The following is a 57671-nucleotide window of genomic DNA, read 5'->3' on the forward strand; positions in this document are numbered from 1 at the left end:
CGGTGGTCGGGTTGTCGGGCACCACCATCTGGGGCGCCCCGCCGAAAAAGTCGAACGCCGCGACGTGGGCGTCGATCCAGGACGGGGACTTCATATCCGTAAAACCGCGACAGAACACCGCACCGGAGTACGGCAGCACCGCCACGAACAGGTACAACTTGGTGACCTCACCGGTGACCGCGTCGAGGACCTCGAGGGTGTCGCCGGCCCAGTCGACCAGCATCGTCCGACCGGGTTCGTGATGCAGCGTGGCCACGACGTCCTTGACCCGTGTGTGCTCGCCGAACAGGGCGCAGTACTGCGAGTACCCGTACTTCTTCCCGGCCCCGACGGGGTCCGCGAGATATTTGCCCCAGGCCTGCTGGATGGTGAAGTGCCGATTGAACTTCATCGACGCCAGCACCCGATCAAAATCGGGCTTGATGTAGTCCTCCGAGACGCGTTTGCGCCCGTCGGGGAACATCCCGGCGATCTCGGCCGGGTTCATCGACGCCGCTTGGCCGGCAGTGATGCCGTAGGCGGTGATCGTTTTCTTCACCGCCGCGATCTCCCGTCGCGAGCACCCGACGGCGGCGACGATTTCGCTGTAGCTATGCCCGGCAAGCGCCAACGTCATGATGGCTTTGTAGTCGGCCATGCAGCCTCCTCAAATAGGAACAGACGGCGCAGTCGCGCCGCCTACCTTGAGCAGACCACCCCGGCTGCCCCGAGGAGTACCAAGTCGTCAGAATCGCGGTACCGAATCGCCGGACCGTAAGTACCATCTGGCCCTATCTGCCACTCAGCGATCCGGCGCCCGGGCGCTCGTCCCGGACGGAGATCGTCACCGGAGCGGCGGTGGACGCGGCGTACGGGGTGTCGAAAGTGTCGTCCTCTACGGGCTGCGGGGTGAAGGTCGCGGTGAGGACGGGGTCGCCGATCTCGGTGAAGACGTGCGGCAGGGTCGCGGAACCGCCGGTCACGTCCACCGGAGCACCGATCGGATCCCCGTCGGCGAAGAACTGGACCGTGCCGGCGGCCTCCACGGGCGTCACGTGCACGGCGAGGACGACCGGGACCCCCGGTACCGCGCTCGGCGGGGCGGTGAGAGTGGAGACGGTTTCCGTCTGGCACCCGGACACCTCGGTCTCGAGCAGCGCGAACTGACCGGTGGCGGGATCGAAACCCTTGTCCGCCGACTGGGGGCCGAGGACCACCTGGTAAGTGACGGTGTGCGTATCGGAGGCCCGGTTGGGCAGACGGGGCTGGTCGAGCAGATTCACCGTTCTGGTGGTGGTGATCGGGTCCCGGTTGGTGACGTAGGGTGCCGTCCCCGGAGCGAATACCGGGGCGGCGGGAGCCGAGTTCTGCACACCCTGACGCCCGACGACCCGGGTGATGTCGTACGGAACGCTGTTGAGGGTGAACCTGGCCCTGACGGACACCCCCGTCTGGCTCCAGATGCCCGGGACGCCGACCAGCGAAGTCGGATCCTCCCCGTCCACCGCGTAGTCGACGACGTAGTAGGCGTTCGTCTCGTTGACGATCGTGAAATGGACCCGGCACTCGTCGTCCCCTGACGCGCTGAACCGGACCGGCCCCTGATTCCACCCCTCAGCGGACGCCACCGGGGGAACTGTGAGACAGATGCCGCAGGCGGTGAGAACCGCGGGCAGGAGGAGTCGGCGGGAAGACATGGGCATGGGCTACCTATCCGGGGTCGTCGGGTCCCGGGCCTGGACCGGAACTACCGATCGACCGCGGTTCGGGAGCGACGATACCGGACAGATAAGCGTTCTGCCATAATTCTCATTCGGGGGAAAAGCCTGCGTACAGGCCCGATCCTGGCCATTTACCGTACGGCTCAGGCGATGTCGGGCGTGGCGCCCACAGCCTGCTCGAGCAGCCCTCGCCGGTACTCCTCCAGCGCCACGAGGTCGCCGAACAGTGCCGAGTACCCCTCCGGGTCCGCCGCCGGACTCATCCGCTGCACCTTGGACTTCAGATCGGCGATCTGACCCGACACCCATACCTCCTGCAGGCGGGCGAGCACGCCGGAGACGTATCGGGGTAGCGCCTCCTCGGCCACCCGGAGCGTCTCGACCGCCATGAGGCCCACCAGCCGCCGCAGCCCGTCGTCCTCCAGCCCCTGGGACACCTCGGCCACCCAGTTCGCGCCGCTCTTCCCGGAGGCGCACCCCCCGGACGCGGACACCGCGTCCGCGATCCGGGCGTAGGCGGGATGGGTGAAGCACTCCGACGGGAGCGAGTCGAAGAGCGGGCCCGCCAGCCCCGGGTACTGCAGGGCCGCCTTGAGCGCCTCGCGTTGCGGCCACAGCTCCGGATCCGCCGGCGAAGGCAGGGGGACGCCCGCCGGTGCGGCGGGAGCCGGCTGATCCTCCCGCGCGACCGGCTCGTCGTCGTCGCGCCTCCCCCCGCCGCGTTCGGCACGGTCCCGCAGCGGGCGGGGCCCACCGCCCGCGCCCCCCGGACCGCGACCGCGGGGTCCGGTTCCACGAGGCCCCGCGGCAGCCGCCCGGGCCCGACCTCTCTTTCGCGCCTCCTCGCGGACACGGCGCAGCACGGTGGCGGGATCGTCCCACCCCACCCAGCCGGCCAGTTGCCGGGCGTACTCGTCGCGCAGGGCCGAGTCGCGGATGTCGGCGACCACCGGAACCGTCCGACGCAACGCCTCGACGCGGCCCTCCGCGTGATCGAGGTCGTACTCGTCCAACATCGACCGGATGGCGAACTCGAACATGGGCACCCGGGTGGAGATGAGGTCCCGCACGGCGGCGTCACCCTTGTTCTGCCGGAGATCGCACGGGTCCTGGCCGGCGGGCGCCACCGCGACGAAGGTGCGACCGGAGAACTGCTGGTCCCCGGAGAACGCCCGCATCGCGGCCTTCTTGCCGGCCTCGTCCCCGTCGAAGGTGTAAATGATCTCGCCGCGGAAGTAGTTGTCGTCCAACATCAACCGCCGGAGTGTGGACAGGTGGTCCTCGCCGAACGCGGTGCCACACGCGGCGACGGCCGTGGTCACTCCCGCCGCGTGCATCGCCATGACATCTGTATAGCCCTCGACGACCACCGCCCGGCGCTGGGACGCGACGTCCCTCTTGGCCAGGTCCAGACCGAACAACACCTGGGACTTCTTGTAGAGCATCGTCTCCGGCGTGTTCATGTATTTGCCCAGAGTGTCGTCCTCGAAGAGCTTGCGCGCGCCGAAGCCGATCACCTCCCCCGCGAGGTTGCGGATCGGCCATAACAGACGGCGGTGGAAGCGGTCGATCAACGTTCCCCGCGAACTGGTCTTGGACAGACCCGCCGATTCCAGTTCCTTGGGCTCGAACCCCTGCCGCATCAGATGCTTGCTCATCGTGTCCCAGCCCGCCGGCGCGTACCCGCACCCGAAGCGCTCGGCGTGGGCGAGATCGAAGCCGCGGTCGATCAGGAACGCACGCGCGGTCTCGGCCTCGGGGTCCTCACGGAGACGCTCGGCGTAGAACTGCTGCGCGGCGGCGTTGGCCTGGACCAGCCTCGACCGGGTCCCGCGGTCACGCTGGATCACCTGGCCGCCGCCCTCGTAGGAGATGCGGTACCCGATCCTGTCGGCGAGCTGCTCCACGGCCTCGACGAAGCTGATGTGCTCCATCTTCATGAGGAAGGCGAACACGTCGCCGCCCTCACCGGTCGAGAAGCAGTGGAAGTACCCGTGCTGGGGCCGGACATGGAAAGACGGGGTCTTCTCGTCCTTGAACGGCGACAAGCCCTTCATGGAGTCCGCGCCGCCCGGTTTGAGCGCGACGTACTCGCCGACGACCTCCTCGATGCGAGTGCGTTCGCGGATCGCGGCGATGTCCTGCTCCGGAATCCGCCCTGCCATGCCGCCAAGAGTAGCCTCCGGGGCAGCAGCCCGGCATGCGCACTGCGCCGGGCCGATACGCTGGCCGCATGATCGCACCCCCGCCCCGCACCCACGCCGTCCGGAACCCGCGGTCCCGCACGGTGGCGGCCGTCGCTCTCCTGGCGGCCCTCCTCGTCGGTCTGTTCGGGTGGGCGACGCCGTCGGCCTCGGCCGAACCGCCGTCCCGGCTGCAGCAGCAGGTCACGGATTCCGCGGGAGTGCTGGGCGGGCAGACCGCCGCCGTCGAGGACCGACTCGCAGAGCTCCGGTCGACCGACAACCTTCAACTCTGGGTGGTCTACGTCGACAGCTTCGACGGGGTGCCCGCGCAACTGTGGGCACAGGAGACCGGCCGACTGTCCGATCTGGGCGCCTCCGACGTGCTGCTCGCGGTGGCGGTCGGAGACCGCGGGTACTGGTTCGAGTCCACCGACCCGCGTGCGGATCAGCGGATCGCCGACAGGGACATCGAGCCGCGACTGGCGGAGGACGACTGGGCCGGTGCGGCGATCGGGGCCGCCGACGGGCTCGAACGACAGGGATCGGGCTCCGGGCTCTCCGGCGCGGCCCTGCTGGGACTCATCGCGGTGATCGTCATCGTGGTGGCCGCGGTCCTGCTAATCAGCCGCCGGCGCCGGGCCACCCGCACGGCCCGTCAGGCCGAGTCCGCCCGCGAGATACCCGGAGATGACACGACCCGGATGTCCGCGCTGCCGGTGGACGTCCTCGATTCGCGCGCCCGGGCCGGGCTGGTCGAGGCAGACCAGGCCGTGGACACCTCCACGACGGCGCTCGCGACCGCCGCCGGGGAGTTCGGTGAGCTGCGGACCCGCCCGTTCCGGGCCGCCCTCGACTCCGCCCGGGGCGAGGTCGCGGCAGCGCATTCACTGATCCAGCGGCTCGACGACGACATTCCCGAGACCCCCGAGCAGCGCCGGGCGATGCTCCTCGAGGTGGCCGCCCGGGCCGAACGCGCCGAACGTGAGCTCGAGGGACAGGCCACGGCGTTCGCCGAGATGCGTGACGTGCTGATCAACGGGGCCGCCTCGGTCGACTCCCTCACCCAGCGTGCGGTGACGCTGCGCGCCCGCATCCCCGAGGCCGAGCAGTCGATGGAGGACCTGAGGTCCCGGTTCCCTGCCGCCGTGCTCGCCTCGATCGACGACAACCTGACGATCGCGAAGGAGCTGCTCGACGCGGCCGAGGCCGAGACCTCGCGCGCCCGCACGGCCCTGGCCCGACCCGTGGGCGAACAGGCCGAGGCCGTCGATGCCATCGGCTCGGCCGAGGAGGAACTCGCACGCGCCGAGAAGCTGGTCGACGGCGTGGATCACGCGGCCGACGACATCGCTGCCGCCCGCCGCGACCTCGGCGCTCTGATCGACGAGGTCGACGAGGAGCTGGGGCAGGCCGCCCGGCTCCTACGGTCCCCGGACCTGGGCCGGAGCGGTCAGAACCTGACGAATGCGGCCTCCGCCGCCCGCGACGCCCTCGAGCGGGCCCGCCGCGACGGGGAGACCGACCCACTAGGCGTCTTCTCCGAACTGGTCGACGTGGACCGCGCCCTCGACGAGGCGCTGGCCGCCGCCGGACACGAGGCCGAGACGGCACACCGCGCGCGGGCCGCACGGCAAGCCGCCCTCACGCGGGCGCGCGGCGCGGTGCGGGAGGCGGACGACTTCATCGGCAGTCGGTCCTACGTGGTCGGACAGGCCGCCCGGACGCGGCTGTCGGCCGCCAAGGAGTCACTGTCGACGGCCGAGGGCACCGCCGGGCCGGCGGCGTTCCCCGCCGCGGACCGCGCCCTGAAACTCGCCCGTGAGGCGCTCCGGCACGCGCAGGACGACGTCGCGCGGCAGCAGTACACCGGGGGCTACGGGGGCCGGGGCGGGTACGGCGGTCGTGGCCGCGGTGGGTCCAACACCGGTGCGATGGTCGGCGGGATGGTGGCCGGCGCTCTGATCCAGGGGATGCTCCGCGGTGGTAGTTCGGGCTTCGGCGGCTCCCGCGGGTTCGGCGGCGGCGGGTTCGGCGGAGGGGGTGGCTTCGGCGGCGGCGGAGTCGGTGGCGGTTTCGGTGGCGGCTTCGGTGGCGGCGGCGCCGGCGGGCGGTTCTGAGCGCCATGAGTCGCGGGCGGAAGGTCCTCATCGCGCTGGTCGCGGTATTCGTCCTGCTCATCGCGGCCGTGGTCGCGGCGGGCGCCTGGTTTCGGCCGATGCTGATGACCGGTACCGGATACGCCGCGCATAACGCCTGCGCGATCCACTTCCTCACCGGTCGTGACGACCCGGAGTCCGACCTCCCGCCCAACCCGCTCGTACCCCTTCTGCGCACCGAGATCGACGACTCCGAGGGGCGGGTCCGTAGCTCCGTCCTGGGCGTCGCCTTCGCCCAGGAGGCCTGGGCGTCGGAGTACGGCTGCGCGGTGGGCGATGGCCGCGCCGAGGGTTCCGAGTACAGCTCTCTCGTCCGACCGGCTGAGGATCGCCCGGAGGGCATCGGGTTGCCGCAGGCCACCGACGTCCCGGCCGAGGTCGGTGCGGCACTCGACCGGGCCGCCGACGTCGAGGGCACGCGCGCACTCGTCGCGGTCCACCGCGGCGAGATCCTGGACGAGTGGTACGCGGACGGCTTCGGACCGGACACCCGGCAGCTCGGGTGGTCCATGGCCAAGAGCGTGGCCGCCACCCTGGTCGGGCGGGCGCAGCAGGAGTTCCCGGACGCCGACCTCGACCCGGCGGGCACCGCCCTGCGCTCCGAGTGGACCGACGAGAGGGCGCAGATCTCCCTCGACGACCTGCTGCGCATGACCTCCGGGCTGGAGTGGGACGAGGACTACGACCTCGGCACCCCCATCACCGAGATGCTCTTCGCGGAGCCCGACATGGCGGCCTTCGCCGCCGCCCAGCCGCTCGCCCACGACCCCGGGACGTTCCGCCAGTACTCCTCGGGCACCACCAACATCGTGTGCGACCTGCTCCACGAGCGCACCGGCCTCGGGCCCGAGATGGCCGACGAGCTGCTGTTTGCGCCTCTTGGCATGACCAGTGCTGTCCTCGAGGCCGACGCCTCCGGCCGGTCGGTGTGCAGCTCGTACCTGTGGGCGACTCCGCGGGACTGGGCGCGGTTCGGCCAGTTCGCGCTGGATGACGGCGAGGTGGACGGTCGCCGCCTGCTCCCCGCGGGATGGATGGACTACGCGACAACCGTCGTCCCGGCCGGCGGAGAGCCCGAACCCTACGGCGCGCAGTGGTGGGTCAACGACCCCGGCGACGGCTCCCCGTTGCGCCTGCCCGGGATCCCCGCCGACGCCTATTGGGCCGCGGGCCACGACGGGCAGTACATCGTGGTGGTCCCCTCCGCCGAGCTCGTCGTGGTGCGGACCGGCTTCACCCCCGGAGGGACGATCTACGGGCTCGGCATCGAGAAGCTGGTCGGCGACCTCGCCCGGGCGGTGGGCTGATCGGGCCGCCTCCGAGGTGATGCTTCAGTCCGAGCGAGCCGGGCGGGCTGTTCAGCCCCAGGCCGCCTGGATGCCCGCGCTCGCGCGGTCGATCCGCTCGAGCCGGCTCTCGGTGTGGAGGGCCACCTGGTCCACGATCACTCGCATCCGTGCCGCGTCATCCGGGGCCTCGTCCCACAACGGACGAAGGACCGCGTCGAGACCTGCGGGAGCCGAGTGGGCCAGGAACTCGGCCACCCGGTGGATCCTGTCTCGTTGACGATCCTGACGGGCCCGGTGCCCCGGGTCACTCATCACGTATCGCACGGCCATGGTCTTGAGCATCACGACCTCGGCCTCCACGTGCAGGGGCACCTCGAGGTCGGCGCTGTACCGTCCGTGTGGCACCTCGCCGTGGACCCGGCGGGTGGTGTGGATGGCGGGCATGACGAACCGCCCGACCAGCTCGCTGGTCAACGCCTTGAGGGCGACTGCCCCCGCGAACGTCTCCTCGAACGGCTGGACGGCACGGACCGCGTCGAGCGCACCGAGTCGTGCTGCCGCCTCGCGGAGCTGGTCGGCGTCGGGCCCCCGGAATTCGCGCGCGCCCAGCTCGGCCAACGCCGAGACCTCCGACGAATCGGTCAACGACCTCAGGTCCAACCTGCCCGCCACGATCGCATCCTCCACGTCGTGGACCGAGTACGCCACGTCGTCGGAGAAGTCCATGATCTGCGCTTCCAGACACCGGGTGTCCCCGGGCGCGCCCACGCGGATCCAGGCGAGCGTCTCCGCGTCGTCGGGATAGGCGCCGAACTTCCTCGTGCCCTCTCGCGGCAGCCACGGGTACTTGGTGGCCGCGTCCAGCGCCGCGCGGGTGAGGTCCAGGCCGACCCCCCGCCCGTCGGCGTCGACCACCTTGGGCTCCAACCGCGTGAGGATCCGCACGGTCTGGGCGTTGCCCTCGTATCCCCCGAACGCTCTCGCGACCTCGTCGAGAGCGCGCTCGCCGTTGTGGCCGTAGGGCGGGTGCCCGATGTCGTGACTCAACCCCGCCAGGTCGGCGAGATCGGGGTCGCAGCCGAGGCCGGCGGCGATACTGCGGGCGATCTGCGCGACCTCGAGCGAGTGGGTGAGCCGGGTCCGTGGGGTGTCCCCGTCCCCGGGCCCGACCACCTGCGTCTTGTCGGCGAGCCGCCGGAGCGCCGCCGAGTGCAGGACCCGCGCACGATCCCTCTCGAACGGGCTGCGCTCACTCGCCGTCTCCTGGGCCCGGGCGGGCCCTCCGCCCACCCGGCGCTCGGCGTCTGCCGCGGTGTACGCGTACCGCGTCATGCGCGTCCCCTCCTTGTGTCCGCCACTCACCCGGGGAAGTCCACGTCGGTGCCGGCGATCCGGTGGTACTGGTACCAGAGCACCGCGCCGGTCTCGCGGATGATGCTCAGGATCTGGTTCTCCCGAGTCCAGACCGCGGGCCCCTGCCGGGTCGGCGAGGTCCACGCGTCCAACCCCGCGTCCCGGGCCATCATCCGCGCGCGATACGAATGCGTGGGATCGCTGACCAATACCACGGAGTTGCCGCCCTGGTCCCCTACGGTCAGCGCGACGGCGTCCAGGCTGCCGACCGTGTTGGAGCCCGTCTCGACCGCAAGGATCGCGGTGGGCGGCACCCCCAGGGTGGCCAGGTAGGAGCGACCCGCACCGGCTTCGGTGAACCGGTCCCCCGGCTGGTTCCCGCCGACCGTGATGATCTGCGGGGCGACGCCCTGCTCGTACAGGCTGGCGGCGTGGTCGAGCCGGGACTGGAACACCGGGGTGGGTACGCCGTCGTACTGGGCCGCGCCCAGGACGACGATCGCGTCGGCCGACGTGCGGTCATCCTCTCGCGCGACCTGCCACACCCGGAACGCGACGAATCCGGGCACGGCGAGACACAGCAACAACGCGATGACCACGAGCCATCCGATGGCCCTGGACACCGCTCTCAGCGGGGACCGGGATCTGTTCACCCGACCAGTGTGCCAGCGCCGGGTCAGCAGCCGATGAGCCGCTGCGCGAGGTACCCCTCTACCTGATCGATGGCCACGCGCTCCTGCTCCATGGTGTCCCGCTCACGGATGGTCACCGCCTGGTCCTCGAGGGTGTCGAAGTCCACGGTGATGCAGAACGGAGTGCCGATCTCGTCGTGGCGGCGGTAGCGTCGGCCGATCGCCTGCGCGTCGTCGAAGTCCACGTTCCAGCTCTTGCGCAGCTGTGCGGCCAGATCCCGGGCCTTCGGCGAGAGGTCCGCGTTTCGGGACAGCGGCAGGACAGCCGCCTTGAACGGTGCGAGACGACGATCCAGCTTCAACACCGTCCGGGTGTCGACACCGCCCTTGGAGTTGGGCGCCTCGTCCTCGGTGTAGGCGTCGATGAGGAACGCCATGAGTGACCGGGTCAGGCCGAAGCTCGGCTCGATGACATACGGCACGTACTTCTCACCGGAGGCCTGGTCGCGGTACTGCAGGTCCTCACCCGAGTGGGTCTGGTGCTGGGTGAGGTCGTAATCCGTGCGGTTCGCCACGCCCATCAGCTCGCCCCACGGGTTTCCGGAGAATCCGAACTTGTACTCGAAGTCGATGGTGCCCGCCGAGTAGTGCGCGCGCTCGTCGTCCGGGACGTCGAAACGCCGCATGTTCTCCGGGTCGATCCCCAGGTCCACGAACCAGTCCCAGCAGTCCTCGACCCACCGCTTGAACCACTCGTCGGCCTCGTCGGGCTTGGTGAAGAACTCGATCTCCATCTGCTCGAACTCGCGGGTCCGGAAGATGAAGTTGCCCGGGGTGATCTCGTTGCGGAACGCCTTGCCGATCTGTCCGATACCGAACGGCGGCTTACGCCGGGCGGTGGTCATCACGTTCTTGTAGTTGACGAAGATGCCCTGGGCGGTCTCGGGCCGCAGGTAGTGCAGGCCCTCCTTGTCGTCGACCGGGCCGAGGTAGGTCTTCATCAACCCGGAGAACAGCTGCGGCTCGGTCCAGGCCCCGGGCTGGCCCGTAACGGGATCGTTGATGTCGGCCAGCCCGTTGGCCGGCTCGCGCCCGTGCTTGGCGACGTAGGCCTCGATGAGGTGGTCGGCGCGGTAGCGCTTGTGGGTGTGGAGAGACTCCACCAGCGGGTCGGTGAACGTCTCGACGTGGCCGGAGGCCTCCCACACCGCGCGGGGCAGGATGATCGACGAATCCAGGCCCACGACGTCCTCGCGGCCGGTGACGAAGGTCCGCCACCACTGCTTCTTGATGTTGTCCTTGAGCTCCACGCCCAGTGGACCGTAGTCCCATGCCGAACGGGTTCCGCCGTAGATCTCGCCACACTGGTACACCAGTCCCCGGCGCTTGCAGAGGTTGACGACTGAGTCGATGACGGACGCTGAGGATGCCACGTCGGGGGTTCTCCCTTTGGTGAGTCGGTGGGCGGAGGTGTCGGGTGGACGACCTCGGCGCGGGCCGGCGCCCGCGGCACTTCTCACCAGGGTATCCGGTCCACCCCGGCGGTCTGGGATACTGGGGTCCCCCACCCGACACGGCGCCGGTCCCCACCGCGCCCGGAAGGTTGCGCTAATGGCATCCGGACCCGAGTCCCCGGCAGACGCCGGACCTGCCGCGGAGATCCACGACCCCGGCTCCCGCGCGGCCCCCGTTCCGCTCCCGCCTCAGCACGTGGTCTCCGCCGCGGGCGATCTGCTCCGTGCTTTGTCGGCTCCGCTGCGTATCGCGATCGTGCTTCAGCTCCGCGAGGGGCCGCGGTGCGTCCACGAGTTGGTGGACGCCCTCGACGTCGCGCAGCCGCTGGTGAGCCAGCACCTCCGGGTGCTCAAGTCGTCCCACGTCGTCTCCGCGCACCGCCGAGGGCGGGAGATCCGCTACGAGTTGCTCGACGACCACTTGCTACACATCGTCGAGGCGGCCGTCGGGCACGCCGGGGAGGAGTAGAGCAGTGGATGGGGCCCAGAAGCCGATCGGCGTCCGCTCGACCCGCCAACGCAGCGCCATCTCCGCGCTGCTCGACGAGTCCAAGGGGTTCCGGTCCGCGCAGGACCTCCACTCGGAACTCCGCGAACGCGGTGACGCGATCGGTCTGACCACCGTCTACCGGACGCTGCAGTCGATGTCCGACGCCGGTGCGGTGGATGTGCTGCGCACCGATTCCGGTGAGCTGATCTTCCGCAAGTGCTCCGATTCCCACCATCACCACCTGGTGTGTCGGGAGTGCGGCTTCACGGTGGAGGTCGAGGAACCCGGGGTCGAGACGTGGGCGCACCGTGCCGGCGGCGCTCACGGCTTCACCGAGGTGACCCACACCGTCGAGCTGTTCGGCCTCTGCGCGGCCTGCGCAGGCTCACGGCGGGACGCGCCGTCCGGTCCGGTGGACTGACCCGGGGACCACTCGCCCCGGCCCGCGGTCCCCTGGCACGCCGCGCCTCCCGGGACCGGGGTCAGGCCCCGGGCACCCCGCCGAAGCGCCGGTCCCGCTCAGCGTACTCCAGGCACGCCGCCCACAGATCACGTCGGTCGAAATCGGGGAACAGCGTGTGCTGGAAGACGAACTCGGCGTAGGCGCTCTGCCACAGCAGGAAGTTGGACGTCCGCAGTTCACCGGACGGTCGCAGGAAGAGGTCCACGTCCGGCATGTCCGGCTCGTCGAGGAAGTGGGCGAAGTTCTCCTCCGTCAGGTCATCGGCCGACAGCTCCCCGGCGGCGACCCGACGCGCGAAATCCCGCGCGGCGTCGACGATCTCCGCACGACCGCCGTAGTTGACGCACATCGCCAACGTCATGACCGTGTTGTCCCGGGTGAGTTCCTCGGCCTCCTCGAGCTCGGAGATGACCGACTTCCACAGCTTGGGGCGCCTGCCGGCCCAGCGCACCCGCACTCCCAGCTCGTGCATCTCGTCGCGGCGGCGACGCAGCACGTCCCTGTTGAATCCCATGAGGAAGCGCACCTCCTCCGGACTGCGCTTCCAGTTCTCCGTGGAGAACGCGTACGCGGACAGGTACGGGACGCCGATCTCGATGCACCCCTGGACAACGTCCATGAGTACCGCCTCGCCCCGCTTGTGCCCCTCGGTGCGGGGCAGGCCCCGCTCCTGGGCCCAGCGTCCGTTGCCATCCATCACCAGCGCGACGTGGCGCGGGACGAACTCCGACGGGATCGCGGGCGGTCGTGCGCCCGACGGGTGCGGGGTGGGCGGCCGGACGGTCACCGGCGCGGCGCCGTCCCTCGACGCGGTGCGCTTACGGAATCTGGGTAGTCCGGGCACGGGGCTCCTCAACAGGTTCGGGGGACAGGGATCCGGCAGGCGGGGGTCCGGCAGCGCGCAGGCCGATCACAGGGCGGTCCGTCCCGCCACGGTCGACCCCGCCACGGTCGACCCCGTCGCGGTCGACCAGCGGCAGGCTGCGCAGGTCCCGTTCGAGATGCCACTGCAGATGATCGGCGGCGATCCCGGAGGCCTGGCGGATGACGGCCGAGGACGAGACCGCCACGCCCTCCCACCGTCCGGCCAACAGCGCCGACAGGTGCTCGGCGACACCCGGGGAGAGCATGGCACACCCCTGCGGCCTACAGCGCACGCAGACGGTTCCGCCGGAGGGCACGTGGAACGCGCGGTGCGGCCCCACCACGCCGCAGAGCACGCAGCGGTCCAGAACAGGCTCCCAGCCGGACGCCGCCATGGCGCGGAGGAGGAACGCGTCGGCGACCAGGCCCGGCGGCCTCCGGTGTTCGGCCAGGGAGCGAAGAGCCCCGACGGCGAGGCCGAGCAGTCTCGGTGTCGGTGCGCCCTCCTCTCCCGCCAACCGCTCCGCCGTCTCCAGGACGACGCAGCCGGAGGTGTACGCCGGGTAGTCCGCCACGAGGGGGCGGGCCAGCGACTCACGGCTCGACGCCTGCCTGACTGTACCCAGGCCGCTGCGGCCCCGACCCGGGGCGATCTGCACCTCCACCACGGCGAACGGTTCCAGGCTGGCGCCCATCCGCGACCGGGTGCGGCGCACCGCGCGGGCGACGGCCCTGACCAACCCGTGGTGCTGGGTGAGCAGGGTGACGATCCGGTCCGCCTCACCCAGGTCGTAGGTACGCACGACGAGGCCGGTGTCGGTGAACGGGTGCATCCGGGCCTCCTCCCCTGCGGGACATAGACGACCATTGTCCCATTCCCGGAGGGGCACCGGCTCCCCCGGCGAGGGCTAGAGTCTCGCTGTGCCCAGTTTCGTCTCCCGCCTCATCCCCCTCCTCATCCGCGCCACCCGGCGTCAGCGCCTGTTCGCCGAGCCACAGCGCGCGCGTGACTTCCTCGACGAGGCCGCGGTGCGTCCGGCGTCGTACGCCCCTCCGCGGTTGCGCGAGGATGTCCGGATCGCGCGTGCCGACCGGAACGGGTGGCCGGTCTACGTTCTGGAGCCCGCCGGGGCACCCGCGAGCGGCACCGTGGTCTACCTCCACGGTGGAGCCTGGGCCAGAGAGATCGTCGCGCCCCACTGGCGACTGTGCGCACAGATGGCCGCCGAGGCCCACACCCGCGTCCTGGTGCCGGTCTACCCTCTGGCGGGCCCGGCGACTGCAGCGAACCGCGGCACGGCAGCGGGCGTGGTGGCCGGGGTGACCGATCTGGTGCGGGACGAGGTGGCCGAGCACGGCCCGGTGTGTCTCGCCGGTGACAGCGCGGGCGGCCAGATCGCACTGTCCGCGGCCATGGAGCTGCGGGATCGGGGTGTCCCCCCGCTTCCCGCGACGATCCTGATCTCCCCCGCACTCGACCTGGCGATGGAGAACCCGGACATCGACCGGGTCCAACCCCGTGACCCGTGGCTCGCCCGCGAGGGCCTGCGGGTGTTCATCGACGCCTGGCGGGACGACCTGCCCCTGGACGACCCGCGGGTGAGCCCGCTGTGCGGGGACTTCACCGGCCTGGGACCCCTGACGGTCTTCGCCGCCACCCGCGACATCGTCCTGCCCGACGTGCGACTCGCGGTGGCGCGGGCCCGCGCTGCCGGCGTGGACGTCACCTATGTCGAGGAGAAGGACCTACTGCACGTGCACCCGCTTCAGCCCACCCCCGAAGGACGGGCCGCGCGGGAGACGATCGCGGGGGACGTCCGGTCGGCCGTGCGTTAGGAGTGCCGTGCGCCAGGACCACCGGCGCACGGGTGGAGAGAAGCCGAGGGTGGCTAGAAGCCCAGCCTGCCGAGCATCTTGGGGTCGCGCTGCCACTCCTTGAGGACCTTGACGTGCAGGTCCAGGTACACCTTGGTCCCGAGCAGCTGCTCGATGCCCGCCCTGGCTCGGGTGCCCACCTCACGCATCCGCGAGCCACCCTTACCCAGGACGATCGCCTTCTGGCTCTGCCGCTCCACGTAGACGGTCGCGTGGACGTCCACCATGTCGTCACGCCCCTCGTGGGGCAGTACCTCCTCGATCGACACCGCGATCGAGTGGGGCAGCTCGTCGCGCACGCCTTCGAGGGCGGCCTCGCGGATGAGCTCGGACATTCTGGTCTCGTCGGACTCCTCAGTGATCACGTCATCGGGGTAGAACCGCGGTCCCTCCGGCAGGAGTGAGGCGATCACGTCCGCCACCACGTCCACCTGCTCACCGGACGCGGCGGAGACCGGGACGACCTCGGCGTCCGGCCCGAGGAGCGTGGACACCGCGACCAGCTGCTCCATGACCTTCTGCTTGGAGACGGTGTCGATCTTCGTGACCAGACCCAGGATCGGGGTCGTGGGACAGAGCTTGCGTACCTGCTCGAGGATCCAGCGGTCCCCGGGGCCGATCCGCTCCCCCGCCGGGATGCACAGGCCGATGAGGTCGACATCGGAGTAGGTGTCCTCCACCAGGGCGTTCAGCCGCTCGCCCAACAGTGTGCGCGGCCTGTGCAACCCCGGTGTGTCCACCAGGATGATCTGGGCGTCGGGGCGGTGGACCAACCCGCGGATCGCGTGGCGCGTGGTCTGGGGTCGGGAGGAGGTGATCGCGATCTTCTCACCCACCAGCGCGTTGGTGAGGGTGGACTTGCCGGTGTTGGGCCGACCGACGAAACTGACGAATCCGCTCCTGAAGCCCTCTGGCGTGGTCATCGGTTCTCCTCGTCGTCGTTCTCGTCTGCTTTGTCTCCGGCGCCGTCACCGGCAGCGGTGTCGGCGGGGTCGGCGGCGGGGTCGAGTTTCTCGGCCACCACGGTGATCACCCTGACCCGGCCGCGGCGGTCGTGACCACCCTCGGCGCGCAGGTCCAGGCCGACGGAGACCACATGCGCTCCCGGTAGCGGGACGCGGCCGAGCTCGAGCGCCATCAGGCCCCCGATGGTCTCGACCTCCTCCGTCACCTCGTCCGCGAACTCCACGTCGAACAGCTCCGCGACCTCGTCCAGACCGAGCCGGGCCGACAGCCGGTACCGACCGTCCTCCAGCTCCTCGACGGGGGGAACCTCGGTGGTGTCGTACTCGTCCACTATCTCCCCGACGATCTCCTCGAGGATGTCCTCGATCGAGACCAGCCCGGCGGTCCCGCCGTACTCGTCGACCAGGATCGCCAGGTGGTTGTGGTCCCGCTGCATCTCCGACAGGAGGTCGTCGATCCTCTTGGCGTCTGGAACGAACACCGCGGGACGCATCACCTCCGAGACCGGAGCCGCGCGGCCGTCGGGGTCGTCCAGTCGCGCCACGATGTCGCGGAGGTAGATCACCCCCACCACGTCGTCGGAGTTGTCGCCGTCCACCACGGGGATCCGGGAGTACCCGGACTTGACGGCGAGCCGGGCGGCCTGACCGACCGTCTTGGACGACTCGATCCACACCATCTCCGTCCGCGGGGTCATGACCTCGCGCGCGGTGGTGTCCCCGAGCTCGAACACCGACTGGATCATGCGCGATTCGTCGTCGGCCACGACGCCGCGCTCGCGGGCCATGTCCACGATCTCGAGAAGCTCGATCTCCGTGGCGAACGGCCCGTTGCGGAATCCCCGGCCCGGGGTGACGGCGTTGCCGACACCCACCAGAATGCTGGCGACGGGGCCCAGGACCATCCCGAGCACCCACATCGGGGTCGAGGCCCCGAGGGCTAGCGAGTAGGCGTGTTGGCGCCCCAGCGTGCGGGGACCGACGCCGGCGACGACGTACGCCGCGATGGTCATCACCGCGATCACCCCGACCAGCGCCCAGGCCGTGGACTCGATGAGTTCGGCGAACACGACGGTGAGGAGCACGACACCGGAGATCAGGCTCAACAGATGCAGTAGGACCGTGACATTGATGTAGCGCGGACGGGTGAGCAGCATCCGCGAGAGCCTCGCCGCCCCGTAGCGGGAGTCCTTGGCCATCTCCTCGACCCGGGCCACAGAGACGGTGCTCAGCGCCGCGTCGAGGGCGGCGAAGACGCCGGCGAGCAGGATGAGCAGTGCGACCGCGACAGCGGTGAGGATGATCTGGTCCACGGGTCAGGTGTCCGCGCGCGGGCCGTCGTCCTGCGAGGCATCCCGGTGGTCGTACCACTCACCCAACAGCTCGTTCTGCAGGCCGAACATCTCCCGTTCCTCGGCCGGCTCGGCATGGTCGTACCCGAGCAGGTGAAGGCAGCCGTGCACGGTCAGCAGTGCGAGTTCGTGCGCGAGCGGATGACCCGAGCTGGCGGCCTGGTCGGCGGCGAACGCCGGACACAACACGATGTCACCGAGCATCGCCGGCCCGGGGTCGGGCAGGTCGGGGCGCCCGCCCGGGGAGAGCTCGTCCATGGGGAAGCTCATGACGTCGGTGGGACCCGGGAGGTTCATCCACGTCACGTGGAGATCGGCCATGGTGTCCTTGTCCACGAGCGTGACCGACAGTTCGGCGGCGGGGTGCACGTCCATCCGGGCGATCACGAACGCGGCGACGTCGATGAGTTCGGCCTCGTCGACCTCCACCCCCGACTCGTTGGCGACCTCGATGCTCATCTGCGGTGGTGCTCCCTGTTCCTGTGTCCGGTCGTGGGGTCCTCGCCCCGTTCGAGGCGTTCCTCGTGCTTGGCGTAGGCGTCGACGATCCGGGCCACCAGCGCGTGCCGCACGACGTCCGCGGAGGTGAGCTCCGAGAAGTGGATGTCGGGGACCCCCTTGAGGATGTCGCGCACCACTTTGAGTCCGGATCGCTGCCCGCCCGGGAGGTCGATCTGGGTGATGTCTCCGGTCACGACGATCTTCGAGCCGAACCCGAGGCGGGTGAGGAACATCTTCATCTGTTCGGGCGTGGTGTTCTGCGCCTCATCGAGGATGATGAACGCGTCGTTGAGGGTGCGCCCACGCATGTAGGCCAGCGGGGCGACCTCGATCACCCCGGCCGCCATGAGCTTGGGGATGGCCTCCGGGTCCATCATGTCGTGCAGCGAGTCGTACAGCGGCCGTAGGTACGGGTCGATCTTCTCGTGCAGGGTGCCCGGCAGGTAGCCGAGCCGCTCCCCGGCCTCGACCGCAGGGCGGGTGAGGATGATCCGGCTGACGTCCTTGGCCCGCAGCGCGGCGACCGCCTTGGCCATCGCGAGGTAGGTCTTACCCGTTCCGGCGGGTCCGAGCCCGAACACCACCGTGTGGTCGTCGATCGCGTCGACGTACCGCTTCTGCCCCACCGTCTTGGGCCGGATCATCCCGCCGCGCCGGGACAGCACGTCCGTGCCCAGCACCTCCTCGGGGGTCAACGGCCCGGAGTCGGCGAGGATCTCGACCGAGCGTCGCACCGACGCCGGGGTGATCTCCACCCCACGTCCGGCCTGCCGCAGCAGGTCCGAGACCACGCGTGAGGCCTGGTCGACGGCGCCGGGGTCACCGGAGATGGTCATGGTGCCGCCCCGCACGTGCAGGTCGGCGTCGAGCAGCTCCTCGAGCGCCCGGAGGTTGGCGTCCGCGGCGCCGAGCACCGCCATGGCCAGGTCCGGGTCGAGCTGGACCGCCGTGCGGGAGTTCGGACCGCCGGGATCCCGGCGGTCGTCGCCCCGCGTCCGGGCGACCGTGTCACTCACTGCGTCGTTCTCTGGGGTACCTACGTGGATCACTTCCTGGGTGGTGGTGCGGTCGGGTCGAGTGTAGTACCAGCGCGGGCCCATCTCCGCGTGAGAACTCCGAGTGCGCCCAACGCCACCGCGGCGGCGCTGGAGGTGCGCAGCACCTCGGGCCCCAGGACGACGGCGCGGGCGCCGAGACCGGTGAGTGCGTCGATCTCGGCGTCGGAGACGCCGCCCTCGGGTCCGATGACGAGGATGATCCGCTCGACCGGCCCCGCCGCGGTCACGGCGTCCGCGAATCGGGCGGCACCGTCCTCGTGCAACACCAGCGCGAGCGCACCGGCCGCGATCTCCTCGGAGACAAACGCGGTGAGGCCGGCGGAGTCGAGGACGTCACCGATCGCCGGCTCCCATTCCCGCCTGGACTGTTTGGCGGCGGCGCGGGCCGCGTTGGCCCACTTGGCCCGGCCCTTGTCGAGCTTGGGCCCCGCCCAGCGGCTCACACACCGGTCCGCCTGCCACGGCACGATCCGGTCGGCCCCGGCCTCGGTGGCCAGCTCCACGGCGAGCTCGCCCCGCTCAGACTTGGGCAGTGCCTGCACCACCGTCACCAGGGGGGTCGGTCGGTCGACCGTGGTGACGGCCAGGACCTCCGCCTCGACCCGGCCGGGCCCCGACGTCAGGACCGAGCAGTCCGCCACCCGGCCGCGGCCGTCGCCGATGCGGAGCAGCTCCCCAGGCCGCACCCGCAGGGCCGAGCCGGCGTGTCTCCCCTCGGCCCCGTCCAGGACGGCGGTCTCGCCGACCGCGGGCACCGCGTCGAGTCGGAACAGAGGAGGGGTCACCGGGTCAGTGACCCGCGACCGCGTCGCGCAGCCGTGAGAACAACCCGCCCCGGCGGGCGGTGTCCTCGTTGACGATCTCGGCCGAGTCGCCACCGAGCCGGCGCAGCTGTTCCACGAGGTCCCTTCGCTTGCGGTCCAGCTTGTCGGGGATCACGACCTCCATGTGGACCGTGAGGTCACCGGCCCCGCCGCCCCGGACACGCGGCATCCCGCGGCCGGACAGGGTGACCGTGTGCCCGGGCTGGGTGCCGGACGGGATGTCGATCTGAAGGTCGTCACCGACGACGGTCTCCAGGTCCACCCGGCCGCCGAGGATGGCGTCCACGACCGGGACGCGGACCGTGCAGTGCAGGTCGTCGCCGTCGCGGACGAACACCGGGTGGGTGCGCTCGTTGACCTCGATGTAGAGGTCCCCGGCAGGGCCACCGCCGGGACCGACCTCACCCTGCCCGGACAGCCGGATCCGCATTCCGCCACCGACGCCTGCCGGGATCTTGGCCGACACGGTGCGGCGCTTGCGGACGCGGCCCTGGCCGGTGCAGTCACCGCACGGATCGGTGATGATCTCACCGGTCCCGGCGCAGGTGGGACACGGTCGGCTGGTCATGATGTTGCCCAACAGAGAGCGCTGGACGGACTGGATCTCACCCTGCCCCTGGCACATCCCACACTTGGCGGGCGGCGCGTCGGTCGCGGACCCCTTGCCGTGGCAGGTCTCGCAGAGGACGGCCGTGTCGACCTGGATCTCCTTGGTCACGCCGGTCGCGCACTCCGCCAGCGTCAGGTTCACGCGGATCAGCGCGTCCGACCCCGGCTGCACACGGCTCCGGGGGCCACGTCCGCCGCCACCGCCGCCGCCACCGAAGAACGCCTCGAACACGTCGCCGAGTCCCCCGCCGGCACCGAAACCCCCACCACCGAAACCGCCGCCGTACCCGCCACCGGGAGACGAGTCCAGGGGATCGCCGCCCATGTCCACGACGCGGCGCTTCTCGGGGTCGGTGAGCACCTCGTAGATCGCCGTGATCTCGCTGAACTTCTCACGCGCCTCGTCCGACGGGTTGACATCGGGGTGCAGCTCTCGGGCGAGCTTGCGGTAGGCGCGCTTGATCTCGGACTCCGAGGCACCTCGATCGACCCCGAGGGTCCCGTAGTAGTCGCGTGACACGTGTCGCCTTTCGTCATGTGGATCAGGTCGGTGGGACACCGGTCCCGGGTGAGGCTACGGGCGTCAGTGCCCGGACAGGATCTCGCCCACGTAGTGGGCAACAGCGGCGACCGAGGCGATTGTTCCCGGGTAATCCATTCTGGTGGGCCCGAGCACCCCCATCCCGCCGAGCATCTGGCGCTCGGAACCGTACACGGAGGACACCACGGACGCCCCGCGGATCTCCGCCGACCGGGTCTCCTCGCCGATCTGGACGGTGACCCCGCCGGGGCCCCCCATCCCCACGGACTGCGCCGCCGAGAGCAACCGGAGGATCACGACCTGCTCCTCCAACGCCTCGAGGACGGATCTCAGGGAACCGTCGAAATCGGCCGCGCTGCGCGTGAGGTTGGCGGTGCCGCCCAGGACGATGCGGTCGTCGGGTTGCTCCACGAGGGTCTCCACCAGCACCGTCACGCACCTCTCCGCGGCGTCGCTGTAGTCCGGCCGCGCGCGCTCGGGTGTGGCCGCCAGCGCCTCGGAGGCGTCGCCGAGTCTCTTGTCCGCCACCGCCTCCGACAGGAGCGTCCGGAGTTCGGCCAGGTGGTCGTCCGTCAGCGCCGCGGCGAGGTCGACGGTCCGCTGGTCCACCCGACCGGTGTCGGTGATCAGCACCAGCAGCAGGCGGGTGGGTGCCAGGCTCACCACCTCGAGATGACGCACGGTGGAGCGTCCCAGCACCGGGTACTGGACGACGGCGACCTGGCGGGTGAGCTGCGACAGCAGCCGCACGGCCCGCCGGAGGACGTCGTCGAGGTCGACGGCACCCTCGAGGAAGGCCTGGATGGCCTTCCGCTGCGCCCGCGAGAGCGGCGTGATCTCCTCGATCGAGTCGACGAAGTGGCGGTAGCCCTTCTCCGTGGGGATCCGTCCGGAACTCGTGTGGGGCTGGACGATGAAGCCCTCCGCCTCGAGCACGGCCATGTCGTTGCGGATCGTCGCACTCGAGACCCCCAGCGAATGGCGATCGACCAGGGACTTGGAGCCGACGGGTTCGTGCGAGGCGATGTAGTCGGAGACGATCGCGCGCAGGACCTCGGTCCTACGATCGGCCGTGCTCGACATCGATTCCCCTCCTCGCTCCCTGCGTACGGACGATTCTAATCCAGCACCTCTACAGGAGGACGTCGCGCACGACTCCGTCCGCCAGCAGCCTGCCCGACTCGGTCAGGGCGTACCCGCCGCCGTCGGCCCCGCCCGGGGGACGGCGCCGCAGCAGACCCGCCGACACCTGGAGGTCCGCCCGCGCCCGCTCCTGCGCCGTGAAGGCGGCGTCCGGGAGCCCCTCGGCCAGCCGGAGGCCGGTCATGATCCGCTCGAGGTGCCGATCGGCGTCGGTGAGCCGCTCCCCGCCCTCCACCGGGAGGTCACCGGCGTCGCAGGCGGCCGCGTACCGGGCAGGGTGACGCAGGTTCCACCAGCGGGCACCGGCGACGTGGCTGTGCGCCCCGGGTCCGATCCCCCACCAGTCGCCGCCGCGCCAGTACCCCATGTTGTGGCGGCAGTATCCCGACTCGTCGGCCGCGAAGTTGGACACCTCGTACCAGTGGAACCCCGCCCGCGCGAGCCGCTGCGCCACCTGCTCGTAGCGGTCCGCGAGCACGTCGTCGACGGTTCCGGGCAGTTCTCCCCGCCGGATCCTCCGGGCCAACGCGGTGCCGTCCTCGACGATGAGCGAATAGGCGGACACGTGGTCCACGCCGGTCTCCACGACGGCGTCGAGGGTGCGGGCGAGGTCGTCGTCGGTCTCCCCCGGGGTCCCGTAGATCACGTCCAGGTTGATGTGGTCGAACCCGGCGCGACCGGCCTCGGCGACCGCCTCCTGCGGGCGCCCCGGGGTGTGCGCCCTGTCCAGGACCCGCAGGACGTGCGCTGCCGTGGACTGCATGCCGAGCGAGATCCGGGTGAACCCGCCCTCGCGCAGGCGTCCGAAGAACTCGGGGGAGGTGGACTCCGGATTGCTCTCGGTCGTCACCTCGGCGCCGGGTGCCAGTCCGAACGTCGACCGGATGCGCCCCAGCATCCCCACCAGGACGTCCGCACCCACGAGCGACGGCGTCCCACCGCCGACGAAGACGGTGTCGACCAGCGGCGGGGAACCGGACCCGGCCAGGACGGACGCCGCCCGCTCGATCTCCAGCGCGGCGGCGCGCTCCCAGTCGGCGGGCGACGTGGCCGACCCGAGTTCCCCAGCGGTGTAGGTGTTGAAGTCGCAGTAACCGCAGCGGGATGCGCAGAACGGGACATGGAGGTAGATCCCGAACGGAGCCCGCGGGTCGCGCGGCGGCGGGGAGAGCGCGAGACCTGCGGGATCGGTGACCCCGGTCGTCACGCCTGACCGGTCGCACTGACGTCCCCGGTCTCACCGCCCCCCGAGGAGGACGCAGCCGGTCCCCCGGCCTTGACGGCGGCGGTCGGATCGGTTGAGGACGAGGCCGTCGAGGGTGAGGGGTGCGGGGCCGGGTCGGCCGCGGGGGTGTCGTCTGGTCTGGTCACGGAGCCCACAGTGCCGGATGCCGGTCCCGCGGGGCCGCGCGCGGGGGTGGCGGGCTTGGATCCCGTGGGCTTGCCGGCCGAGTTCGTGGTGGAAGTGCGCTTGGTGGCCGTCGATGTGGTGGCCGTGGGAGTGGTGGCGGAGCCCTCGGTGGTAGCGGTCTTCTTCTGCGGGGCGGCCTTCTTGGCGGTCGGCTTCGCTGCGGCCGACTTCGTCGCCTGAGTCTTAGTCGCCTGAGTCTTCTTGGCCGGAGCCTTCTTCGCCTGTGCCTTCTTGGCCGGAGCCTTCTTGGCCGGTGCCTTCTTCGGCTCGGCCGATGTGCTGGCCGACGACGACGCCGCGGCCGGCTTCTTCGACGAGGGCTTCCCGGTCGTCGCCGTGGATGACTGACGCCCGGCCTTCTTCGACTGCTTGCGCAACTGCGCCAACTCGGCGGCCGACTTCCGCTCCGCGGTGGGGGTGCCGCTCGCCTCCCGCTCCTCGGCGGCGGCGACCAGTTCGGCCAACGCCGCATCCACCGCGCGAGCCATGGGCCATGGGTCGGGAACGAGGTCCTTGCACGCGATGAACCCGAAGTGCAGTTCACCATCGAGCGACATCACCGTGCAGTTGAGTCCGGCTCCGTGGAACACCGGTCCCATCGGCAGCATCTTGGTGACCCTGGCCCCGAGGAAGTAGAGCGGGATGTTCGGGCCGGGCACGTTGGAGATGATGAGGTTGTGCACCACGGGGTGCCGCTCCGAGAGCCTCAGTCGCGAGTACATCCGGACCGCGGACCCGAACACCGACGGAGCCGCGAACTGCGCCCAGTCGGTGAGGAGATTGGCGTTGAGCGCGTCGGTGTGGTCCTTGGCGACGGTGTTGGCGTCCCGGATGGACTCCAGGCGCTCGACCGGGTCGTCGATGTCCGTGGCCAGCGACATGAACATGCCCGACACGCGGTTGGTGCCGGGGCGCGACTCCGCGGCGTGCACCGACATCGGGACCATCGCGATGAGGGGCTTGGAGGGCAGCTCGTCGAGGTCGTCCAGATAGGTCCGTAGCGCAGTCGAGCAGATCGCCAGCACGACGTCGTTGACGGTGGTGCCGAAGGCGTTCTTGATGCGCTTGATCTGGTCCAGGTCCACACTGGCGTACGAGATGGACCGGTGCCCGGTGATCGTGCGGTTGAACGGGGTGCGGGGCGCGGTGAACGGCGCCGGCATGGCCAGTCCCTTGCGCGCCCTGTTGATCCACGACGGGACGACTCCCAGTGTCCCCGGGAGCAACGAGGCCAGGCGCCACGGGGTGGCCAGGCGGGACAACGCCCCACCGACGGCCAGTTCGAGAGCCCCGGACCCGCCGGCGGTCTCCTCCACCAGTTCCTGGTCGAGAGTCGGATCGTCCGGGGTGAGCGAACACAACTGGGACATCATGTTGGCACCCGTGACGCCGTCGACTGTCGAGTGATGCATCTTGGCGAAGACCGCGAACCGGTCATCGGGAAGCCCCTCGATGACATACATCTGCCACAACGGCATGGAGCGGTCGATCGGCTGGCTGGCCAGGTGCCCACACAGTTCCGCGAGCACCTCGTCTCCGCCCGGCTCCGGCAGGCCCACCCGGTGGAGGTGATGGTCGATGTTGAAGTCCTCGGCCTCGACCCAGACCGGGTGATCGATGTTCAGCAACGAGTCGTGCAGCTTGCGGCGGAAGCCCGGCATGGCCGTGACCCGGCGGGCGAGCTCGGACCGCAGCGCGTCGAACGAGTAGCCACCGTTCATCTCGGATCCGTCGAGGACGATCAACCCGCACACGTGCAGGAGTTGGGCCCTGGTCTCGAAGTAGAGAAAGCTGGCGTCAAGTCCACTCAGGCGCTGCATGCACGAAGTGTACGTCCGCAGTCAGTCTCACAGCGCGTGTTCGACCGACGGCCTGTGCTCAGTAAACGTCGAGGATGAGCCACGCCATCACGACGAGCGCGATCAGCAGGATCAGGGCCAGAGTCACACGCGATCGGGGCATCAGAGGACCTCCTTCCCGGTCTCTGCGTCGCCGGAGGCGACAAGGCCCCGGAACCGGTCCACGAGCACATCCGCCACCCGCTCGACGCCCACCGCGACCAGGTAGAACAGCGGGACGCCCACCGCGAGCATGATGAAGACCTGAAGCGGGAACGGCAGCGTGGCGAGCCAGAGTTCGACCGTGTCCCAGAACTCGAGGAATGCCGTCACGACGCGATCCTACGACCGACCGACGGCCGCGGCCTCGCGGCCACCCACCACCGAGGAGTCAAGGCCCCGGCGACGCAGCAGCGCCGAGGGGCTCGGGTCCGCGCCGCGCATCGCCCGATAGGCGTCGAGGAAGTCGATCGCCCCGCCCCGGGACAGGACCTCGCGGCGCATCGCCTCGCCCGTCGCCCTCTGCAGTCCCCCGCGTTCGGAGAACCACTCGGCGGCGTCCGCGTCGAGGACCTCGGCCCAGAAGTACGAGTAGTAGGCGGCCGAGTACCCGCCGGCGAAGATGTGTTGGAAGTACCGCGACCGGTACCGGGGTTCCACGCCGGGGACATCGAGGCCCGCGTCGGCCAGCACCCGCGCCTCGAACTCGTCCACGTCCGTGACCGCCTCGGCATCGGCCGGGGTCAGCGAATGCCAGGCCAGGTCGAGCAGGGCGGCGGCGAGGTACTCGACGGTGGCCTGTCCCTCACCGAAGCGCTCGGCCTGACGCATCCGTTCGACCAGATCCGGGTCGATCGGCTCCCCCGTCTCCACATGCCGGGCGTACCGCGCGAGCAACTCGGGCCGGCGGGCCCACATCTCGTTGACCTGGGACGGGAACTCGACGAAGTCGCGCGGCACCGAGGTACCGGAGAACACCGGGTACTCCACGTCCGACAGCAGACCGTGCAGGGCGTGCCCGAACTCGTGGAACATCGTGGTGACCTCGTCCATCGTGAGCAGCGTCGGCTCACCCGCCGCGGGGCGGGACAGGTTCATGACGTTGACGACGACGGGCCGCGAGTCCAGGAGACGGGACTGATCGCGGAAGGAACTCATCCAGGCACCGCCCCGCTTGGTCGGACGGGCGTAGTAGTCGAGCAGCAACAACCCCACGCCGGCGTCGGGCTCAGTGCGCTCGTCGTCGAACACCTCGATCACGCGGACGTCGGGGAGGTATCCGCGCAGGTCCGTCCGCTCGGCGAAGCGCAGGCCGTAGAGCTCGGAGGCCGAGTGCATGACGGCGTCGTGGAGCACCCTCTCGAGCTCGAAGTACGGCCGGACGCGGGCGTCGTCCACCTGGAAGCGGTCGGCGCGCAACCGCTCGGACTCGAAGGCCCAGTCGGCCGGGTCCAGCTCCCGGTCCTCTCCGCCGAGCAGGTCCTTGGCCTCGTTGCGGGCGTTGGTCACAGCGGCGTCGACCACGTCGAGCAGCAGTCCCCGTGCCGCGTCGGGCGAGCCGGCGGTCTCCACGGCCAGGACGTGCTCGGCGTGGCAGTCCAGACCCAGCAGCTGCGCGCGCTCGGCGCGGAGCCGGACGATCTCCAGGACGATCGGGGAGTTGTCGTGACCGGGCGTGGACCCCCGCCGCAGCGAGGCCTCCATCACCCGCCGCCGGAGGCCCTGGTGGTCCAGCCACGCGGAGATCGGCTGCACGGTGGGAAGTCCCAGTGGGATGAGCCAGCCCTCCCGATCCGCCTCCCGGGCCGCGGCGGCGAGTGACGACCGCATGGACGCGGACAGGCCCTCCAGCTCGGCCTCGTCGGTCACGGGAACGGCGAGCTCGGCGGTCGAGGCGAGCAGGTTCTCCCCGAAGGCCGTCGTCAGTTCGGCCAGTCGGGTGTCGATCGCGGTCAGTCGGGCGCGGCCCGCCTCGTCGAGTCCCGCGCCGGCCCGGAGGAGGTCACGGTGGTGCCGGCTGATCAGGCGGGCGGTCTCGTCGTCGACCTCGAGTTCCCCCGCCTCCGACGCCGAGTGGACGGCGTCGACCCGCGCGAGGAGAGCCGGGTCGGTCATGACGGCCGACGAGTGTGCGGCCAACAGCGGTGAGACGACCCGGTCGACGTCGAGGCGGGCGGGTGTCGCATCGGGACCGAGGAGTCCGTAGAACACGGACAGGACCCGCTGGAGCGCCTGGCCCGACCGCTCGAGGGCGACGACCGTGTTCTCGACGGTCGGGGCGTCCGGGTTGGCCACGATCGCCGCGAACTCGGCGGCGTGGTCGTCGATCGCCGTCCGGATGGCCGGCTCCAATTCCGCCTCGTCGATCGCCGCGAAGTCCGGGAGGCCGTACGGCAGCGGCGACTCGTCGAGGAGCGGGTGGCGGCCGGGCTCGGGGTTCGGGAGGCTCATGGGGGCGAGTCTACGTCGGCCCTCCCGGGGCGCCTCACGTCCACAGGGCCACCGTGTCCCACGCCAGCTTGACCGCCAGGATGCCGATGACCACCAGGAACACCACCCGGATGAACTCGTTGCCGTGACGCATCGCCATCTTGGCGCCGATGAACCCGCCGGTGAGGTTGGCCACCGCCATGCAGCCACCGATGATCCACAACACCTCACCGTGGATGCCGAAGACCAGGATCGAGGCGATGTTGGTGGTGAGGTTGGCGAGTTTGGCCGCCACCGTCCCCTGCAGGAACCCGAAGCCCAGGAACGCGACGATCGCGATCACGAAGAACGACCCTGTCCCCGGCCCCAGGACCCCGTCGTAGAACCCGATCACCAGCCCGATCAGCGCCGAACGCCAGATGCGCGCCCATCCGGTGTACCGGTTCTCGTGGGTGCGACCCATGGTGGGCCGGAACCACGTGTAGGCGCCCACCACGATCACGGCCGCCAGCACCACCGGCGTGAGCAGGTCCCGCGGGATGAACCGGGCGACCGAGGAGCCCGCGGCCGAGCCGGCGAACGCGGCGACCACCAGCGGGAGGACCATCCCGACCGGCACACGGATTCGGCGCAGATAGGTGGCAGAGGCGACCAGGGTCCCGGCGACCGAGGAGAGCTTGTTGGTGCCGAGGATCTCCGGGGTCGAGGCGTCCGCGGGGAGGCCGACGACCAACGCCGGGAGCTGGATGAGCCCTCCCCCGCCGACGACCGAGTCGACCCAGCCGGCGACGAACGCGGCCAGCACGAGCGCGGCCAGGACCCACACTGAGATCCCGACGGCCGGGGACGCGGTCAGACCCGCGAGAGACTGAGGCATACCGGGTACTGTGCTGTAATTGGTTTGTGTATATCAACCCTTACGGGGCGGATCCGGTGACCCTCGCCGCCGACCTGGCGAACCGCCGCCCCCGCACCACCCGCGAACTGGTGGACCGCTGCCGCGAATCGGGGGTGACCATCGACCGCGGAACCTCCGACGCGGACCTCGCGGAGACGCTGACGTTCCTCGACGACTGGCTCGTCGTCGTCGACACCACCGAGCCCCGCGGGCGGGCCGACGCCCTCAACGCTCTGCTCGCGGAGCACTCCGCACCGCCGCGACTCACCGACCACGACGGCCACTGGCACGTGCACTACCGCGCGGACGACGTCCCGTTCGCCCGACTGCTCACCGCCATGTTCTCGGTGGGCACCGCACTGCACCTGACCTCACGCGGCATCGACCGGCTGGCCAGGTGCGCGGCCGACGACTGCGAGGACGTCTTCGCCGACACCACCCGCAACGGGCGGAAACGGTACTGCTCGACCCGCTGCACCAACCGGTCCGCCGTGCGACGCCACCGAGCGAAGCCGTAACCCCGCGGGCCCGGGTCCTACTTCTTGTCGGCGCTCGACTCCGCGGACAGCGCCGCCACGAAGGCCTCCTGGGGCACGTCCACGCGGCCGATCGACTTCATGCGCTTCTTGCCCTCCTTCTGCTTCTCGAGCAGCTTGCGCTTGCGGCTGATGTCGCCGCCGTAGCACTTGGACAGCACGTCCTTGCGGATGGCGCGGATGTTCTCGCGGGAGATGATCTTCGCGCCGATCGCCGCCTGGATGGGCACCTCGTACTGCTGACGCGGGATGAGCTCCTTGAGCTTGCCCGTCATCTTGTTGCCGTAGGCCTGCGCGTAGTCCCGGTGCACGATCGCGGAGAACGCGTCCACGGCCTCGCCTTGCAGCAGAATGTCGACCTTGACCAGATCGGACGCCTGCTCACCGGCCTCCTCGTAGTCCATCGACGCGTACCCCTTGGTGCGGGACTTGAGCGAGTCGAAGAAGTCGAAGATGATCTCGCCCATCGGCATGACGTAGCGCAATTCCACGCGGGTCTCGGACAGGTAGTCCATGCCCTTCATCTCGCCGCGCTTGGACTGGCACAGTTCCATGACGGTGCCCACGAAATCGCTGGGCACGATGATCGTGCACTTGACGATCGGCTCGAAGATCTCGCGGTGCTTGCCCTCGGGCCAGTACGAGGGGTTGGTGACCTGGTGCTCGGTGCCGTCCTCGGCGACCACGCGGTACACCACGTTCGGTGCGGTGGAGATCAGGTCGAGGTTGAACTCCCGCTCCAGCCGGTCCCGGGTGATCTCCATGTGCAGCAGACCCAGGAAACCGCAGCGGAAGCCGAAGCCGAGTGCGACGGAGGTCTCCGGCTCGTAGTCGAGCGACGCGTCGTTGAGCTGCAGCTTGTCCAGGGCGTCGCGCAGGACCGGGTAGTCCGACCCGTCGATCGGGTATAGCCCGGAGAACACCATGGGGTTGGGCTCTTTGTACCCCGCCAGTGGCTCCTCCGCCCCGCCGCGGGCGCTGGTGATCGTGTCACCGACCTTCGACTGGCGGACGTCCTTGACCCCGGTGATGAGGTACCCGACCTCGCCCGGGCCCAGCCCCTTGGTGACCTTGGGTTCCGGCGAGATGATCCCGACCTCGAGCGCCTCGTGCGTCGACCCCGTCGACATCATCCTGACCTTCTCGCGCGGATTCAGCGTGCCGTCGAACACCCGGACGTAGGTGACCACGCCGCGGTAGGTGTCGTAGACCGAGTCGAAGATCATGGCGCGGGCGGGGGCGTCGGGGTCGCCCTCGGGCGCCGGGATCACGTCACACACCCTGTCCAGCAGTTCCTCGACCCCCGCGCCCGTCTTGCCGGACACCCGCAGGACGTCCTCCGGCTCGCACCCCACGATGTGGGAGATCTCCTCGGCAAACCGGTCAGGGTCCGCCGCCGGGAGATCGATCTTGTTGAGCACCGGGATAATCTCGAGGTCGTTCTCCATGGCCAGGTAGAGGTTGGCCAGCGTCTGCGCCTCGATCCCCTGCGCGGCGTCCACCAGGAGGATCGCCCCCTCGCACGCCTCGAGAGCGCGGGAGACCTCGTAGGTGAAGTCCACGTGGCCCGGGGTGTCGATCATGTGCAGTACGATCTCCTCGCCCGCGTGGTCACCGGAGCGCGGCACCCACGGCAGGCGGACGTTCTGCGCCTTGATGGTGATGCCGCGTTCGCGCTCGATGTCCATGCGGTCGAGGTACTGGGCCCGCATGAGCCGCTCCTCGACGACACCGGTGATCTGCAGCATGCGGTCGGCCAACGTCGACTTGCCGTGGTCGATGTGCGCGATGATGCAGAAGTTCCTGATCCTGGCGGGATCGGTGAACGTCGTCTCTGCGAAGTTGGGAATCTCGATCACTCCTCGGGCGGGCCCGGGCGTGGCGGGGTGCGGTCCGACCGGGCGATCACCCCATTGTCACACGCGCGGACTCCGGACACCCATCACGTACCGCCCCGTGGGGATCGCGTCGACCGCTCCGTCCTCGAGGAACCGGGCCGTCGAGGCGGTCATGGCCTCGATGTTGGCGCCCATCCGCTCGTCACTGCCCCGCGAATCGAAGAACACCCCCAGGTCGCGGGCCGCCTCGATCGGGAAGACCTCCTCGACGATCCCCGCGATCTCCGGCGCCCCCTCGGTCAGTGCGCGGACCACCACGTGCTGGGTGTACCCGGTGGTCGACTGCGTCTCGATCGCCACCGTGGTGTGCTCCTCGAGCCAGATGCGCAGCCACTCCTCGCGATCCAGACGCCCGGGCCGCCGCAGGAAGGCCAGATTCGCCATTCCGGGACACCTTCCGTCCTCTCCCGGCCCGGGCACGGGGAGCGGCTCCGACGCGGTGACCGACCACGCGGAGACCGGACCCAGCCCACGCAATCCGTCGAGGAAGTCGGCACACGCGGAGGCCGAGGCCACCGGCACCCGCGCGCGGACCGCCGCCAGCACCGGTCGCGGGGTCACCTGGACGTCGATCATCGCGCCGGCGACCGCCTCGTCGCGGACGTTCACCACGTACTCGCCCACGCCGAGCTCGGCGAGCGGGCCGTCCACCGCCCGGGCGATCTCCGCTCGTAGGCCCGAGCCGTCGGGAACGGACCCGACCGTGTCGTCCGACCACGCCGAGCCGTCTGACCACACCACCGCGAAGATCACGTCCATGAGTCGGGATCCTAGATGCGGTTACCCTGGCCGACATGGCGATCGACTGGGCCCGGATGGGTCGCACCGCGGCTCGGATGGGCCGCACGTACGGACCGACGGTGGCCCTCGAGGTGCGACGGCGCCTCGAGGATCGCGGGATCACCGCTCCTCAGACGGCCAGGGCTGTCGGGGCGGGACGGCCCGCCACGACCGGCACCGTGCCCACCGCGAGTCGCGCGCGGACCCTGTCCTACGCACCGGACCTCGACGGTCGGGCTGACCCCGGGGAGATCGTGTGGACCTGGGTGGAGTTCGAGGAGGCCGACGGACGCGGGAAGGACCGCCCGGTGCTGGTGGTGGGCCGCGACGGCGATCGCCTGCTCGGACTGATGCTCTCCTCGCAGGCCAGGCGGGACGACGACGAGGGATGGCAGTCCCTCGGCACCGGGCCGTGGGACACGGAGGACCGACCGAGCTGGGTCCGCCTGGACCGGGTGCTGGACGTCCCCGAGCAGGGCATCCGGCGCGAGGGCGCGGTCTGCCCCCGCGGGACGTTCGAGCGGGTCGCGGACCGGCTGCGCTCGGACTACGGGTGGCGCTGACGCGGTGAGGGGCGGCCGCCGGGTTTTGGCCGGTGACGCCGCCGCTGGTAAAGTCGGTCGTCGGTGTCCACCGGATCGCGTAGCGCGCGTTCGAGCGGACGAGAGACATGACATCCGATCGACCGGATCCCCGCGGGGCCGTCGAGACACGACCAAAGGTGACCAGTGGCCAACATCAAGTCCCAGAAGAAGCGGAACCTCACCAACGAGCGCAACCGCCTGCGCAACCAGTCGGTCAAGTCCGCGCTGCGTTCGGCCATCCGCAACCTGCGTGAGGCCACCGAGGCCGGCGACAAGGCCAAGGCCGGCGCCCTCCTCGTCGCGACCTCGCGTCAGCTCGACAAGGCCGCCACCAAGGGCGTCATCCACAAGAACCAGGCAGCCAACAAAAAGTCGTCGCTCGCCAAGGCCGTCAACTCGCTCTGAGGCGACCCGCTCCCCCCGCCGGGAGCACAGCCCCGCGGCGAACACCGCGACGAGGCTCCGAGGGCCCACCCCGCACCGATCGAGGTCGCGTGGTGGGCCCTCGTCGCGTTCTCGCCAATCGCGTGGTGGGACCTCGTCGCGTTGTGACCAGTCGCGTTCTACGCCGCGCCCGCCAGCGACCCCACCGCACGGACCGCCCGTTCGAGTGCGTAGGAGGTGTCCTCCGCCTGACCCTTGACCTCCCCGTTGAGGCGGGCGACCACCTGGAGGGCCCGGCCGAGGGTGTCGATCGACCAGTACCGGGTCTGCGCGGTGACCTTCTTGACCTTCCACGGGGGCAGCCCCTGACGTGCCAACTCGGCGGGCGGGGTACCCCGTTGCGTGCCCACCATGGCGATGGAGTTCACGGCGTCCGCGAGAGCGTCCGCCAACACGACGTGCGGAACCCCGGTGTGCATGGCCCATTCCAGCGCCTCGATCGCCCCGGCCACATCCCCCGTGACCGCTCGCTCCGCCACGGTGAAACCGCTGACGCCCACGACGCCGGAGTGATAGCGGCGCACCGCCTCGACATCGACCTTCCCCCCCGTGTCGGCCACCAGTTGGCCGCATGCCGACGCCAGCTGCCTCAGGTCCGTACCCACCGCCTCGACGAGGGCCTCACACGCCTCCGGGGCCACCCGGACGTCGAGGCCACGGAACTCCGAGCGCACGAATCCCACCACATCCGTGTGACGTGAGATCTTTGCGGCCGCGTGCTCCTGCGCGCCGGCCTTCCGCAGGTCCGGCACGAGCGACTTCGCCCGGCCGCCGCCGGTGTGTTGAACCACCATGACGGTCCGGTCCGGAAGGTCGACGGCCGCGTCCATCACCGCCGCCTGGGCGTCCTTGCCCAGTTCCGCGGCCCCGGTGATCACCACGATGCGGGCTTCGCCGAACAGCGACGGCGAGAGCAGTTCGAACAACTGCGACGCACCGACCTCCGGCCCGCCCAGCCGGGAGACCACGGGCGGATCCTCCCCCGCGGGCGCCGCCGCCCGGGCGGTCGCCACGACACCGGCCGTGGCGCGCTCGGTGAGGAACTCGTCCTCGCCCAGGACAAGATGCAGAGCGGCGGGTGCAGAGCCTGGTGACATATGCGCTCCTCGTCGTCGTCAGATGACATGGTGCCACGCACGTCCGTCAGGCCCGCGCCGCCGCCCTCATGAACCGGGGTCGGCATCCTCCTCGACCATCCGCGCCCGGGTGTCTCCGTGAACAGCAGTGCCGACGGCCACCGGCTCGTGGATGGCGCCGGCGGTGTCCGGCACGCGCGCGCCGTTTCCGATCTCGGCCCGGGAGAGCGTTCCCGAGAACCGCTCGGTCAGCTCGCGGAACAGGCGGTGCGAGGTGTGGGCAGCGCGCCCCTTCGGCCCGACGGGCCGTTCCTGCTCCGGGTTCGTACAGGCGTCGACGATCGCGTCCACGATGAGGTCGGGGTCGTCCATCGCCGTCAGCCGCGGCGCGTGGCCGGTGTAGTTTCCGACGTGATCCCACCACGGGGTGTCGGCCGCCCAGGGCAGGATCGTGCCGACCTTCACCGTCTCCTCCAACCCGGCCAGTCGCAGTTCCTCGGTGAGGGAGCGACCGAGGCTCGTGATGCCCGCCTTCACCGCGGAGTAGGTGGACTGATAGGCCAGCGGAACCTCTCCGGCGACCGATCCCACGTTGACCAGCACGCCTTCGCCACGGGCCGCAAAACGCCGCAGTGCCACGTGGGCACCGAAGATCATGCCCTTGAGATCCACGTCGACGAGTCGGGCGTGATCCGCGAGCGGCACCTCCCAGAACAGGCCCATCACACCGACCGCGGCGTTGTTGATCCACACGTCGATGGGGCCGAAGTGTTCCTCCGCCGCCGCTGCCAGGTTCTCGACGGCCTCGGGATCGCTGACGTCCGTCGGCACCGCCACGGCAGAACCACCGGACGCGGCGATCCGGGTGGCCACCTCCTCGAGCACCTCGCCGCGGCGAGCGGCCAGGACGACGTGCGCCCCGCGCGCGCCGAGGGCGATCGCGGCGCCACGGCCGAAGCCGCTGGATGCTCCCGTGACGACGATGATCTTTCCGTTCAGGTCGTCATTCCTTCTCATCAGTCTCACTCGTCCCGTCTCCTCGTCGTGGTCTCGGAGCTGTGCCGTGCGGGCCATGATGCGCGGCGGGGACCCCGGACGCATCCGGTACACAAAGGTCACTCCGCGAGCGGCTCCGGATCCGTGCCCGGGGTCACCCGGGCGCGACGTCGGGCGACCCCGGCAGGGCCACGGCGATCCGGGCGACCGTCTCGAGCCACCACAGCGCGGGAGCGCACGCCGCCGCGAGCAGGACCGCCCCGTCCTGCCATACGGGTCCCAGCGCCGCGGCGGCGGTCCCGAGAACCGTCACCAGCGGCACCACCGGCGCCACCGCGATGTTGGCCGGCAGCGCCCACGGACCCGCCTGAAGGCCGGTGGCCACCAGCACCGGCAGGGTCGCCAGATGCGCCACCACGCAGACCGCCAGCAGATCCGCGACGGTGGCCGGCATCCACGGACGGCGCAGACGCACGGCCACGGGTCGGGCGGCCACCACGAGCGCGGCGGTCGCCGTGACTGACAGGACGAACCCGGCGCCGGTGGCCGTTGTGGGATCGAGCATCGACACCAGCAGCACCACGCCGGCCAGCGCCGCCAACGGTCGGCCGGTCCGGTGGGAACTGAGCGCGGCCAGGCCGATCGCCCCGGTCCCGGCCGCCCGCAACACCGCGGGCTCCGGACCCACCACCGCGACGAAACCCGCGAGCGCCAGCCCCGCGGCGAAGATGCGGACGCGCCGCCCCGCTCCCAGCGCGGCGGCGGCCAGGAGCACAGACCCCACCACATAGGTGGTGTTGGCTCCGGAGACCGCCGCGAGATGAGCCAGCCCCGCGACCCGGAACCCGTCGCGGGTCTCCGTGGACACCCCGCCCTCGTCACCGAGAACGAAGGACGGGAGCAACGCCGCCGCTTCACCCTCGAGTGCGCGACCGGAGACCACTCGCAACCGTTCGCGCACCGCGGCCGGGGCCCGGCCGGTCACGCCCGGTTCCCCGGTCACCCGCGGAGGCGCCAGGGCGCGCAGGGCTGGCGGATCCCCGGGAGAGCGTGGCTCCAGCACCATGACCGAGGTCTGCACCCGCGTCCCCGGTGGCAGGCCCCGCCACCCCTCCCGGGCCAGGACCACCACGTCGAGGCGGGCCACTCGCGCCGACTGTCCTGATCCGGTGACCTCCACCCGCAGCGGAACCATCACCCCGCCGCCGCGGACCGGGCGGTCGAACCCCGTCACCACGCCCTCGACACCCGTCCGGGTGTCGACGAGCGAGACCATCGGATGCGCGGCGAGCGCGTGTGACCGCGCCGCCTGGACGCCGGCGCCGATCGACCCCAGTGCGCACGCCACCGCGAGTACCCACAGCGCCGTGTGGTCCAGCCGCTCCCGCGCTCCCACGGACACCGACCAGGCGACTGCGATCAGCGCCGCGACGAGCAGCACCACCGCGAGTGCGCAGGCCGCCGCCGGCCGCATCCCGAGGGTGACCGCGGTGGTGACGAACAGCGCGAGCGTCGGAACGACCAATCGGAGGTCACGCGCGGCAGGTGCCCGCGGGGCGGGGGGCTCGGCCGGCGGCTCGGCCGGCAGATCGGCCGGCAGTTCGGCCGGCAGTTCTCCGGTGCTCACACCGAGACCAGGGGCCGTAGTCGGGCGAGCGTGACCGGGCCGATGCCGTCGACCTCGGCCAGCTGATCGATGCTCGCGAACGACCCGTTGGCCGCGCGCCAGGCCAGGATCGAGGAGGCGGTCACCGGCCCCACCCCGGGCAGGGTCTCGAGGGTCGTGGCGTCCGCCGTATTGAGGTCGACCAGTCCCCCGCCCGACGGCGGCGCGCCGGGCGCGGTCCCCGCCGCCGGCGCCGGGGCCGGGGCTCCGTCCACGGGCGGGTCGCCGGCCCCGACGATCCCGCTCCGCGGGCCGCGGGGGCCGTCGGGCCCCGGCGCCAGTCCCACCAGGATCTGCTCGCCGTCGGCCACTTTCCGTGCCAGGTTGAGGCCGTCGCGGTCCCCGCCGTCCAGAACCCCACCGGCACTGTCGAGGGCGTCCGCCACCCGAGCGCCCGGGGCCAGTGTGACCAACCCACTGCGCCCGACCAGACCCACGACGGAGACCACGACGGGCCCCGCGGACCCGTCGTTTCCGGGCCCGGCCGCCCCGGCCGGGTCCATCGCGGTCGGATGCACCCCGGTCCCGGCCGGGGTCTGGGGCGAACCCGATGCCGACGAGCCGTCCGCCGGGACGGTCACGCCCGGGGTGGCCAACGGGAGTTCCGGCACCGGCGCGCCCTCTGGCACCGCGGACAGCAGACGGTGAACTGAGAATCCACCGAGGCCCAGCACCACCACGACCAGGGCGATTCCCGCGATCCTGTCCGGGGCCCACCGGACCCGGCGCCACCACGGGGGGTCGGCCCAGGCCGCCGGGTCCGGGCGTTCGGGTGGCACCCGTTCAGGTCGCCTGCCGTCCGCCTCCGCATCCGCCCAGGGGACGGGCGCCCGCTCCGCCTGCGCGGTCACGCTCGAGAGCCTGCGCAGGGCGGCCTCGCGGGCCGGGTCGCCGGTGTCCGCGGGACGAGTCCGGGTGTCGGGGAACATGGGGCGAAACTAGACCGGCGCGCTCCCCGGCCAGACCCCGGAGAGGTCCCTCAGGTGCCGTCCTGTGGAGCGACGGCGGGGATGGGGAATGCGGTGTCGACGAGGTCGGTCACCGAGACACCCACTGTCCCGGGCCCCAGGTGCCAGGCCAGGACCTCGTCGAACTCGACGACGAGGACCCGCTCGGGGAACGGGGTCTCCTTGCGGATCTCGGTGGCCATCTCCCGGGCCCGCTCCGGTGCCTCGTGGTGGTGGACCACCACCAGGACGTCGCCCCGACTGATCTCGTCGCGAAGCAGCCCGCGCAGCCTCTCGTGGGCCTTGGTCGTGGTCCTGGCCTTGGCGGCGAGGTCGACCGAACCACCCTTCAGCACGATGATCGGGCGCATGGCCAGCGCGCTGCCGAAGATCGCCGCGAGGGCACTGATGCGGCCGCCCCGGCGCAGGCTCTCCAGGGACTCCAGGGCGGCGAAGGTGGACGCCCCCCGGCAGAGGCGTTCGGCGAGCTCGTAGGTTCCGGACAGGCCCAGGCCGTTGTTCGCCGCCCAGGCGCACTGGGCCACCGCGGCACCGAACGCCATCCCCGCACACCGGGAGTCCGAGACCAGGACCCGGCCACCGAATCTCGTGGCGGCGTCGGCGGCGGACTCCCACGTGCGGGACAGTTCGCGCGACAAGTGGACGGAGACGATGCCCGTGCAGTCCGGGTCGTCGAAGAGTTCCTGGTAGATCGCGGTCAGCTCGTCCGGGGTGACCGCGGCCGTCGAGACCGCCCTGTCGCCCTCCTCGACGACGTGCAGACCCACGACGGTGATGCCGAACTCGCGGACCCACTCCTCGGGGAGGTCGGCGCTCGAGTCGGTGACCAGCCTGATGGTCATATCGTCGCCACCGGGGGCGTGAGACCGGCATTCCACTGGTCGAGGCGCCAGAGCACCTCGCGGGCGCCGACGGTCGTGGGCCCGATCTCCGGCTCCGCGGGCTGTCCACTCCAGGAGGGCCCGGGACGCGGATGCGCCGAGAGCTGCACCCAGCAGGTGTTCCCGAGACCGTTGAAGATCGGGTACTGCTCGACCGGCAACTCGATGAGGGCGGCGGTGAGGGCGGCGATCGCGCCCCCGTGGGCCACGAGCACCGCCGGATGCTCGTTCCACCCGGGCGAGGAGTCCACGAGTTCGTCGACCACCTCCCGGGTGCGGCGGGCCACGTCGAGGCGGCTCTCCCCCTCGGGCGGGGACCACCGTGGGGTGCTGCGCCACCGCATCCGGGCCTCGGGCCACTGCTCGTCGACCTCCGAATGGCTCATCCCCTGCCACGTGCCCAGATGGGTCTCCCGAAGGCGTGGGTCGGTCCGGACCTCGAGCCCGACCTCCGATGCCAGCGCCAGGGCCGTCTCTCGCGCCCGCTGCAGATCCGAGGACAGGATCGTCCACGGCCGACGGTGCGCCAGCGCGCGGCCCACCGCGTGAGCCTGCTGGACTCCGAGTTCACTGAGCTCGGTGTCCAACTGGCCCTGCATGCGCAACGAGGCGTTGTAGTGCGTCTGACCGTGACGCAGCAGGATGAGACGACGGGTCACGGGGGTGTCAGAGCCCCTGATCCCGCTGCGGCTCCTCCGGCGCGAGCGAGTCGTCGGCGCCACTGGTCGCGGACTCGGGCCGGCCGGAGGTCTCGACTCCCTCGATCTCCACGACCGGGCAGTCCTTCCAGAGCCGGTCGAGCGAGTAGTAGTCGCGCTCGTCGACGTGCTGGACGTGCACGACCACCTCGTTGTAGTCGAGAAGCGCCCAGCGCCCCTCCCGCGTGCCCTCCCGACGCAGCGGCTTGTGCCCCGCCTCCCGGAGCTTGTCCTCGATCTCGTCGACCACGGCGTTGACCTGGCGTTCGGTGTCGGCCGAGGCCAGGACGAAGCAGTCGGTGATGATCAGCTGACCGGAGACGTCGAGCACGACGACGTCCGTGGCCAGCTTGTCGTCTGCGGCGCGGGCGGCGATGCCCGCCATCTCCAGGGCCTCGGGGCTAGCGGTCACTGGTGGATCTCCTCGGTGTGGGTGTCGGTGCGGACGAGCTCGCGGTGCGCGGGAGCCGTCGCGGCGGGGGTCCCGTCGAGCCTGGTGGAGCCCTCGGGACGGTACAGGTTGCGTTTGGCGATGTACTGGACGACGCCGTCCGGCACGAGGTACCAGACCGGGGCGTCCTCGGCCGCGCGCCTGCGGCACTCGGTCGAGGAGATGGCCAGCGCGGGGATCTCGAGCAGGTGCACGCGCCCGTCACCGATCTCCGTGAGGTGGGTGTCGGACAACTCGAAGCCGGGGCGTGAGACCCCCACGAAGGTGGCGAGCTCGAACATCTCCTCCCAGCCGCGCCAGGTCAGGATCTTCTCCAGTGCGTCCGCACCGGTGATGAAGAAGATCTCGACCCCGGGGTTCTGCCGCAGCAGGTCCCTGAGGGTGTCGACGGTGAACGTGGGCCCCCGGCGGTCGATGTCCACGCGGCTGACGGAGAACCGGGGGTTGGAGGCCGTGGCGATGACGGTCATGAGATACCGGTCCTCGGCGGGTGAGACGGAACGCCCCCGCTTCTGCCACGGCTCTCCGGTGGGGACGAAGACCACGTCGTCGAGGCCGAAGCGGTGAGCGACCTCGCTGGCCGCCACCAGGTGACCGTGATGGATCGGATCGAAGGTCCCGCCCATCACTCCGATGCGGCGTCCGGCGCCCGCGGCGGCCCCCGTCGTGGTCATGGTCGCCGAGTCTATCGGTCCGGGACCACGTTCCGCTCCCTCGCGTGCCCGCGCCGTCACACGGGCAACAGGCCCGCGACGACGGCCGTGAGTTGCTCGACGTTGCGACACTCGTGCATGGGCACGTACTGGGAGTACAGGCGTGCGGCCGAGTCGCCCGTGCCCCACTGCTTCCTGGGCTCGGGGTTGAGCCAGTGGGTGTGGCCGACCCGCTCGCTGACGAACTCGAGAGCGTCCACGGAGGGGTCGCGGTAGTTGTTGCGGCCGTCGCCCAGGATGAGCAGCGAACCCGTGCGCGTGAGGGTGTGGGCGTAGCGGTCGGCGAACCCCTCGAGCGCGTGACCGTAGTCGGAGTGCCCGTCGTAAGTGATGATCCGGGCCTCACGCACCATGCGGCTCATCGCCGATCCGAGGTCCGAGCCGGTCTCGAAGAACGAGGTGACCTCGTCGGTGGTGTCGACAAAGGCGAAGACCCGCACGCGGGAGAACTGCTCACGCAGGGAGTGCACCAGTTGGAGCGTGAAGTGACTGAACCCGGCCACCGAACCGGACACGTCGCACAACACCACCAACTCCGGCCTCGCCGGCCGGGGCTTGCGCAGGACCAATTCCACCGGCACCCCGCCGGTGGACATGGACCGGCGCATCGTCTTGCGCATGTCGATCGCACCCTGGCGGTGACGACGACGCCGGGCCGCCAGGCGACTGCCGAGCTGCCGGGCGAGAGGCCCCACACGTCGCCGCAGAACCTGCAGGTCCTGGTCGTTGGCCCGCAGGAAGTCCACCTGTTCCGCCGCGGGCCCCACCGCGTAGTCGGCCACCCGGTCGCGCCCCACCGTCTCCGCGGTGCGGCGCCGGGTCTCGTCGGCGACCTCGCGGAGGAAACCCCGCACCATGTCGGCCGCCGAATTCGCGGCCGCGGACTTCTCGGCGTGCCGCTTGGAACCGTCCGGATCGAACGGGTCCGCCCCCATCAGACCGTCGAGGATCTTCTGCATGATCGCGCCGGTGTCGAGGGGACTGAGAGCCTGGTAGGCGGAGTAGCGCGGACCGTTGACCGAATCGTAGGAGCCGAGCTGCTCCACCAGGAGTTCGGCCAACGCGCGGGCCTTGGCCCGCGACTCCTCGGTGTCCTCGAGCAGCAGTGAGGCGATGAGCGCGTTCAGAGCCTCCGGGTCCACCTTGCCGTCGTCGTCCGTCGGGATCTCGACCTCGACCGCCACCCCGTCCGCCGGGGAGTGCGCTCCGATCGCGGCGGGGAACCACAGGTCGAAGATCTGGTCGAACACACCGCGGTGGGTGGGTTTGTGCAGGATCGTCGCGGCGAGCGCCTCCCTGAGCGCCGCACGGTCGAGTAGGTCGATGTGGACCATCGCCGCGGCCGCGTCGACGGCCTCACTCGGTCCCACCGGGATGCCCTTGCGGCGCAGGGCGTCAACGAAGTCGACGAGATGCCCGGACAGTCCGCCGGGCGAACGCGTGGTCACAGTGCCTCGCCTCCTGATCGCCGCACGCTAGTTGAGCCGAAGCTCGGCGGCCGCGCGGAGCTGGTCGGACTGGTGCTTGAGCACCACCCCGAGGGTCTGCAGGACGGTCTCGTCGTCGATCGTGTCCAGGCCCAGGGCGACGAGGGTGCGGCCCCAGTCGATGGTCTCGGACACGCTCGGCACCTTCTTGAGCGCCATGGCGCGCAGCAGCCCGACCACCCGGACCAGTTGCTCGGCCAGTCGGTCGTCGAGCTCCGGCACCCGTGAGGCGAGGATCTTGCGCTCGAGTTCGGGGGTCGGGAAGTCCAGGTGCAGGTAGAGGCAGCGACGCTTGAGCGCCTCGGAGAGCTCGCGTGCGGCGTTGGAGGTGAGCACCGCGAACGGCGTGCGGACCGCCTCGATCGTCCCGAGTTCCGGGATCGTCACAGCGAAGTCGCTGAGCACCTCGAGAAGCAGCCCCTCGATCTCGATGTCGGCCTTGTCCACCTCGTCGACCAGCAACACGGTGGGATCGCTACGACGGATCGCGGTGAGCAGCGGCCGGGACAGGAGGAACTCCTCCGAGAACACGTCGTCCCGCGTGGAGTCCCATCCCTCGCCCTGGCCTGCCTGGATGCGCAGGATCTGCTTGGCGTGGTTCCACTCGTACAGTGCCCGGGCCTCGTCGACACCCTCGTAACACTGGAGCCGGATGAGCTCGGCGTCGGTGGCGGCGGCGACCGCCTTGGCCAGCTCGGTCTTGCCCACTCCGGCGGGGCCCTCGATGAGCAACGGCTTGCCCAGTCGGTCCGCCAGATAGACCACCGTGGCGGTCGAGCGGTCGGCCAGGTAACCCTGGGCGCCTAGGCACTCGATCACGTGATCGATGCTCTGGAAGGCCGGTCGTTGCGCGGTCCGGGCTCGGTCCATGGGGGATCCTTTCAGTGGGAATCGCGTGTGATGGGGCGTCGACCCGGGTTGCGTGCGTCAGGGACGCACATGCCCCTTGCCGTGCGCGATCCACTTGGTACTTGTGAGCTCCTCGAGACCCATGGGTCCGCGGGCGTGCAGTTTCTGGGTGGAGATGCCGATCTCGGCACCGAATCCGAACATCTCGCCGTCCGTCCACGCGGTGGAGGCGTTGACCATCACCGCCGCGGCGTCGACCCGGGCACAGAACGTGTCCGCCACCTCGATGCTCCGGGTGGCCACCGCCTCGGTATGTCCCGATGACCAGCGCGCGATGTGCTCGATGGCGGCGTCCACTCCCTCGACCACCTTGAGGGCGATGTCCATGCTCAGGTACTCCTCGCCCCAGTCCACGTCATCGGCGGGGACGAGGCCCTCACGGTCCCCGTGCACGGTCACCCCGGCGGACTGCAGCGCCCCCACCACGCGGTCCACGGCGGCGTCGCCGAGGGCCTCGTCGAGGAGCACCGTCTCGGTGGCGTTGCACACGCTGCACCGGCGGGTCTTGCCGTTGAGGAGCAGCCGGATGGCCTCGTCGAGGTCGGCGTCTCCGTGGATGTAGAGGTGGCAGTTCCCGGTACCGGTCTCGATGGCCGGCACCTTGGCGTTCTCCACCACAGCCTGGATGAGTCCGGCACCGCCGCGGGGGATCACCACGTCGACCAGGCCGCGCGCCTGGATGAGGTGGGTGACCGACGACCGGTCGGCCGACGGCAGCAACTGGACCGCCTCCACCGGCAGTTCGTGGCGCGCCAACACGCCACGCAGGACTGTCACGAGCGCCTCGTTGGAGTGCCGGGCCGAGCGCGACCCGCGGAGCAACGCCGCGTTGCCCGACTTGAACGCCAGGCCGAAGGCGTCGACGGTGACGTTGGGGCGGCCTTCGTAGATCATGCCGATCACGCCCAACGGCACCCGGATCTGACGCAGCTGCAGACCGTTGGGGCGGGTGGATCCGCGGGTGACGGTGCCGATCGGGTCGGCCAGGCCCGCCACCTGCCGGAGCCCGCCGGCGATGCCCTCGATCCGCTCGGCGGTCAGACGGAGGCGATCCAGCATGGCCTCGCCGGTGCCCTCCGCCGTCTGCTCCTCGATGTCGCGGGCGTTGGCCTCGAGGATCTGCGCCTGTGCGGCCAGCAGGGCGTCGGCCGCGGCCAGCAGCAGCGCGTTCTTGCGATCCGCGGTGAGCAGGGCCAGTTCCCGCGACGCACCCCGGGCGCGGCGGGCCGCGTCATGGACGGCCTCGCGTGTCGAATCATCGAGGACCCCGCTCATCGGGTCGTGAGCGGGCCGATCGGCGCCGGACTGGCCGGTGAGGTCGGGGGCGTCGAGGTGACTGGTGGTCATGACCGCCAGCTTACCGATGCGACCGGGGAGGACGACGCGACCTGTCAGACGACCGGATCGGCTCCGGTCTCGCTCACCGCGAACTCCCGGAAGCGGCGGGCGAGCTCCGGATCCCCGGCGGCAGCGGAGCGCTCGCACGGGCCCGGCGACCAGGCGATCTGACGGAATCCCGACGGTCCGATGTACGACGCCGGTGGCAGCGGCTCCGTGGCGGCGTACGCAGCGGTCGCGCCCCGTCGGACGCCGTGGGGATGAACCCTCGGCCGATGCGGTTGAGAACTCTGTTGACCGGCGGGAACGGCGTCGGATCGAGGATCGAGGTGGCGGCGAACCCGGGGTGCGCGAGCTGGACGCCCACCACCGACCCGGCGGCGCGGAGCCGGTTCTGCAGGTCGAGGCCCCAGAGCATGCATCCGAGTTTGGACTGGGCGTACGCCGCCGCCATGGAGTACCGGCGCCGACGGAAGTGGGGGTCGGTGAAGTCGATGCGACCGGCGGTGTGGGCCATCGAGGCCGTGATCACGACACGCTCCCTGATCTGAGGCAACAGCAGTTCGGTGAGCAGGAACGGCCCGAGGACGTTGACCCCCAGGTGCAGTTCGAAGCCGTCGGCGGTCACTTCGCGTGTCCGGCTCATGAGTCCGGCGTTGTCCAGCAGGACGTCGATCGGGCCGGTGTAGTCCGCCGCGAATGCGCGTACGGCGTCGAGGCGGGTCAGGTCGAACTCGTGGACCTCCGTCGACCCGCCGATCTCCGCCGCTGCCGATTCCCCCTCGGCGCGGGTGATGGAGGGGAGCACCACGTGAGCGCCGCGACGCGCGACCTCGCGCGCTGCCTCTTTCCCGATCCCGCTCGTGCCGCCGGTCACCACGATGGTCTTGCCGGTCAGGTCGGGAAGGCGGTCCACAATCCACTTCCGGGTGCCCGTGGACCTCTTCTCAATGCTCATGGGCACAGTGTGCTGGGACGGCGGGCCCAACGGTGCCACTACGTGCGCGCAGCCGGTGTCGCCGGGTACCCCTGTGGGCCCCGGACAGACGCGGACGGGCACCCGGGATCGGTGGCCGACGATCGGGCACACCTGACCATGCTGCGCATCGTCGTCCGGGCCGGCCGCCGGGGAGCTACCCGCGCACGAGCACGGCGACCATGAACCCGCTGTCCTGCGTGAACGGCCGGAGATCCCAGGTGGACCAGCGCTGCTCCAGCTCCAGACCCGCTCTGCGCACGTCGTCGTCGAACTCCTCGCGCGTCCACCCGCGGTCGAGTCCGAACCCCACCACCAGCCGCCCGGGCCGTCCCTCGACGTCGTCGGACGGCGTCACCAATCGCGAGGCGAGGTTGGCCAGCACTGTTCCCCGGTCGGCGGGGTCGACGAACGCCAGGACGTTGCCCGCGGAGACCGCCAGGTCGAACGGGCCGGTCGCCCAGTCCTCCCCCGCCAGGTCCGCGACCTCCCAGGTGGCGTCGGGGCACAGCTCCCGCGCCCGTCCGATCAGGTGCGCGTCGAGGTCCACCCCGGTGACCCGATGACCGCGCTCGTGCAGGTAGGCACCGGTCCGGCCCTGCCCGCACCCCGCGTCGAGGATTCGCGCACCGCGCGGGGCCATGGCGTCGATCAGCCGTGCCTCGCCGTCGATGTCCACACCCTCGGCTACCAGGTCGTCCCACCGTGTGGCGTAGCGATGCGAGTGCCCGGGATCGGCGTCCACGATCTTCTTCCACGTCTGCGTCATGGCACCCAGTATGGCCGCGCCGCGCGCGGCTCGCTCCCGCTCCCGGCGCCAGCCGCCCCGTCCGAGTGTCGGACCGGTGGTGCACGATGGGCGACATGACCTCAGCTCCCGGCGCCGTCTCCACCACAGGACCCGACCGTCAGGCGCTCCGCTCGCGCGCCGACGAACTATTAGGCGCCCTCGCCGGTCCGCGGGCGAGCCTCAGGGAGGATCAGTGGACCGCGATCGAGTCGCTCGTGGCCGACCGACGGCGACCACTCGTGGTGCAGCGAACCGGCTGGGGAAAGTCGGCGGTGTACTTCATCGCCGCCCGCCTGCTCCGGGAACTGGGCTCGGGGCCCACTGTGATCGTCTCGCCACTACTGGCACTCATGCGCAACCAGGTCGAGGCGGCCGCGAGGGCCGGGGTCCGGGCGGCCACCATCAACTCGGCCAACATGACGGAATGGGACGACGTGCGCGCCTCGGTCCGCGCCGGCGACGTGGACGTGCTGCTGGTCAGCCCGGAGCGGCTCAACAATCCGGACTTCCGCGACACCGTGCTCCCCGCCCTGGCCGCGGACGCCGGACTGGTGGTGGTCGACGAGGCCCATTGCGTCTCGGACTGGGGGCACGATTTCCGGCCCGACTACCGCCGGATACGCACACTTCTGGCCGACCTGCCCGAGGGAGTTCCGGTCCTGGCCACCACCGCCACGGCCAACGACCGGGTCGTGCGCGACGTGGCCCAGCAGCTCGGGGTGGGCGAACGCCCGGGTGGATCCGGGGGCCCGGGCACGGATTCGGGCGACCCCGCGGCCCCCGACACCCTGGTCCTGCGGGGAGGCTTGGACCGGGAGTCGCTGCGCCTGTCGGTCGTGGCGATCGACGACTCGGAGCGCCGCGCGGCGTGGTTGGCGGAGAACCTGGAGTCCCTGCCGGGCAGCGGGATCATCTACAGCCTGACCGTGGCGGCGGCCGAGGACATGGCCGAACTGCTCACCTCCGCCGGGCACCGTGTGAGCGCCTACACCGGCCGCACCGACGCCGGTGAGCGCGAGGAGCTCGAGCGATCTCTGCTGGACAACGAGGTCAAGGCACTGGTCGCCACGTCCGCGCTGGGCATGGGATTCGACAAACCCGACCTGGGCTTCGTGGTCCACCTCGGGGCCCCTCCGTCGCCCATCTCCTACTACCAGCAGATCGGTCGCGCGGGTCGCGCGGCCGACCGCGCCGAGGTGGTGCTCCTGCCCGGGCCCGAGGACCGGGCCATCTGGAACCACTTCGCCTCCCTGGCCTTTCCCCCTGAGGACGTGGTCCGCCGGGTCCTCGACGCCCTGGAACCGGACCGGCCGCAGTCGACGCAGGCCCTCGAGCCCGCCGTCGATCTGGGCAGGACCCGGCTGGAGATGGTGCTCAAGGTCCTCGACGTGGACGGTGCGGTCCAGCGGGTGAGAGGCGGGTGGATCGCCACCGGGCGGCCGTGGCACTACGACGCCGAGCGTTACGCCGGGCTGGCCCAGGCTCGGCAGTCGGAGCAGGAGGCGATGATCGCCTACGAGCAGACCGGCTCGTGCCGGATGGAGTTCCTGCGCCGGCAGCTCGACGACCCCACGCTCGACCCGGCCTCCGGCGGGTGCGGTCGATGCGACAACTGCACGGGAGACCGGAGGACGGCGTCCGTCGACGAGGGTGCCCTGGACCGGGCCCGCGAGGCGCTGGAGCGTCCGGGGGTGGCCCTGCCCCCGCGCCGACAGTGGCCTACCGGTCTCGCGCGGCTCGACGTCCCGTTGAAGGGCAAGATCGCCGACGGTCCCGCCGAGGGACGCGCCCTCGCCCGCCTGACCGACCTCGGTCTGGGCCAGAGGCTGCGTGGACTGCTCTCCGGGGCCGACCAGGAAGCTCCCGACTGGGTGGTCCGTGCGTGCGTCCCGGTACTGCGCGACTGGGGGTGGGACGAACGGCCCACCGGGGTGGTGGCCCTGCTCACCGGCGAGCGACCGGTCCTTGTCGAGAGCCTGGCCCGCGCGCTCGCGCAGATGGGCCGGATGGGCCACCTCGGGGAGCTCACCAGAGAGCCCACGCTCCCCCCGGTGACCGCCCAGAACTCGGCCTACCGGGTCGCCCAACTCTGGGGCACGCTGTCCGGACCGGAAACCGCCCCCACCGGACCGGTCCTGATGGTCACCGATCTGTACGGAACGGGATGGACGGCAACGGAGGCCGCTCGGCACCTGCGAGCCGCCGGGGCCCGGGCCGTCCTGCCCCTGGCGGTGGCCACCGCCGGGTGATCCGAGAAAGGCTCCGAGAAAGGCACTGCAGCGGCCGGAGCGCGGGCACGGAATAATCACGCCCATGGACTTCTCAGCGTCTCGCACACCGCGTCCCGGGCCCGGGTCCGCCACCATCGCGCAGCGGGACCTGTCATGAGTGCCCTGACTCTGGGCGCGCTCGCGGTCGGCTTCGTCCTCCTGGTCGCGGGCGGGGAGTCCCTCGTCCGGGGAGCGAGCAGGTTGGCCCTCACCATCGGTATGTCGCCACTGGTGGTGGGGTTGACCGTCGTCGCGTTCGCCACCTCGACCCCGGAACTCGCGGTGAGCGTCGACGCCGCCCTGAGCGGTCACCCGGGGCTGGCGGTCGGCAACGTGGTGGGCAGCAACATCGCGAACATTCTGCTCATCCTGGGGCTCACCGCGTTGATCGCCCCACTGCTCGCGAAGTCCCGCATCGTTCGTGTCGACATCCCCATCATGGTGGGGCTCTCCATCGTGCTGTTGGTGGTGGCACTGGACGGGGTGATCAGCGCGCTCAACGGCATGCTCCTACTCGCAGGGCTGGTGGCCTACGTGGTGGCGACGGTGGTCATCTCCCGCAAGCACTCCACCGACCCGGCCGAGACCACGCACGACGGGTCGCGGGCCGAGAGCACCGCCGAAAGCACGGCAGACAGCACCGCCGGCGCGGAGTCGGACGCGGACGCCGACTCGGCCACGGACGGTGACCCGGAGGCGCGCACGGGGGCTCGTTCGGTCCTCATGAGCAGCGCGATGGTCGCCCTGGGCGTGCTCCTGCTGGTCGTCGGCGCTCGCCTGTTGGTCACCGCGGCGAGCGATCTGGCGGCGGCCTGGGGCATGAGCGATCTGGTCATCGGCCTCACCGTGGTGGCGATCGGCACGTCACTCCCCGAGCTCGCGACCAGCCTGGTGGCCGCGTTCCGGGGTGAGCGCGATATGGCGGTGGGGAACATCGTCGGCAGCAACATGTTCAACATCGGAGCGGTTCTGGGCGTCACGTCCCTGATCACGCCGATCGAGGTCGCCGCGGGGGCGATCAGATTCGACCTCCCGATCATGGTGGCCGTCGCACTGGCCCTGTTGCCTATCGCGTTCACCGGCATGGCGATCAAGCGTTGGGAGGGGTTCCTCTTCGCCGGTTTCTACGCGGCCTACATCGCCTACGTCGTGCTCCAGGCGTCGGGCCACGACGCCCTCGAGCCGTTCAGCACCGCCATGCTCTGGTTCGTCATTCCCTTCACCGCGGTGTGGTTGGTCGTGTTGGCCACCTACGAACTCGGCGTGATCCGGGGGCGGAAACTGGCACGACGACAGCTCGTCGCGCGGGAGTAGCCAGGTGGTCAGGATCGGTTCATGACAGCTCGGCAAAGCGTTCGGTGTCCCGAACCCGACCCGAGACGATGATGGTGTCGCCCTCGGTGAGGACCGTCTCGGCCGTGGCGTAGGTGAACCCCTCCCCCGGACGCTTGATGGCGACCACGGTGACTCCGAAGTCGGTGCGGATACTGCTCTGCCCGAGCGGCTGGCCGAGAGCGAAGGTCGGCGCGGACGTCTTGACCATGGCGAAGCCGTCATCGAACTCGATGTAGTCGATCATCCTGCCCCGCACCAGGTGGGCGACACGCTTTCCCATGTCGTGCTCGGGTCGCACGACGTGGTGGACGCCGATCTGGGTAAGGATCTTGGCGTGGGAGTTGCTCGTGGCCTTGGCCCAGATGTTGGGCACGTCCAGGTTGATGAGCACCGACGCGGTGAGCAGGCTCGCCTCGAGGTCGGAGCCCATCCCCACGACAGCGCGGTCGAACTGGTGGACCGACAGCTGGCGCAGAGACTCCTCGTCGGTGGTGTCGGCCACCACCGCGTGGGTCAGACGGTGCGCGACCCTCTGCACCACGGCGTCGCTGGAGTCCACGCCCAGGACCTCGGCGCCCTGCGCCATCAACTCCAGGGCCAGGGATTTGCCGAACCGGCCCAGTCCCAGAACCACCACGGCGTCGGGAGCTCGTCGTCTAGCCAATGAGGGGCCTCTCTGCGGGAAGGTCGTACCGCCGGCCACGCTGCCGCGCGGCCAGTGCACTGACCATGGTGATCGGGCCGATGCGGCCCAGGTACATGAGCAGTATCAGTATCCACTGCCCCCAGTGGGGCAGTTCTGCGGTGATCCCCGTGGACAATCCCACCGTGGCGAACGCGGAGGTCACCTCGAAGAGCAGCTCGTTGAGGCCGAACGGCGTGCCGGCGAGCAGTACGATCGTCGAGGTCATGACGAGCCCGATTCCGATCAGCGCCACCGCGAGAGCCTGTCGCTGCACCCGGGTGTCAACGCGGCGGTCGAGAATGGTCACCGACCGCTCACCGCGGACCTCGGCGATGATGATGAACAGCAGCAGGGCGAAGGTGGTCACCTTGATCCCGCCGGCGGTGCCACCGCTGCCCCCGCCGATGAACATCAGCACGTCGGTGACGAGCAGCGTCGCGTCGTCCAGGTCGGCGTAGTCGACGCTGTTGAATCCGGCGGTCCGGGGCATCACGCCCTGGAACGCCGCCACCAGGATCTTCTCCGCCGCGTTGTACCCCTGCAGGGTGCGGGCCCACTCCAACGCCAGGACCGCTCCGAACCCGAGGGCCAACAGCACCGCCGTCACCGAGACGGTCAGTCGGGTGTGCAGCGTCCACCCCGCCCGCGACCGGCTGCGAGGAGCCCGGCGCCGGAGGCGCCGGCCTATCTCGAACAGAACCGGGAACCCCAGGCCACCCAGGATCACCGCGATCATCAGGGGGACGCAGATCCACGGGTCGGTGGCGAACCCGATCATGTTGTCGCTGTAGAGGGCGAACCCGGCGTTGTTGAACGACGAGATGGAGTGGAACACCCCGAGCCAGAGGGCCCTCAGCACGGGCTCGTCATAGCCCAGGGCGAAGCGGAGTGCCAGCGCGGCGGCGGTGACGAGTTCGATCCCGATGCTCAACCGGATCACACCGATGACGACGTCGCGGACATCGCCGAGCTCGGACGCACGGGCCTCGGCCGCGGTGTTCATCCGGGCCTTGAGCCCGATCTGATCGGCCAGCACCAATCCGACCATCGAGGCCATGGTCATGATCCCCAGGCCGCCTGCCTGGATCAGGGCGAGGATGACCACCTGACCGAACCCCGACCAGTGCACCGGGGTGTCCACGACGATCAGCCCCGTCAGGCACATCGCCGACGTCGAGGTGAACAGCGCCTCCGTGAACCCGGTGCTGCTCCCGGGCTCGACGGCTCCGGGCAGGAGCAACAACGCCGTGCCCACCACGATCGCTGCGGCGAAGCTCATCGCCACGACCCGGACCGGGCTCAGCACCACCCAGCCGGACCACCGCCGAAGCCCGGACGGCCAGACCCGTCTGTCACCATCAGTCACGAACTGAGACTGTAGACCTACGCGCCGGGACGGCGGTCTCATGTCCCGGCATCGACCCCCAACCAAGCGATCCACTGTTAGTCGGCGATGATGTGAGCGCTGTCACCGGAGGGTAGAGCGTGCCGGTCCGAACCGGGGCCCGATCCCGCCGGACGGAGTACCAACGCGGAACGGAACTTCCTGCATATATCGGCCTGCGGGCGCCCCGAGGACCGCCCAATGCGCCACCTGCACCATCAACTAAAAGATTGTGGCCTGGGCCACAATCCTGCTGTAGGGTAACCACTGTTAGCCACGGGCGGCACGGAAAACGCGCGACGCCCGATCCCAGCTCGACAACGAAGGACGGTGCCGCCGTGCAGTCATCACTCATCTCTCTGACCCCCATGGAGAGAGTCCATATCGGGACCCCCGTCGCGGAGGCCGCGGCACAGGAAGCGGAGCTCCTCGGCGCGAGCCGGGTCTTCGTGGTCTGCAGTGGGACCCTGAACTCCCAGACCGACGAGATCCGACGGGTGGTCGAGGCCCTGGGCGACAGGTTCGTCGGCCTGTTCGACGCGGTCCGGCCCCATGTGCCCCGCGAGGACGTCATCGCGGCGACCCTGGTCGCGGCCGACGCGGATCCGGACATGCTGCTGTGTGTCGGCGGCGGTTCGGCGACGGACCTGACGAAGATCCTCGCGGTGACCCTGGAGCACGGGATTCGCACGACCTCCGATATGGACGCCTACCACCTGCAGGTCAACCCCGACACGTCGGTGACCGCCCCGAGTTTCTCGGCTCCGAGTATCCCCGTGGTGGTGGCCCCCACGACACTGGCCGGAGGGGAGTTCAACGCCCTCGCGGGATCGACGGACGAGAAGAGCAACGTCAAGGAGGGCTACGTCCATCCGGCGATGACCCCGCGGGCCGTCATCCTCGATCCCGCGCTCACCCGGCACACGCCGGAGTGGCTGTGGCTCTCGACCGGGGTGCGCGCTCTCGACCACGCCTTCGAGACCCTGGGTTCACTCGAGTCGAACGGGTACTACGACGGGATGGCCATGAACGCCATCCGCCTCCTCTCCGAGGGCCTCGTCCGGGTGAAGGAGGACGGCGACGACCTGGAGGCCAGGCGGATGTGCCAGGTCGGAGCCTGGTCCTCGATGGTCGCGATCGTCGCCGGCCTGGACATGGGTATCAGCCACGCGGTCGGCCATGCGCTCGGCGGGTCGTTCAAGGTCCCGCACGGACACACCTCCTGCGTGATGGCGCCGTTCGCCCTGGAGTACAACCGGGAGGTCAACGAGCATCGCCAGACCCTCATCAGCGTGGCGTTCGGCGAGCCGCAGACGCCCGCACACGAGCTCGCCGACGCGCTCATCAGGCGCCTGGGCATGCCGCGGTCGCTCACCGAGGTCGGACTGTCCGAGGACGATCTGCCCAGCCTCGCGGCATACACCTTCAAGGACATCTGGTGCGGGACCAACCCGAACCCGATCGCGGACGCGGACGCGCTCGTCCCCCTGCTGCGTCGGGCGCTCTGAGCACCGTCGCAGGCCCGCGAGGCCAACCGATCCGGCCCCCTTCCGACAGTGGCGGAAGGGGGCCGGTTCTCGTTCGCGGGGGCGGGGGCGGGGGCGCTACCGGATCACCTCATCCGCGCCACCGCGGACCCCGACCCGGCGCCTGAGGATTCCGTCGACGATGTAGTCCACGTAGGTGGAGACCAGAGAGTCGATGTCGTAGTCGTCCCGCAGCCACCAGCTCACGCCATTCATGAGGTCCAGGATCGCCACGGCCGCACGCATCGGGTCGTCGACGCCGAACTCCTCGGCGCGGATGCCCGCGGCGATCACGTCGCGCACCCGCCGCTGGTAGTACTTGCGGTACTCGACCACGCGGTCACGGTGTTCCTCCGTGAGCGCGGAGAGCTCCCGAAGGCTGACCAGATGCTCCACCCGGTTCACCGCCAGGTGGCGGAGGTGGACGTCGATCAGTGCGGTGAGCCGCTCGGTCGGTGTCCCGGTCTCGTCGAGGACGAGCAGGTTCTCCTCCACGGGCACACGGGTCATCTTCAGTGCGATCGCGTAGAGGATCTCCTCTTTGGAGCCGAAGTGGTTGTACAGGCTGGCGCCCTTGATCCCCACCGAGTCGGCGATGCCGCGCATCCCCGCCGAGTGGTAGCCCTGCTCGGCGAAGTACTCGGCGGCCGCGGCCAGTATCGAGTCGCGTCTGCTGGGCTCGGTGTTCAGCGTCTCAGTCCTTTGCGTGCAGGCGGCGTAGCTCCCTCTTGAGTAGCTTGCCCTGGGGGTCCGTCGGAAGCTCGTCCACGATCGTGATCACCTTGGGGACCTTATATCCTGCGAGCACCGTCTTGCAGTGGTCTCGCAACTCCGGACCCGACACGTCGCTGCCGTCGACGGCGATGACGAACCCGGAGACGGCCTCGGACCAGTACTCGTCCGGGAGTCCGACCACGGCGGCACGCGCCACCCCGGGATGGGCCTGGAGGACGCGCTCGACCTCCTGCGAGGACACGTTGTATCCCCCTGTCTTGATCATGTCCTTGTTGCGGTCGAGGAAGAACATGTTGCCCTCGGCATCGCGCCGGACGATGTCTCCGGTGTGGAGCCAGCCGCCGTCGAGGACCGCGGCGGTCTTCTCAGGATCCTTGTAGTACCCGGCCATCACCGACGGGGTGCGGCACAGGAGCTCCCCGCTCTCGGACTCGTTCCCGTCGGCGTCGACCACCTTGATCTCCAGATGACCGACGGGCTTGCCGATCCAGGTGGGGTCCTGCCCGGGAACATCCTCGAGTTGCTTGAACCAGCCGACCGACCCGAGCTGGGTCAGCTCCGACTGGCCCCAGTAGGTTCCCCAGATCGACCGCGGCGCGGCGCGATGCCAGGCGTCCACCGTTCGCGGGGAGACCTGTCCCCCGTAGGTCAGACACCGTTGGATGGTCCCCACCGCGTCGGGTCCGAAGTCCGGATGGTCCGCCAGCGAGATGAAGAACGTCGGCGTCTGGGCCAGGACCGAGATCTGCTCTGTCTTGATCATCGCCAACACGTCGGCCGGCGCGAGGCTGGCCGGCAGGACGAGGGTCGCGCCCAGCAGGATGAGCGAGGTCAGTGAGCCGATCCCGGCGATCGTGTGGAACGGCATGACGAATAGCCAGACGTCGTCGTCCAGGCAGCGCAACCCCCACGTGTACGCGGGCGAGGTGGAGATGAGGTAGTTGCGGTGTGGCAGCATGACGCCCTTGGGGGCCGCCTCGGTCCCGCTCGTGTAGACGATCATCGCGAGGTCGAGTTCGTCGACGTCGCACTCGGGCTCCGAGTCCGGGGAGGAGTCGATCAGGCGGTCGAAATCGTGACACCCCGGATCGTCAGCGGAGCCGGAGTCCGCAGCGTCGAGGACGACGATCTCGGGCCGGGCCTCGGAGTCACCGAGCGCCGCCCGGACCACCGGGAGAAACTCCGCGGCCACGACCACCGCCGCGGGTTCCAGGTGGTTGAGCTGGTGCGCCACCTCTCCCACCCCAAGCAACACGTTGATCCCGGAGTACGCGGCCCCGATCTTGAGTGCTCCGTAGTAGGCGATGACCGACTCGACACGGTTTCGTGCCATCACCGCGACCCGGTCGCCGCGGGAGACGCCGAGTCCGAGGAGCATGTGAGCGGCCCGGTTGGCGCTCCGGTCGAGCTCGCCATAGGTGGTGACGGTCCGCCCGCCACCAGGGGCGTAGGAGACGATCGCGGCCGTGCCGGCCCGGCTCTGCGCGTGACGCCGGAGCTGGTCGCCGAGGGTCGCTCGTCCCAGGAGGGTGGACTGCGTGGAGGTCAGGCTCCGGTCCGTGGTGCGACCGTCCGCCGAGGACTGGCGGGACTCGGTGGCACCCGAGGCGACGTGAACCGACTGTTCCATGATTTCTCACTCTCCCGCGGCACTGACCGCCGTTAGTATGACCTGGCTCATACTTGCATCGCTAGCGGGCACGGTCAACCCGGCCTCGTAAGCAAAATTCTCACCTCCCCACCAGCAAGCGTCAATCTCTTGGCCCTGAGGCTAACTGCTGTTAGCCTGCGAAGTATGACCACAGTCACTGAATCGGACCGTCGCCGCCTCCGTTCGGCGGTCCGCGCGGGCAACGTCCCCACCTTGCTCGCCGTCCTGCTGGAATTGACGGCTGACGAGCGGTGGATGGCGCCCCGCTACCAACCCACCCGCAGCCGGGGCATGGACGACAACTCGACCGGGGGTCTTCCGGAAGAGATCCAGGCCGAGATCCAGGACGCGGTGGTCGACGCGGTCGAGCGCTGGTGGGAGTCGGGGAAGCCTCCCCGGCCGGAGGTCGAGCACTCGGACGTCGAACGACTGCTCAACTTCACCTGTGGTGAGACAGTGCCGCCGGACTTCGCCCCGATGATGGCGGAGATCGTCAACGGGCCGCGGCTCGCGCCGGCTGACACCGCACCCGACCACCGCCTCCATGCGATCGTGATCGGGGCCGGCATCGCAGGGATGTTGGCCTCTGTGGAGCTCACCCGTGCCGGGATCCCCCACGTGATCCTCGAGAAGAACGACGACGTCGGCGGTTCCTGGTGGGAGAACCGCTACCCCGGCGCCGGTGTGGACACTCCCAGCCACCTGTATTCGATCTCCTCCTTCCCCCACAACTGGTCCACGCATTTCGGCAAGCGCGACGAGGTCCAGGGCTACCTCGAGGCTTTCGCGGAGGCGAACGACATCCGACAGCACGTCCGCTTCCGCCATGAGGTCACGCGCGCGGAGTTCGACGAGCCAGGGCAGTCCTGGCGCGTGACTGTCCGTCGCCCCGACGGCGAATCGGAGGTCCTGGAGGCACCGATCCTCATCAGTGCGGTCGGCCTCCTCAACCGCCCCAAAGTCCCCAACCTCCCGGGAATGGAGAGCTTTGAGGGTCGCCTCTTCCACTCCGCCGAGTGGCCGAGTGAACTCGACGAGCCGGACGCCCTCCGGGGCAAGAGGGTGGGCATCGTGGGGGCGGGCGCCAGCGCGATGCAGATCGGCCCGGCCATCGCGGACCGGGTCGGCTCACTGACGGTCTTCCAACGCTCACCCCAGTGGATCGCCCCCAACGACGACTACTTCGCGACCATCGACGAGGACGTGCACTGGCTGATGGACCACGTCCCCGGGTACCGGGAGTGGTACCGCGCCAGGCTGTCGTGGATCTTCAACGACAAGGTCTACCCCACCCTCCAGGTGGACCCCGAGTGGCCGGAGCCGAGCGCCTCGATCAACGCGACCAACCACGGGCACCGCAAGTTCTACGAACGCTACCTCCGCGATCAACTGGGCGACCGCAACGACCTCATCGAGGCGTCACTGCCGGACTATCCCCCCTTCGGCAAGCGGATGCTGCTGGACAACGGCTGGTTCGCGATGCTGCGCAAGCCCCAGGTCGCACTGGTTCCCCGCGGGGTCGAGGCAGTGACGCCTTCCGGACTGATCGACTCCGACGGCGTCGAACACCAGCTGGACATCATCGTCATGGCGACCGGCTTCCACAGCGTGCGGATCCTCTACCCGATGGACATCGTGGGTCGATCGGGTCGCTCCACCAAGGAGATCTGGGGAGAGCACGACGCACGGGCCTACCTGGGGATCACGGTGCCCGATTTCCCGAACTTCTTCATCATGACCGGGCCCAACACTGGCCTGGGCCACGGGGGCAGCTTCATCACCATCCTGGAGTGTCAGGTCAGATACATCATGGATGCTCTACAACTGATGCGATCTGAGAACCTGGGGGTGATGGAGTGCCGCAGCGAGGTCAACGAGCGCTACAACGAGGCCGTCGACCGGCAGCACGCGCAGATGGTGTGGACCCATCCTGCGATGGAGAACTGGTACCGCAACCCGGACGGTCGCGTCGTGTCGGTGCTCCCCTGGCGCATCAACGACTACTGGGCCATGACCAACCATGTCGACCCCTCGGACTTCCAGACCGAGCCGGTCCGAGCCGGGTCCGCCCAGGCCGTCACCACCGGGCGGTGAGCGTGCGGGACGAGGCCGCCGGGAGCCCCCACGGCGGGCCCCTGGCGGGACTCCGGGTGGTGGAGATGGAGGCGATCGGCCCACTGCTGCACGCCGGGCTCATGCTGGCGGACCTCGGCGCCGAGGTGATCCGGGTGATTCGACCCGTCCCGGTGGGAGCCGACGACGGCAACGACGACGCGAACGCGGGGATGCTCCGGGGCAGAACCGAGGTCGCGGTCGACCTCACCGACCCGGACGGGCTGAGTCGGTTGCGCGACCTGGTGGGCCGAGCCGACGTACTTATGGAAGGGTTCCGCCCCGGCACGATGGAGAAGCTCGGTCTGGGCCCCGAGGTGTGGGCGGAGCGGAACCCGGGATTGATCTACGGTCGCATGACTGGCTGGGGTCAGCAGGGACCGCTGGCTCGCACCGCCGGGCACGACATCAACTACCTCGCGCTGTCAGGCGCCCTGGGACAGCTCGGACCGGCCTTCGGGCCGCCGACGCCGCCGCTGAACCTCGTCGGCAATTTCGGCGGGGGGTCGATGTTCCTGTTGGTGGGGATTCTCTCCGCCCTGCACGAGCGGCAGCGGACCGGCCACGGCCAGGTGGTGGATGCGGCGATGGCGGACGGCGCGAGTTCCCTGACCGCCCTGGTCCGCTCGTGGCAGCACGCCGGCCGGTGGTCGACACGGCGCGGAACCAACCTGCTCGACGGGTCGGCGC

The 57671-nt window shown here is 70.3% G+C and carries 50 protein-coding genes and 2 pseudogenes (1 of these 52 running past the window's edge); 13 read left to right on the forward strand and 39 right to left on the reverse strand.

From position 1 onward, the window contains the following. The 3 genes and pseudogenes from CEY15_RS10310 to dnaG form a co-directional block, all read right to left on the reverse strand. Positions 1-637 (reverse strand): annotated as a pseudogene (locus CEY15_RS10310) (DDE-type integrase/transposase/recombinase); the annotation flags it as partial. Between the two features lie 133 nt (positions 638-770). Next, positions 771-1676: an Ig-like domain-containing protein gene (locus tag CEY15_RS10315; RefSeq protein WP_176475080.1), complete on the reverse strand. Its 906-nt coding sequence runs from the start codon at positions 1674-1676 to the stop codon at positions 771-773. A gap of 167 nt (positions 1677-1843) precedes the next feature. Continuing rightward, the gene (gene dnaG, locus CEY15_RS10320) at positions 1844-3865 is read right to left on the reverse strand and encodes a DNA primase (protein ID WP_095718375.1); all 2022 of its coding nucleotides are present in this window, start codon (positions 3863-3865) and stop codon (positions 1844-1846) included. Positions 3866-3933: 68 nt separating this feature from the next. Between dnaG and CEY15_RS10325 the strand changes: the two genes are divergently transcribed. Together CEY15_RS10325 and CEY15_RS10330 are read left to right on the forward strand one after the other, a co-directional pair. After that, positions 3934-6003: a TPM domain-containing protein gene (locus CEY15_RS10325; RefSeq protein ID WP_095718376.1), complete on the forward strand. Its 2070-nt coding sequence runs from the start codon at positions 3934-3936 to the stop codon at positions 6001-6003. Between the two features lie 5 nt (positions 6004-6008). Next, positions 6009-7349, forward strand: a complete 1341-nt coding sequence (locus CEY15_RS10330; protein WP_095718377.1) for a serine hydrolase domain-containing protein — start codon at positions 6009-6011, stop codon at positions 7347-7349. A gap of 51 nt (positions 7350-7400) precedes the next feature. Here CEY15_RS10330 and CEY15_RS10335 read toward each other — a convergent pair whose 3' ends face one another. Genes CEY15_RS10335 through CEY15_RS10345 form a run of 3 tightly spaced genes read right to left on the reverse strand, consistent with a single transcriptional unit; the run spans position 7401 to position 10749 of the window. Continuing rightward, a complete protein-coding gene (locus CEY15_RS10335) occupies positions 7401-8663 on the reverse strand; it encodes a deoxyguanosinetriphosphate triphosphohydrolase (RefSeq protein ID WP_095718378.1) in 1263 nt (420 codons plus the stop codon). Between the two features lie 26 nt (positions 8664-8689). Further along, a complete protein-coding gene (locus CEY15_RS10340; protein ID WP_017835630.1) occupies positions 8690-9307 on the reverse strand; it encodes a YdcF family protein in 618 nt (205 codons plus the stop codon). A 53-nt stretch (positions 9308-9360) separates the two neighbouring features. After that, complete coding sequence (locus CEY15_RS10345) at positions 9361-10749, reverse strand: glycine--tRNA ligase (protein WP_017835631.1); 1389 nt, start codon at positions 10747-10749, stop codon at positions 9361-9363. Between the two features lie 178 nt (positions 10750-10927). Here CEY15_RS10345 and CEY15_RS10350 point away from each other — a divergent pair, with 178 nt between their 5' ends. Together CEY15_RS10350 and CEY15_RS10355 are read left to right on the forward strand one after the other, a co-directional pair. After that, positions 10928-11299 carry an ArsR/SmtB family transcription factor gene (locus tag CEY15_RS10350; RefSeq protein ID WP_176475081.1) on the forward strand — a complete coding sequence of 124 codons (372 nt, stop codon included), beginning with the start codon at positions 10928-10930 and terminating at the stop codon, positions 11297-11299. A gap of 4 nt (positions 11300-11303) precedes the next feature. After that, positions 11304-11741 (forward strand): Fur family transcriptional regulator, encoded by a 438-nt coding sequence (locus tag CEY15_RS10355; protein ID WP_095718379.1) that lies wholly within the window; start codon positions 11304-11306, stop codon positions 11739-11741. A 61-nt stretch (positions 11742-11802) separates the two neighbouring features. Here CEY15_RS10355 and CEY15_RS10360 read toward each other — a convergent pair whose 3' ends face one another. After that, a complete protein-coding gene (locus CEY15_RS10360) occupies positions 11803-12570 on the reverse strand; it encodes an isoprenyl transferase (RefSeq protein WP_095718380.1) in 768 nt (255 codons plus the stop codon). Between the two features lie 31 nt (positions 12571-12601). After that, positions 12602-13480: a DNA repair protein RecO gene (gene recO, locus CEY15_RS10365; RefSeq protein ID WP_095718381.1), complete on the reverse strand. Its 879-nt coding sequence runs from the start codon at positions 13478-13480 to the stop codon at positions 12602-12604. A gap of 88 nt (positions 13481-13568) precedes the next feature. Here recO and CEY15_RS10370 point away from each other — a divergent pair, with 88 nt between their 5' ends. Continuing rightward, complete coding sequence (locus tag CEY15_RS10370) at positions 13569-14483, forward strand: alpha/beta fold hydrolase (RefSeq protein WP_095718382.1); 915 nt, start codon at positions 13569-13571, stop codon at positions 14481-14483. 53 nt (positions 14484-14536) lie between these two features. Here CEY15_RS10370 and era read toward each other — a convergent pair whose 3' ends face one another. The 12 genes and pseudogenes from era to CEY15_RS10430 form a co-directional block, all read right to left on the reverse strand. Beyond that, on the reverse strand, positions 14537-15445 hold the full coding sequence (gene era, locus CEY15_RS10375) for a GTPase Era (protein WP_017835637.1): 909 nt from the start codon (positions 15443-15445) through the stop codon (positions 14537-14539). After that, entirely contained in the window at positions 15442-16800 is a 1359-nt protein-coding gene (locus tag CEY15_RS10380; RefSeq protein WP_095718383.1) for a hemolysin family protein, read from the reverse strand. The genes era and CEY15_RS10380 overlap by 4 nt, the downstream gene beginning before the upstream one ends. A 3-nt stretch (positions 16801-16803) precedes the next feature. After that, a complete protein-coding gene (ybeY, locus tag CEY15_RS10385; RefSeq protein ID WP_017835639.1) occupies positions 16804-17298 on the reverse strand; it encodes an rRNA maturation RNase YbeY in 495 nt (164 codons plus the stop codon). Beyond that, on the reverse strand, positions 17295-18356 hold the full coding sequence (locus CEY15_RS10390; protein WP_017835640.1) for a PhoH family protein: 1062 nt from the start codon (positions 18354-18356) through the stop codon (positions 17295-17297). Before CEY15_RS10390 ends, ybeY begins: the two co-directional genes overlap by 4 nt. Before the next feature lie 29 nt (positions 18357-18385). After that, the gene (locus tag CEY15_RS10395) at positions 18386-19183 is read right to left on the reverse strand and encodes a 16S rRNA (uracil(1498)-N(3))-methyltransferase (protein WP_017835641.1); all 798 of its coding nucleotides are present in this window, start codon (positions 19181-19183) and stop codon (positions 18386-18388) included. Positions 19184-19187: 4 nt separating this feature from the next. Then, positions 19188-20351, reverse strand: coding sequence for a molecular chaperone DnaJ (gene dnaJ / locus CEY15_RS10400; protein WP_095718384.1), 1164 nt, complete (start codon positions 20349-20351; stop codon positions 19188-19190). Positions 20352-20414: 63 nt separating this feature from the next. Continuing rightward, positions 20415-21455, reverse strand: a complete 1041-nt coding sequence (gene hrcA, locus CEY15_RS10405; RefSeq protein WP_095718385.1) for a heat-inducible transcriptional repressor HrcA — start codon at positions 21453-21455, stop codon at positions 20415-20417. Between the two features lie 49 nt (positions 21456-21504). Then, positions 21505-22722: a radical SAM family heme chaperone HemW gene (gene hemW / locus CEY15_RS10410; protein WP_095718386.1), complete on the reverse strand. Its 1218-nt coding sequence runs from the start codon at positions 22720-22722 to the stop codon at positions 21505-21507. Positions 22723-23372: 650 nt separating this feature from the next. Beyond that, positions 23373-24746, reverse strand: a pseudogene (locus tag CEY15_RS10415) (WS/DGAT/MGAT family O-acyltransferase); the annotation flags it as partial. Positions 24747-24887: 141 nt separating this feature from the next. Then, positions 24888-25097, reverse strand: coding sequence for a hypothetical protein (locus CEY15_RS10420; protein WP_095718388.1), 210 nt, complete (start codon positions 25095-25097; stop codon positions 24888-24890). 9 nt (positions 25098-25106) lie between these two features. Then, a complete protein-coding gene (locus CEY15_RS10425; RefSeq protein ID WP_095718389.1) occupies positions 25107-27215 on the reverse strand; it encodes a M3 family metallopeptidase in 2109 nt (702 codons plus the stop codon). Positions 27216-27249: 34 nt separating this feature from the next. Beyond that, positions 27250-28071: a TSUP family transporter gene (locus CEY15_RS10430; protein WP_095718390.1), complete on the reverse strand. Its 822-nt coding sequence runs from the start codon at positions 28069-28071 to the stop codon at positions 27250-27252. A gap of 26 nt (positions 28072-28097) precedes the next feature. Here CEY15_RS10430 and CEY15_RS10435 point away from each other — a divergent pair, with 26 nt between their 5' ends. Beyond that, the gene (locus tag CEY15_RS10435; RefSeq protein ID WP_031264504.1) at positions 28098-28610 is read left to right on the forward strand and encodes a CGNR zinc finger domain-containing protein; all 513 of its coding nucleotides are present in this window, start codon (positions 28098-28100) and stop codon (positions 28608-28610) included. 17 nt (positions 28611-28627) lie between these two features. On the opposite strand, the gene lepA is transcribed toward CEY15_RS10435, so the two are convergent. Together lepA and CEY15_RS10445 are read right to left on the reverse strand one after the other, a co-directional pair. Beyond that, complete coding sequence (lepA, locus tag CEY15_RS10440) at positions 28628-30487, reverse strand: translation elongation factor 4 (RefSeq protein WP_095718391.1); 1860 nt, start codon at positions 30485-30487, stop codon at positions 28628-28630. 57 nt (positions 30488-30544) lie between these two features. Next, positions 30545-31285, reverse strand: a complete 741-nt coding sequence (locus CEY15_RS10445) for an EthD domain-containing protein (RefSeq protein WP_095718392.1) — start codon at positions 31283-31285, stop codon at positions 30545-30547. 35 nt (positions 31286-31320) lie between these two features. On the opposite strand from CEY15_RS10445, the gene CEY15_RS10450 reads away from it, so the two are divergent. Continuing rightward, entirely contained in the window at positions 31321-31869 is a 549-nt protein-coding gene (locus tag CEY15_RS10450) for a type II toxin-antitoxin system PemK/MazF family toxin (RefSeq protein ID WP_095718393.1), read from the forward strand. 165 nt (positions 31870-32034) lie between these two features. Further along, on the forward strand, positions 32035-32295 hold the full coding sequence (gene rpsT / locus CEY15_RS10455; protein WP_095718394.1) for a 30S ribosomal protein S20: 261 nt from the start codon (positions 32035-32037) through the stop codon (positions 32293-32295). Positions 32296-32453: 158 nt separating this feature from the next. Here the strand turns inward: rpsT and holA are convergent, their stop codons facing one another. The 13 genes from holA to CEY15_RS10520 form a co-directional block, all read right to left on the reverse strand. Then, a complete protein-coding gene (holA, locus tag CEY15_RS10460; RefSeq protein WP_095718395.1) occupies positions 32454-33431 on the reverse strand; it encodes a DNA polymerase III subunit delta in 978 nt (325 codons plus the stop codon). 66 nt (positions 33432-33497) lie between these two features. Continuing rightward, positions 33498-34427, reverse strand: a complete 930-nt coding sequence (locus tag CEY15_RS10465; RefSeq protein ID WP_176475082.1) for an SDR family NAD(P)-dependent oxidoreductase — start codon at positions 34425-34427, stop codon at positions 33498-33500. Positions 34428-34560: 133 nt separating this feature from the next. Continuing rightward, complete coding sequence (locus tag CEY15_RS10470; protein ID WP_245847532.1) at positions 34561-36033, reverse strand: ComEC/Rec2 family competence protein; 1473 nt, start codon at positions 36031-36033, stop codon at positions 34561-34563. Then, a complete protein-coding gene (locus CEY15_RS10475; protein ID WP_095718397.1) occupies positions 36030-37001 on the reverse strand; it encodes a ComEA family DNA-binding protein in 972 nt (323 codons plus the stop codon). Before CEY15_RS10475 ends, CEY15_RS10470 begins: the two co-directional genes overlap by 4 nt. A gap of 50 nt (positions 37002-37051) precedes the next feature. Beyond that, positions 37052-37882 (reverse strand): DegV family protein, encoded by an 831-nt coding sequence (locus CEY15_RS10480; protein ID WP_095718398.1) that lies wholly within the window; start codon positions 37880-37882, stop codon positions 37052-37054. Further along, positions 37879-38580: a histidine phosphatase family protein gene (locus CEY15_RS10485; protein ID WP_095718399.1), complete on the reverse strand. Its 702-nt coding sequence runs from the start codon at positions 38578-38580 to the stop codon at positions 37879-37881. The genes CEY15_RS10480 and CEY15_RS10485 overlap by 4 nt, the downstream gene beginning before the upstream one ends. A 7-nt stretch (positions 38581-38587) precedes the next feature. After that, positions 38588-39031, reverse strand: coding sequence for a ribosome silencing factor (rsfS, locus tag CEY15_RS10490; RefSeq protein WP_017835660.1), 444 nt, complete (start codon positions 39029-39031; stop codon positions 38588-38590). Continuing rightward, complete coding sequence (nadD, locus tag CEY15_RS10495) at positions 39028-39744, reverse strand: nicotinate-nucleotide adenylyltransferase (RefSeq protein WP_176475083.1); 717 nt, start codon at positions 39742-39744, stop codon at positions 39028-39030. The genes rsfS and nadD overlap by 4 nt, the downstream gene beginning before the upstream one ends. Before the next feature lie 56 nt (positions 39745-39800). Continuing rightward, positions 39801-41231: a vWA domain-containing protein gene (locus CEY15_RS10500; protein ID WP_095718400.1), complete on the reverse strand. Its 1431-nt coding sequence runs from the start codon at positions 41229-41231 to the stop codon at positions 39801-39803. Positions 41232-41258: 27 nt separating this feature from the next. Further along, positions 41259-42140: an AAA family ATPase gene (locus tag CEY15_RS10505; RefSeq protein WP_017835663.1), complete on the reverse strand. Its 882-nt coding sequence runs from the start codon at positions 42138-42140 to the stop codon at positions 41259-41261. Positions 42141-42197: 57 nt separating this feature from the next. Continuing rightward, the gene (locus CEY15_RS10510; protein WP_095718401.1) at positions 42198-43526 is read right to left on the reverse strand and encodes a glutamate-5-semialdehyde dehydrogenase; all 1329 of its coding nucleotides are present in this window, start codon (positions 43524-43526) and stop codon (positions 42198-42200) included. A 73-nt stretch (positions 43527-43599) separates the two neighbouring features. After that, on the reverse strand, positions 43600-44475 hold the full coding sequence (locus CEY15_RS10515) for an SDR family NAD(P)-dependent oxidoreductase (RefSeq protein WP_245847534.1): 876 nt from the start codon (positions 44473-44475) through the stop codon (positions 43600-43602). 175 nt (positions 44476-44650) lie between these two features. After that, positions 44651-45262 carry a class I SAM-dependent DNA methyltransferase gene (locus CEY15_RS10520; protein WP_095718402.1) on the reverse strand — a complete coding sequence of 204 codons (612 nt, stop codon included), beginning with the start codon at positions 45260-45262 and terminating at the stop codon, positions 44651-44653. 86 nt (positions 45263-45348) lie between these two features. Between CEY15_RS10520 and CEY15_RS10525 the strand changes: the two genes are divergently transcribed. Next, on the forward strand, positions 45349-47532 hold the full coding sequence (locus CEY15_RS10525; protein WP_095718403.1) for a RecQ family ATP-dependent DNA helicase: 2184 nt from the start codon (positions 45349-45351) through the stop codon (positions 47530-47532). Between the two features lie 135 nt (positions 47533-47667). Then, positions 47668-48867, forward strand: a complete 1200-nt coding sequence (locus tag CEY15_RS10530) for a calcium/sodium antiporter (RefSeq protein ID WP_095718404.1) — start codon at positions 47668-47670, stop codon at positions 48865-48867. Between the two features lie 19 nt (positions 48868-48886). On the opposite strand, the gene CEY15_RS10535 is transcribed toward CEY15_RS10530, so the two are convergent. Together CEY15_RS10535 and CEY15_RS10540 are read right to left on the reverse strand one after the other, a co-directional pair. After that, positions 48887-49525 carry a potassium channel family protein gene (locus tag CEY15_RS10535; RefSeq protein ID WP_095718405.1) on the reverse strand — a complete coding sequence of 213 codons (639 nt, stop codon included), beginning with the start codon at positions 49523-49525 and terminating at the stop codon, positions 48887-48889. Positions 49526-49544: 19 nt separating this feature from the next. Beyond that, positions 49545-50852 (reverse strand): TrkH family potassium uptake protein, encoded by a 1308-nt coding sequence (locus tag CEY15_RS10540; protein ID WP_245847554.1) that lies wholly within the window; start codon positions 50850-50852, stop codon positions 49545-49547. A 473-nt stretch (positions 50853-51325) separates the two neighbouring features. Here CEY15_RS10540 and CEY15_RS10545 point away from each other — a divergent pair, with 473 nt between their 5' ends. Continuing rightward, the gene (locus tag CEY15_RS10545) at positions 51326-52465 is read left to right on the forward strand and encodes an iron-containing alcohol dehydrogenase (RefSeq protein WP_245847536.1); all 1140 of its coding nucleotides are present in this window, start codon (positions 51326-51328) and stop codon (positions 52463-52465) included. Between the two features lie 96 nt (positions 52466-52561). Here CEY15_RS10545 and CEY15_RS10550 read toward each other — a convergent pair whose 3' ends face one another. Next, on the reverse strand, positions 52562-53173 hold the full coding sequence (locus tag CEY15_RS10550) for a TetR/AcrR family transcriptional regulator (protein ID WP_095718408.1): 612 nt from the start codon (positions 53171-53173) through the stop codon (positions 52562-52564). Between the two features lie 4 nt (positions 53174-53177). Continuing rightward, complete coding sequence (locus CEY15_RS10555; RefSeq protein ID WP_245847538.1) at positions 53178-54848, reverse strand: class I adenylate-forming enzyme family protein; 1671 nt, start codon at positions 54846-54848, stop codon at positions 53178-53180. Positions 54849-55013: 165 nt separating this feature from the next. Between CEY15_RS10555 and CEY15_RS10560 the strand changes: the two genes are divergently transcribed. Together CEY15_RS10560 and CEY15_RS10565 are read left to right on the forward strand one after the other, a co-directional pair. Then, a complete protein-coding gene (locus CEY15_RS10560; protein WP_176475084.1) occupies positions 55014-56963 on the forward strand; it encodes a flavin-containing monooxygenase in 1950 nt (649 codons plus the stop codon). Then, positions 56960-57671, forward strand: partial view of a CaiB/BaiF CoA transferase family protein gene (locus CEY15_RS10565; protein WP_245847539.1) — the 5' portion only. Its footprint extends 440 nt past the window's final position; 712 of the gene's 1152 nt are visible here — the first part of the coding sequence; its start codon is at positions 56960-56962; the stop codon falls past the right edge of the window. Before CEY15_RS10560 ends, CEY15_RS10565 begins: the two co-directional genes overlap by 4 nt.

This window comes from Dietzia natronolimnaea, from assembly GCF_002289575.1.
GTDB lineage: Bacteria > Actinomycetota > Actinomycetes > Mycobacteriales > Mycobacteriaceae > Dietzia > Dietzia natronolimnaea_A.

Coding starts and splice junctions, on each gene's coding strand:
- CEY15_RS10315 (WP_176475080.1), bottom strand. CDS start 1,676: ATGTCTTCCCGCCGACTCCTCCTGCCCGCGGTTCTCACCGCCTGCGGC.
- dnaG (WP_095718375.1), bottom strand. CDS start 3,865: ATGGCAGGGCGGATTCCGGAGCAGGACATCGCCGCGATCCGCGAACGC.
- CEY15_RS10325 (WP_095718376.1), top strand. CDS start 3,934: ATGATCGCACCCCCGCCCCGCACCCACGCCGTCCGGAACCCGCGGTCC.
- CEY15_RS10330 (WP_095718377.1), top strand. CDS start 6,009: ATGAGTCGCGGGCGGAAGGTCCTCATCGCGCTGGTCGCGGTATTCGTC.
- CEY15_RS10335 (WP_095718378.1), bottom strand. CDS start 8,663: ATGACGCGGTACGCGTACACCGCGGCAGACGCCGAGCGCCGGGTGGGC.
- CEY15_RS10350 (WP_176475081.1), top strand. CDS start 10,928: ATGGCATCCGGACCCGAGTCCCCGGCAGACGCCGGACCTGCCGCGGAG.
- recO (WP_095718381.1), bottom strand. CDS start 13,480: ATGCACCCGTTCACCGACACCGGCCTCGTCGTGCGTACCTACGACCTG.
- era (WP_017835637.1), bottom strand. CDS start 15,445: ATGACCACGCCAGAGGGCTTCAGGAGCGGATTCGTCAGTTTCGTCGGT.
- ybeY (WP_017835639.1), bottom strand. CDS start 17,298: ATGAGCATCGAGGTCGCCAACGAGTCGGGGGTGGAGGTCGACGAGGCC.
- hrcA (WP_095718385.1), bottom strand. CDS start 21,455: ATGTCGAGCACGGCCGATCGTAGGACCGAGGTCCTGCGCGCGATCGTC.
- CEY15_RS10425 (WP_095718389.1), bottom strand. CDS start 27,215: ATGAGCCTCCCGAACCCCGAGCCCGGCCGCCACCCGCTCCTCGACGAG.
- CEY15_RS10430 (WP_095718390.1), bottom strand. CDS start 28,071: ATGCCTCAGTCTCTCGCGGGTCTGACCGCGTCCCCGGCCGTCGGGATC.
- CEY15_RS10445 (WP_095718392.1), bottom strand. CDS start 31,285: ATGGACGTGATCTTCGCGGTGGTGTGGTCAGACGGCTCGGCGTGGTCG.
- CEY15_RS10450 (WP_095718393.1), top strand. CDS start 31,321: ATGGCGATCGACTGGGCCCGGATGGGTCGCACCGCGGCTCGGATGGGC.
- holA (WP_095718395.1), bottom strand. CDS start 33,431: ATGTCACCAGGCTCTGCACCCGCCGCTCTGCATCTTGTCCTGGGCGAG.
- CEY15_RS10465 (WP_176475082.1), bottom strand. CDS start 34,427: ATGAGAAGGAATGACGACCTGAACGGAAAGATCATCGTCGTCACGGGA.
- CEY15_RS10475 (WP_095718397.1), bottom strand. CDS start 37,001: ATGTTCCCCGACACCCGGACTCGTCCCGCGGACACCGGCGACCCGGCC.
- CEY15_RS10480 (WP_095718398.1), bottom strand. CDS start 37,882: ATGACCATCAGGCTGGTCACCGACTCGAGCGCCGACCTCCCCGAGGAG.
- nadD (WP_176475083.1), bottom strand. CDS start 39,744: ATGACCACGACGGGGGCCGCCGCGGGCGCCGGACGCCGCATCGGAGTG.
- CEY15_RS10505 (WP_017835663.1), bottom strand. CDS start 42,140: ATGGACCGAGCCCGGACCGCGCAACGACCGGCCTTCCAGAGCATCGAT.
- CEY15_RS10510 (WP_095718401.1), bottom strand. CDS start 43,526: ATGACCACCAGTCACCTCGACGCCCCCGACCTCACCGGCCAGTCCGGC.
- CEY15_RS10515 (WP_245847534.1), bottom strand. CDS start 44,475: ATGAGCATTGAGAAGAGGTCCACGGGCACCCGGAAGTGGATTGTGGAC.
- CEY15_RS10520 (WP_095718402.1), bottom strand. CDS start 45,262: ATGACGCAGACGTGGAAGAAGATCGTGGACGCCGATCCCGGGCACTCG.
- CEY15_RS10525 (WP_095718403.1), top strand. CDS start 45,349: ATGGGCGACATGACCTCAGCTCCCGGCGCCGTCTCCACCACAGGACCC.
- CEY15_RS10530 (WP_095718404.1), top strand. CDS start 47,668: ATGAGTGCCCTGACTCTGGGCGCGCTCGCGGTCGGCTTCGTCCTCCTG.
- CEY15_RS10540 (WP_245847554.1), bottom strand. CDS start 50,852: ATGAGCTTCGCCGCAGCGATCGTGGTGGGCACGGCGTTGTTGCTCCTG.
- CEY15_RS10545 (WP_245847536.1), top strand. CDS start 51,326: ATGGAGAGAGTCCATATCGGGACCCCCGTCGCGGAGGCCGCGGCACAG.
- CEY15_RS10555 (WP_245847538.1), bottom strand. CDS start 54,848: ATGGAACAGTCGGTTCACGTCGCCTCGGGTGCCACCGAGTCCCGCCAG.
- CEY15_RS10560 (WP_176475084.1), top strand. CDS start 55,014: ATGACCACAGTCACTGAATCGGACCGTCGCCGCCTCCGTTCGGCGGTC.